Source organism: Pseudomonas moraviensis, assembly GCF_900105805.1.
Classification (GTDB): Bacteria; Pseudomonadota; Gammaproteobacteria; order Pseudomonadales; family Pseudomonadaceae; genus Aquipseudomonas; species Aquipseudomonas moraviensis_A.
Genome location: NZ_LT629788.1, coordinates 111,832 through 168,405, shown reverse-complemented (window position 1 = coordinate 168,405; position 56,574 = coordinate 111,832). Strand labels below are relative to the sequence as shown.

The 56,574-nt window shown below is 59.6% G+C and carries 58 protein-coding genes (2 of these 58 cut by a window edge); 10 read left to right on the top strand and 48 right to left on the bottom strand.

The annotated features are described in order from the left end of the window. The 7 genes from BLU71_RS00875 to BLU71_RS00845 form a co-directional block, all read right to left on the bottom strand. On the bottom strand, positions 1-397 hold the 5' portion of the coding sequence (locus BLU71_RS00875; RefSeq protein WP_083352107.1) for a peptidoglycan DD-metalloendopeptidase family protein. It extends 473 nt beyond the left edge of the window; 397 of the gene's 870 nt are visible here — the first part of the coding sequence; it begins with the start codon at positions 395-397; its stop codon lies beyond the left edge, outside the window. Positions 398-608: 211 nt separating this feature from the next. Next, positions 609-1,244 (bottom strand): protein-L-isoaspartate(D-aspartate) O-methyltransferase, encoded by a 636-nt coding sequence (locus BLU71_RS00870; protein ID WP_160768345.1) that lies wholly within the window; start codon positions 1,242-1,244, stop codon positions 609-611. A gap of 38 nt (positions 1,245-1,282) precedes the next feature. After that, positions 1,283-2,032, bottom strand: a complete 750-nt coding sequence (surE, locus tag BLU71_RS00865; RefSeq protein WP_042606997.1) for a 5'/3'-nucleotidase SurE — start codon at positions 2,030-2,032, stop codon at positions 1,283-1,285. Next, positions 2,020-3,078: a tRNA pseudouridine(13) synthase TruD gene (truD, locus tag BLU71_RS00860; RefSeq protein ID WP_083352106.1), complete on the bottom strand. Its 1,059-nt coding sequence runs from the start codon at positions 3,076-3,078 to the stop codon at positions 2,020-2,022. The genes surE and truD overlap by 13 nt, the downstream gene beginning before the upstream one ends. Further along, positions 3,075-3,548, bottom strand: coding sequence for a 2-C-methyl-D-erythritol 2,4-cyclodiphosphate synthase (ispF, locus tag BLU71_RS00855; RefSeq protein WP_042606995.1), 474 nt, complete (start codon positions 3,546-3,548; stop codon positions 3,075-3,077). The genes truD and ispF overlap by 4 nt, the downstream gene beginning before the upstream one ends. Before the next feature lie 53 nt (positions 3,549-3,601). Then, positions 3,602-4,447, bottom strand: coding sequence for an S-formylglutathione hydrolase (gene fghA, locus BLU71_RS00850; protein WP_064364246.1), 846 nt, complete (start codon positions 4,445-4,447; stop codon positions 3,602-3,604). Between the two features lie 97 nt (positions 4,448-4,544). After that, complete coding sequence (locus BLU71_RS00845; protein WP_083352105.1) at positions 4,545-5,657, bottom strand: S-(hydroxymethyl)glutathione dehydrogenase/class III alcohol dehydrogenase; 1,113 nt, start codon at positions 5,655-5,657, stop codon at positions 4,545-4,547. Positions 5,658-5,773: 116 nt separating this feature from the next. On the opposite strand from BLU71_RS00845, the gene BLU71_RS00840 reads away from it, so the two are divergent. Continuing rightward, positions 5,774-6,670 (top strand): LysR substrate-binding domain-containing protein, encoded by an 897-nt coding sequence (locus BLU71_RS00840; protein ID WP_064364248.1) that lies wholly within the window; start codon positions 5,774-5,776, stop codon positions 6,668-6,670. Between the two features lie 64 nt (positions 6,671-6,734). On the opposite strand, the gene BLU71_RS00835 is transcribed toward BLU71_RS00840, so the two are convergent. The 25 genes from BLU71_RS00835 to rpsB form a co-directional block, all read right to left on the bottom strand. Further along, positions 6,735-7,544, bottom strand: coding sequence for an IS3 family transposase (locus BLU71_RS00835; protein ID WP_231982542.1), 810 nt, complete (start codon positions 7,542-7,544; stop codon positions 6,735-6,737). Between the two features lie 20 nt (positions 7,545-7,564). Then, a complete protein-coding gene (locus BLU71_RS00830) occupies positions 7,565-7,861 on the bottom strand; it encodes an IS3 family transposase (RefSeq protein ID WP_083352103.1) in 297 nt (98 codons plus the stop codon). A 122-nt stretch (positions 7,862-7,983) separates the two neighbouring features. Then, positions 7,984-8,691 carry a 2-C-methyl-D-erythritol 4-phosphate cytidylyltransferase gene (ispD, locus tag BLU71_RS00825; RefSeq protein ID WP_083352102.1) on the bottom strand — a complete coding sequence of 236 codons (708 nt, stop codon included), beginning with the start codon at positions 8,689-8,691 and terminating at the stop codon, positions 7,984-7,986. Then, positions 8,688-8,966 carry a cell division protein FtsB gene (ftsB, locus tag BLU71_RS00820; protein WP_007964293.1) on the bottom strand — a complete coding sequence of 93 codons (279 nt, stop codon included), beginning with the start codon at positions 8,964-8,966 and terminating at the stop codon, positions 8,688-8,690. The genes ispD and ftsB overlap by 4 nt, the downstream gene beginning before the upstream one ends. A 169-nt stretch (positions 8,967-9,135) precedes the next feature. Beyond that, positions 9,136-10,425, bottom strand: a complete 1,290-nt coding sequence (gene eno / locus BLU71_RS00815; protein WP_041478121.1) for a phosphopyruvate hydratase — start codon at positions 10,423-10,425, stop codon at positions 9,136-9,138. A 155-nt stretch (positions 10,426-10,580) separates the two neighbouring features. Beyond that, positions 10,581-11,426: a 3-deoxy-8-phosphooctulonate synthase gene (kdsA, locus tag BLU71_RS00810; protein ID WP_065615281.1), complete on the bottom strand. Its 846-nt coding sequence runs from the start codon at positions 11,424-11,426 to the stop codon at positions 10,581-10,583. Between the two features lie 4 nt (positions 11,427-11,430). Then, positions 11,431-13,062: a CTP synthase gene (locus tag BLU71_RS00805; protein ID WP_016771462.1), complete on the bottom strand. Its 1,632-nt coding sequence runs from the start codon at positions 13,060-13,062 to the stop codon at positions 11,431-11,433. A 274-nt stretch (positions 13,063-13,336) separates the two neighbouring features. Then, positions 13,337-14,665, bottom strand: a complete 1,329-nt coding sequence (gene tilS, locus BLU71_RS00800) for a tRNA lysidine(34) synthetase TilS (RefSeq protein WP_083352101.1) — start codon at positions 14,663-14,665, stop codon at positions 13,337-13,339. A 131-nt stretch (positions 14,666-14,796) separates the two neighbouring features. Next, positions 14,797-15,744, bottom strand: coding sequence for an acetyl-CoA carboxylase carboxyltransferase subunit alpha (locus BLU71_RS00795; protein ID WP_016771465.1), 948 nt, complete (start codon positions 15,742-15,744; stop codon positions 14,797-14,799). A 139-nt stretch (positions 15,745-15,883) separates the two neighbouring features. Next, complete coding sequence (gene dnaE / locus BLU71_RS00790) at positions 15,884-19,405, bottom strand: DNA polymerase III subunit alpha (protein WP_083352100.1); 3,522 nt, start codon at positions 19,403-19,405, stop codon at positions 15,884-15,886. A gap of 76 nt (positions 19,406-19,481) precedes the next feature. Beyond that, a complete protein-coding gene (gene rnhB / locus BLU71_RS00785) occupies positions 19,482-20,108 on the bottom strand; it encodes a ribonuclease HII (RefSeq protein ID WP_042606986.1) in 627 nt (208 codons plus the stop codon). 11 nt (positions 20,109-20,119) lie between these two features. Then, a complete protein-coding gene (lpxB, locus tag BLU71_RS00780; RefSeq protein ID WP_042606985.1) occupies positions 20,120-21,250 on the bottom strand; it encodes a lipid-A-disaccharide synthase in 1,131 nt (376 codons plus the stop codon). Between the two features lie 2 nt (positions 21,251-21,252). Beyond that, the gene (lpxA, locus tag BLU71_RS00775; protein WP_064364255.1) at positions 21,253-22,029 is read right to left on the bottom strand and encodes an acyl-ACP--UDP-N-acetylglucosamine O-acyltransferase; all 777 of its coding nucleotides are present in this window, start codon (positions 22,027-22,029) and stop codon (positions 21,253-21,255) included. Further along, positions 22,026-22,466, bottom strand: a complete 441-nt coding sequence (gene fabZ / locus BLU71_RS00770; RefSeq protein WP_016771469.1) for a 3-hydroxyacyl-ACP dehydratase FabZ — start codon at positions 22,464-22,466, stop codon at positions 22,026-22,028. Before fabZ ends, lpxA begins: the two co-directional genes overlap by 4 nt. Before the next feature lie 106 nt (positions 22,467-22,572). Then, entirely contained in the window at positions 22,573-23,628 is a 1,056-nt protein-coding gene (gene lpxD / locus BLU71_RS00765; protein WP_042606983.1) for a UDP-3-O-(3-hydroxymyristoyl)glucosamine N-acyltransferase, read from the bottom strand. Between the two features lie 3 nt (positions 23,629-23,631). Beyond that, positions 23,632-24,135 carry an OmpH family outer membrane protein gene (locus BLU71_RS00760; protein ID WP_003222140.1) on the bottom strand — a complete coding sequence of 168 codons (504 nt, stop codon included), beginning with the start codon at positions 24,133-24,135 and terminating at the stop codon, positions 23,632-23,634. Between the two features lie 45 nt (positions 24,136-24,180). Further along, positions 24,181-26,571, bottom strand: a complete 2,391-nt coding sequence (bamA, locus tag BLU71_RS00755) for an outer membrane protein assembly factor BamA (protein WP_042606982.1) — start codon at positions 26,569-26,571, stop codon at positions 24,181-24,183. A gap of 74 nt (positions 26,572-26,645) precedes the next feature. Further along, positions 26,646-27,998: a sigma E protease regulator RseP gene (gene rseP / locus BLU71_RS00750; RefSeq protein WP_083352099.1), complete on the bottom strand. Its 1,353-nt coding sequence runs from the start codon at positions 27,996-27,998 to the stop codon at positions 26,646-26,648. Positions 27,999-28,052: 54 nt separating this feature from the next. Beyond that, positions 28,053-29,243, bottom strand: coding sequence for a 1-deoxy-D-xylulose-5-phosphate reductoisomerase (gene ispC / locus BLU71_RS00745; RefSeq protein WP_083352098.1), 1,191 nt, complete (start codon positions 29,241-29,243; stop codon positions 28,053-28,055). Then, positions 29,240-30,046 (bottom strand): phosphatidate cytidylyltransferase, encoded by an 807-nt coding sequence (locus tag BLU71_RS00740; protein WP_065615286.1) that lies wholly within the window; start codon positions 30,044-30,046, stop codon positions 29,240-29,242. The genes ispC and BLU71_RS00740 overlap by 4 nt, the downstream gene beginning before the upstream one ends. Then, positions 30,046-30,801 (bottom strand): polyprenyl diphosphate synthase, encoded by a 756-nt coding sequence (gene uppS / locus BLU71_RS00735; protein WP_039762463.1) that lies wholly within the window; start codon positions 30,799-30,801, stop codon positions 30,046-30,048. Before uppS ends, BLU71_RS00740 begins: the two co-directional genes overlap by 1 nt. 14 nt (positions 30,802-30,815) lie before the next feature. Then, positions 30,816-31,373 (bottom strand): ribosome recycling factor, encoded by a 558-nt coding sequence (gene frr, locus BLU71_RS00730; RefSeq protein ID WP_007954771.1) that lies wholly within the window; start codon positions 31,371-31,373, stop codon positions 30,816-30,818. Continuing rightward, positions 31,370-32,113, bottom strand: coding sequence for a UMP kinase (gene pyrH, locus BLU71_RS00725; protein ID WP_003222124.1), 744 nt, complete (start codon positions 32,111-32,113; stop codon positions 31,370-31,372). Before pyrH ends, frr begins: the two co-directional genes overlap by 4 nt. A gap of 208 nt (positions 32,114-32,321) precedes the next feature. Then, positions 32,322-33,185 carry a translation elongation factor Ts gene (gene tsf / locus BLU71_RS00720; protein ID WP_016771476.1) on the bottom strand — a complete coding sequence of 288 codons (864 nt, stop codon included), beginning with the start codon at positions 33,183-33,185 and terminating at the stop codon, positions 32,322-32,324. A gap of 191 nt (positions 33,186-33,376) precedes the next feature. Next, positions 33,377-34,114 (bottom strand): 30S ribosomal protein S2, encoded by a 738-nt coding sequence (gene rpsB, locus BLU71_RS00715; RefSeq protein ID WP_003222119.1) that lies wholly within the window; start codon positions 34,112-34,114, stop codon positions 33,377-33,379. Between the two features lie 373 nt (positions 34,115-34,487). Between rpsB and map the strand changes: the two genes are divergently transcribed. The 3 genes from map to dapC all read left to right on the top strand — a co-directional run bounded on the left by map (position 34,488) and on the right by dapC (position 39,413). Continuing rightward, positions 34,488-35,270: a type I methionyl aminopeptidase gene (gene map, locus BLU71_RS00710; RefSeq protein WP_042606978.1), complete on the top strand. Its 783-nt coding sequence runs from the start codon at positions 34,488-34,490 to the stop codon at positions 35,268-35,270. A 40-nt stretch (positions 35,271-35,310) separates the two neighbouring features. Continuing rightward, the gene (locus tag BLU71_RS00705) at positions 35,311-38,013 is read left to right on the top strand and encodes a [protein-PII] uridylyltransferase (protein WP_083352097.1); all 2,703 of its coding nucleotides are present in this window, start codon (positions 35,311-35,313) and stop codon (positions 38,011-38,013) included. Between the two features lie 200 nt (positions 38,014-38,213). Beyond that, entirely contained in the window at positions 38,214-39,413 is a 1,200-nt protein-coding gene (gene dapC / locus BLU71_RS00700) for a succinyldiaminopimelate transaminase (RefSeq protein WP_083352096.1), read from the top strand. Between the two features lie 46 nt (positions 39,414-39,459). Here dapC and BLU71_RS00695 read toward each other — a convergent pair whose 3' ends face one another. After that, positions 39,460-41,091 (bottom strand): Na+/H+ antiporter, encoded by a 1,632-nt coding sequence (locus BLU71_RS00695; RefSeq protein WP_083352095.1) that lies wholly within the window; start codon positions 41,089-41,091, stop codon positions 39,460-39,462. A 564-nt stretch (positions 41,092-41,655) separates the two neighbouring features. Here BLU71_RS00695 and BLU71_RS00690 point away from each other — a divergent pair. The 3 genes from BLU71_RS00690 to BLU71_RS27850 all read left to right on the top strand — a co-directional run bounded on the left by BLU71_RS00690 (position 41,656) and on the right by BLU71_RS27850 (position 42,650). Continuing rightward, positions 41,656-41,874: a hypothetical protein gene (locus BLU71_RS00690; RefSeq protein WP_083352094.1), complete on the top strand. Its 219-nt coding sequence runs from the start codon at positions 41,656-41,658 to the stop codon at positions 41,872-41,874. A gap of 309 nt (positions 41,875-42,183) precedes the next feature. Continuing rightward, positions 42,184-42,519, top strand: a complete 336-nt coding sequence (locus tag BLU71_RS00685) for a hypothetical protein (RefSeq protein WP_083352093.1) — start codon at positions 42,184-42,186, stop codon at positions 42,517-42,519. Beyond that, positions 42,516-42,650 (top strand): hypothetical protein, encoded by a 135-nt coding sequence (locus BLU71_RS27850; RefSeq protein WP_268893325.1) that lies wholly within the window; start codon positions 42,516-42,518, stop codon positions 42,648-42,650. The genes BLU71_RS00685 and BLU71_RS27850 overlap by 4 nt, the downstream gene beginning before the upstream one ends. Positions 42,651-42,693: 43 nt before the next feature. Here the strand turns inward: BLU71_RS27850 and BLU71_RS00680 are convergent, their stop codons facing one another. Genes BLU71_RS00680 through BLU71_RS00645 form a run of 7 tightly spaced genes read right to left on the bottom strand, consistent with a single transcriptional unit; the run spans position 42,694 to position 50,306 of the window. Continuing rightward, positions 42,694-43,203, bottom strand: coding sequence for a lysis system i-spanin subunit Rz (locus tag BLU71_RS00680; protein ID WP_083352092.1), 510 nt, complete (start codon positions 43,201-43,203; stop codon positions 42,694-42,696). Then, entirely contained in the window at positions 43,200-43,733 is a 534-nt protein-coding gene (locus tag BLU71_RS00675; protein ID WP_083352091.1) for a glycoside hydrolase family 19 protein, read from the bottom strand. The genes BLU71_RS00680 and BLU71_RS00675 overlap by 4 nt, the downstream gene beginning before the upstream one ends. A gap of 50 nt (positions 43,734-43,783) precedes the next feature. After that, entirely contained in the window at positions 43,784-44,506 is a 723-nt protein-coding gene (locus BLU71_RS28035; protein ID WP_156889206.1) for a hypothetical protein, read from the bottom strand. Further along, a complete protein-coding gene (locus BLU71_RS27605; protein ID WP_231982457.1) occupies positions 44,503-45,708 on the bottom strand; it encodes a hypothetical protein in 1,206 nt (401 codons plus the stop codon). Before BLU71_RS27605 ends, BLU71_RS28035 begins: the two co-directional genes overlap by 4 nt. Positions 45,709-45,733: 25 nt before the next feature. After that, on the bottom strand, positions 45,734-46,396 hold the full coding sequence (locus BLU71_RS00655) for a hypothetical protein (protein ID WP_083352090.1): 663 nt from the start codon (positions 46,394-46,396) through the stop codon (positions 45,734-45,736). Continuing rightward, the gene (locus BLU71_RS00650; RefSeq protein WP_231982455.1) at positions 46,393-46,698 is read right to left on the bottom strand and encodes a hypothetical protein; all 306 of its coding nucleotides are present in this window, start codon (positions 46,696-46,698) and stop codon (positions 46,393-46,395) included. Before BLU71_RS00650 ends, BLU71_RS00655 begins: the two co-directional genes overlap by 4 nt. Before the next feature lie 41 nt (positions 46,699-46,739). Then, positions 46,740-50,306, bottom strand: a complete 3,567-nt coding sequence (locus tag BLU71_RS00645) for a host specificity protein J (protein ID WP_083352088.1) — start codon at positions 50,304-50,306, stop codon at positions 46,740-46,742. Positions 50,307-50,371: 65 nt separating this feature from the next. On the opposite strand from BLU71_RS00645, the gene BLU71_RS27200 reads away from it, so the two are divergent. Beyond that, positions 50,372-50,695, top strand: a complete 324-nt coding sequence (locus BLU71_RS27200; protein WP_156889205.1) for a hypothetical protein — start codon at positions 50,372-50,374, stop codon at positions 50,693-50,695. Positions 50,696-50,802: 107 nt separating this feature from the next. Here BLU71_RS27200 and BLU71_RS00635 read toward each other — a convergent pair whose 3' ends face one another. From BLU71_RS00635 to BLU71_RS27195, 4 genes are all read right to left on the bottom strand, one after another. After that, positions 50,803-51,411, bottom strand: coding sequence for a tail assembly protein (locus tag BLU71_RS00635; RefSeq protein WP_083352086.1), 609 nt, complete (start codon positions 51,409-51,411; stop codon positions 50,803-50,805). Positions 51,412-51,453: 42 nt separating this feature from the next. Next, on the bottom strand, positions 51,454-51,876 hold the full coding sequence (locus tag BLU71_RS00630) for a hypothetical protein (RefSeq protein WP_083352085.1): 423 nt from the start codon (positions 51,874-51,876) through the stop codon (positions 51,454-51,456). A 2-nt stretch (positions 51,877-51,878) separates the two neighbouring features. Next, the gene (locus tag BLU71_RS00625) at positions 51,879-52,205 is read right to left on the bottom strand and encodes a hypothetical protein (RefSeq protein WP_083352084.1); all 327 of its coding nucleotides are present in this window, start codon (positions 52,203-52,205) and stop codon (positions 51,879-51,881) included. Between the two features lie 85 nt (positions 52,206-52,290). Beyond that, a complete protein-coding gene (locus BLU71_RS27195) occupies positions 52,291-52,512 on the bottom strand; it encodes a hypothetical protein (RefSeq protein WP_156889204.1) in 222 nt (73 codons plus the stop codon). A 138-nt stretch (positions 52,513-52,650) separates the two neighbouring features. Here BLU71_RS27195 and BLU71_RS00620 point away from each other — a divergent pair, with 138 nt between their 5' ends. Both BLU71_RS00620 and BLU71_RS00615 read left to right on the top strand, forming a co-directional pair. Further along, positions 52,651-52,908: a protein L gene (locus tag BLU71_RS00620; protein ID WP_083352083.1), complete on the top strand. Its 258-nt coding sequence runs from the start codon at positions 52,651-52,653 to the stop codon at positions 52,906-52,908. A gap of 78 nt (positions 52,909-52,986) precedes the next feature. Continuing rightward, positions 52,987-53,211, top strand: coding sequence for a hypothetical protein (locus BLU71_RS00615; protein ID WP_083352082.1), 225 nt, complete (start codon positions 52,987-52,989; stop codon positions 53,209-53,211). Between the two features lie 134 nt (positions 53,212-53,345). On the opposite strand, the gene BLU71_RS00610 is transcribed toward BLU71_RS00615, so the two are convergent. The 4 genes in view from BLU71_RS00610 to BLU71_RS00595 are tightly spaced (at most 9 nt apart) and all read right to left on the bottom strand, a layout consistent with a single transcriptional unit that may run on beyond the window. Further along, on the bottom strand, positions 53,346-54,110 hold the full coding sequence (locus tag BLU71_RS00610; protein ID WP_083352081.1) for a C40 family peptidase: 765 nt from the start codon (positions 54,108-54,110) through the stop codon (positions 53,346-53,348). A gap of 1 nt (position 54,111) precedes the next feature. Continuing rightward, entirely contained in the window at positions 54,112-54,861 is a 750-nt protein-coding gene (locus BLU71_RS00605; protein WP_083352080.1) for a phage minor tail protein L, read from the bottom strand. Positions 54,862-54,870: 9 nt separating this feature from the next. Next, positions 54,871-55,209 (bottom strand): phage tail protein, encoded by a 339-nt coding sequence (locus BLU71_RS00600; RefSeq protein WP_083352079.1) that lies wholly within the window; start codon positions 55,207-55,209, stop codon positions 54,871-54,873. After that, positions 55,209-56,574, bottom strand: partial view of a phage tail tape measure protein gene (locus tag BLU71_RS00595; RefSeq protein WP_083352078.1) — the 3' portion only. Its footprint extends 1,805 nt past the window's final position; only the last 1,366 of its 3,171 coding nucleotides appear in the window; its start codon lies off the right edge, out of view; it ends in the stop codon at positions 55,209-55,211. Before BLU71_RS00595 ends, BLU71_RS00600 begins: the two co-directional genes overlap by 1 nt.

The following is a 56,574-nucleotide window of genomic DNA, read 5'->3' as shown; positions in this document are numbered from 1 at the left end:
CCTGGCGCCGGATTACCGTGGTTTTACTCGACGAAGAAGGTGAAGAACTGGAGTTGCTCACCACCGCCGTCGGTGTTGAACCGCTACGGCCGTCAAAGCGAATTGTCTGACCTGGATGGATCGTATACGGCGTAGGAATGTTGTTCCGCGCGGCGAGGGTTTTGTAGTCCCAGCCGTAACGAAAGGCGATCGAAAACAAAGTATCGCCGGGACGGACTACATACTGCCCGGTGGTGACGGTAGGACGTTGCGCCACCGCATTGTTGCGATCAACAACGCGCACGTTGCTCGATTTGGTGCTGGAGCAACCGACCAGCAAGGTGCTCAAGACAAGGCCAGTCACCAGGCGCTGAAAGCTCGTGTTACCCATACGCTGCGCAATGACTGTGAGACTCACCCGCCGCTCCCTTTGTGGTGGCTGAAAATTCTGAATGCCGCACCGCGGCATGAGGTGTCGCAAGTATAACGGGCCGAATCGGCTTTACCTTTAATGAAGCGAAATCGCCGGGCGCACACGTTTGCCAGTGGCAAGTACGCTGCGTTTAATCTCTGGCTGCCGCTGTAAGACCGACGCCGTTGAAAGGAATTCAGCGCCTGTCTGCAAATGCTCAGGCCAGTGGCCCGTTGAGCAAAGGCACGAAGCGGACGGCCCCCAGAACGTGTCGGGAAAAACCGTGTTCTTCGCGCACGATCAGCATCAGTTGTTGCACTTCACCGGAGCCGACCGGAATCACCATGCGCCCACCGGGGGCCAGTTGATCAAGCAACGCTTGCGGCACGTCGGTCGCCACAGCGGTAACGATGATGCCGTTATACGGCGCCAGCGCCGGCCAGCCTTCCCAGCCATCACCCCAGCGAAACACCACATTACGCAGGTTCAACTCGACCAGACGCTCCTTGGCGCGATCCTGCAGAACCTTGATGCGCTCCACCGAAAACACTCGCTCAACCAGTTGCGACAATACCGCCGTCTGGTAGCCGGAGCCGGTACCGATCTCCAGTACCTTGTCCAACGGGCCCGCCTCCAACAGCAGCTCGCTCATGCGCGCCACCATATAAGGCTGGGAAATCGTCTGGTTGTTGCCGATCGGCAGCGCGGTGTCTTCGTAAGCCCGGTGCGCCAGCGCCTCGTCGACAAACAGGTGACGCGGCGTGCGGCGGATCACTTCCAGCACTTTGGCGTTCGACACGCCTTCTTCATACAGACGCTGGATCAGCCGCTCGCGGGTGCGCTGGGAAGTCATGCCTATGCCGCTGCGCAGGCGATCATCATGCTCACGCATCAGCTCAATCCTCCCAGCCAGCCATCGAGACTTCTGAACGCATCATTGAAGGTGCGATCGAGCTGCAACGGCGTGATGGACACATAGCCCTGCATGACGGCATGAAAATCAGTGCCCGGGCCACCGTCTTCGGCGTCGCCGGCGGCGGCAATCCAGTAACCGGCCTTGCCACGCGGATCGACCACTTTCATCGGCGCCGCCGCGCGGGCGCGATGGCCGAGGCGGGTCAGCTGGATGCCACGGATGTGATCGATAGGCAAATTGGGAATGTTCACGTTGAGCACCGTGCGCGGTGGCAGATCGAGCCCGGCGTGGGCCTCGACCAGCTTGCGCGCGAAGTACGCCGCCGTCGGCAGGTTATCCACCTGACGCGAGACCAATGAGAATGCAAAGGCTGGACGCTCGAGAAATCGTCCTTCAAGCGCAGCCGCCACGGTTCCGGAATACAGCACGTCGTCACCGAGGTTGGCGCCCAGGTTGATGCCGGAAACCACCATATCGGCCTCGCGTTCCAACAGGCCATTGAGCCCCAGGTGAATGCAATCGGTCGGTGTGCCGTTGAGGCTGATAAAGCCGTTGGCCAGGTATTGCGGGTGCAGCGGACGGTCGAGCGTCAGCGAACTGCTGGCGCCGCTTTTGTCCTGTTCCGGGGCGATAACCACGCATTCGGTGTAATCCGCCAGCGCAGCATAAAGCGCGGCGAGACCGGGTGCGGTTACCCCATCGTCGTTAGAAATCAGAATACGCATGGGCTGTCCGTCTGCCCCACCGGCACCAGATCAACGAGCTCGCGCACCAATACGGTGGCAAAGCATCCGGCCGGGAGGACGAATTCCAGTTGCAGAATGTCAGGTTGGGGATAATGCCACGTCAACCCGCCAATGGGCAGACGCAGGATGCGACGTTCATGGCTCATGCCGGCGTGAATCAACCAGTCGCGCAGATCCGCTTCGCGGGCGGCGATCGCCTGCTCCAGTTCATGGACTGCGCCAGCGGCCGGCGAGTCACCTTCGCCCCACTGCGGACCGGTCGGGTGCAGGTCGAGAATCGCCAGACGCGGGTCGCTGCACTCGGCCTCACCGGCGGGGAAAAAACTGCGGCTGTCGGTGAACGCCAACAGATCGCCGACCAGTGCGGTATTCCAAGTGCCATCGGCGACGCGCGCCGCCAGCACTTGGTTGAAGAGATAACTACGTGCCGTCGACAGCAAGCGCGAACGCACATTGCGCTGTTCCGGCAAGGCCTTGCGTGCGGCCCAGGCACGCGCATCGACAACGTTGCCGCCGTCATGGCCAAAGCGCTGGGCGCCGAAATAATTGGGGATGCCTTGTCTGGCGATCAGTTGCAGCCGCTGCTCAATCGCGTCTTTGTCGCCATTGAATTGAGTCAGGCGCAGGGTGAAGCCATTGGCCGAATGCGCACCGCGTTGCAGTTTGCGTTTATGGCGCGTGGTCTTGAGGATCTTCAGCGTGTCGTTTTCCGCTGCCGACAGATCCGGATCGGCCTTGCCCGGCAGCTGCACGCTGAACCACTGTCGGGTCAGGGCCTGACGATCCTTGAGCCCGGCATAGCTGACGGTGCGCAACGGCACGCCCGCGGCCTTGGCAATACGCCGCGCCGCTTCTTCGGTATTGAGGCCGCGCTTTTCCACCCAGATCCACAGATGTTCGCCGTCACCGCTGAACGGGATATCCAGCACTTCATCGACCTGAAAATCTTCGGCGATGGCCTTCAGTACCGCTGTGCCGAGGGGCTCGCCATAGGCCCGCGGGCCGAGCAATTGCAGTTCATTCATGCGCGCAGCAACAAGGCAACGGAGTGCACGGCGATGCCTTCTTCGCGACCGACAAAGCCAAGCTTTTCGGTGGTGGTAGCTTTGACGTTCACTTGATCCAACTCAACTTGAAGATCCGCCGCGATCAGCGCGCGCATCGATTCGATATGCGGCGCCATTTTCGGCGCCTGGGCAACGATGGTGTTATCGACGTTGCCGATTTTCCAGCCTTTGGCGTGGATCAGGCTGACCACGTGACGCAACAGCACGCGGCTGTCGGCGCCCTTGAATTGCGGGTCGGTGTCCGGGAAGTGTTTGCCGATATCACCCAGCGCCGCGGCGCCGAGCAAGGCATCGCTCAAGGCGTGCAGCAGGACGTCACCGTCGGAATGAGCGAGCAGCCCGAAGCCGTGTGCAATCCGCACGCCGCCCAGAGTAATGAAATCGCCTTCAGCGAAACGGTGCACATCGTAGCCGTGGCCAATACGCATAAAAAAACGCCCCGATTTTTGTCAGGGCGTGATTCTACCTGCTTTGTCAGACATTAGGCGCCTAGAGCGCGCGCGTGATGCTGCAAGTGGTCGTCAATGAAGCTTGAGATGAAGAAATAGCTGTGGTCGTAGCCCGGTTGCAGGCGCAACTCCAGCGGATGCCCCGCTTGTTTTGCTGCGTGTTGCAGGGCTTCGGGCTTGAGCTGGGTGGCGAGGAAGTCGTCGCGATCACCTTGATCGACCAGCAATGGCAACCTCTCGGCAGCATCGGCGATCAGCACGCACGCGTCCCACTCTTTCCACTTCGAGCGGTCTTCGCCCAGATAATGAGAAAAGGCTTTCTGGCCCCATGGGCAATCGATCGGATGGGTGATCGGCGAAAAGGCCGACACCGATTTATAGCGCCCGGGGTTGCGCAAAGCACAAACCAGAGCACCGTGACCGCCCATGGAGTGGCCGCTGATGCTGCGTTTGTCGGAGGCGGGGAAATGCGCTTCAACCAGTGCAGGCAATTCCTTCACGACATAGTCATGCATCCGATAGTGACGCGCCCATGGCGCCTGCGTGGCGTTCAGATAAAACCCCGCGCCGAGGCCAAAGTCCCAGGCCTTCTCTGCATCGTCAGGGACATCCGGGCCACGCGGGCTGGTGTCCGGCGCGACGATGATCAGACCGAGCTGCGCGGCCATGCGCATCGCACCGGCCTTCTGCATGAAGTTCTCATCGGTACAGGTCAGCCCCGACAACCAGTACAACACCGGCAGCTTGCCGCCCTGCTCCGCCTGCGGCGGCAGGTAGACGGCAAAGACCATATCGCAATCAAGCACTTCGGAGCGATGGCGATAGCGCTTATGCCAACCACCGAAACTCTTCTGACAGGAAATATTTTCCAGATTCAAGGGATTCTCCCTAGCTGTAAGCTGCAAGCCGCAAGCTTCAAGAAAAAAGCACGAATGCCTTTACTTGCAGCTTGAAACTTGCAGCTCGGAGCTGCTGTTAGAAATGTATGACGGTGCGGATGCTCTTGCCTTCGTGCATCAGGTCGAACGCCTTGTTGATATCTTCCAGGCCCATGGTGTGGGTGATGAAGGTATCCAGCGGGATTTCGCCGCTCTGGGCCATGTCGACGTAGCTTGGCAATTCGCTGCGGCCACGCACGCCGCCGAACGCCGAACCGCGCCAGACGCGACCGGTGACCAGCTGGAATGGGCGAGTGGCAATTTCCTGGCCGGCACCGGCCACACCGATGATGACCGACTCGCCCCAGCCTTTGTGGCAGCACTCAAGCGCGGCGCGCATCAGTTGCACATTGCCGATGCACTCGAAGGAAAAGTCGACGCCGCCGTCGGTCATGTCGACGATTACTTCCTGAATCGGACGATCGTAGTCTTTCGGGTTCACGCAGTCGGTAGCACCCAGCTGCCTGGCAATTTCGAACTTGGCCGGGTTGATGTCGATGGCGATGATGCGCGCGGCCTTGGCTTTCACCGCGCCAATCACGGCCGACAAGCCAATACCACCGAGACCGAAGATAGCCACGGTGTCACCCAGTTTGACCTTGGCGGTGTTGAGCACGGCGCCGATGCCGGTGGTGACGCCGCAGCCGAGCAGGCAGACCTTTTCCAGCGGCGCATCTTTGGAGATCTTGGCCACGGAAATTTCCGGAAGCACGGTGTATTCAGAGAAGGTCGACGTGCCCATGTAGTGGAAAATCGTTTCGCCCTTGTAGGAAAAACGCGAAGTGCCGTCTGGCATCAGGCCTTTGCCTTGGGTAGCGCGAATGGCCTGACAGAGGTTGGTCTTGCCCGATTTGCAGAATTTGCACTGGCCGCATTCAGGGGTGTAGAGGGGGATGACGTGATCGCCGACGGCGACCGAGGTCACGCCCTCGCCAATCGCTTCAACGATAGCGCCGCCTTCATGACCGAGGATCGACGGGAAGATGCCCTCCGGATCTGCGCCGGACAAGGTGTACGCGTCTGTATGGCATACGCCGGAAGCGACGACGCGCAGCAGTACTTCACCGGCCTTGGGCATGGCGACATCGACTTCTACGATTTCCAGGGGCTTCTTGGCCTCGAAGGCAACGGCGGCGCGTGACTTGATCATGCTGACTCTCCAGTAAATCCAGTGAATAAAAAAGCAGACAGACAGTGTAGTTCAGCGCGCACTGAGGAATAATCCGGACGAAAGCAAAACATTATTGCCATACAGGGATAATCCAAGTGTCGGAAAACCGCTGGGAAGGCATTGACGAGTTTGTCGCCGTCGCCGAGTGCAACCAATTCACCGCCGCTGCCGAACGTCTTGGGGTTTCTTCCTCACACATCAGTCGACAAATCGTACGGCTCGAAGAGCGTTTGCAGACGCGTCTGCTCTACCGCAGTACCCGTCGCGTAACGCTGACCGAAGCCGGGCAGACTTTCCTGCAACATTGCCAGCGCCTGCAGGACGGTCGTGAGGAAGCCTTGCGCGCGGTGGGCGATCTGACCAGCGAACCGAAAGGCATGCTGCGCATGACCTGCGCCGTAGCCTATGGCGAACGGTTCATCGTGCCGCTGGTGACGCGCTTCATGGGGCTGTATCCGCAGTTGCGCATCGACATCGAGTTGAGCAATCGCCAGCTGGACCTAGTGCATGAAGGGCTGGACCTGGCGATTCGCCTCGGTCGGCTACAGGATTCACGCTTGGTCGCGACACGTCTGGCGCCACGAAGAATGTACCTGTGCGCGTCACCTTCCTACCTTGAACGGTACGGGCGCCCACACAGTTTGTCGGAGTTGAGTCGGCACAACTGCCTGATCGGCAGTTCGGATATTTGGCAACTGGAACAGAACGGCCGGGAATTTTCCCAGCGGGTGCAGGGAAACTGGCGCTGCAACAGTGGGCAGGCGGTGCTGGATGCGGCGCTGCAGGGGGTCGGGTTGTGTCAGTTGCCGGACTATTACGTGCTCGAGCATTTGCACAGCGGCGCGCTGATTTCCTTGCTGGAGACGCATCAGCCGCCGAATACGGCGGTGTGGGCGCTGTATCCGCAGCAGCGGCATTTGTCGCCGAAGGTGCGCAAGTTGGTGGATTATTTGAAGGTGGGACTGGCGGAGCGTCCGGAATATCGGGATTGAAAAGCCAAAAGATCGCAGCCTTCGGTGTAGTGGTTCAGTCTTTTTAAACCAATCCGTAGGAGCATTAGGCCGCCTGTCGCTCAAACAGCGCAGGCGGCAAGTGGTTCGAAGCAGAGTGGCAACGGCGATGGTTGTAATGTGAGATGAAGTCCATCACATCCTTCTCCGCTTCGATGTGGGTTTGATAACCGTTTTCCGGCATCCAATCGTGCTTCAGCGTCCTGAAATAGCGCTCAACCACTGCATTATCCCAACAATTACCTCGACGGCTCATGCTTTGAACGATCCGGTTGTCTGCCAAACAGGCGACAAATCGATCAGCTGTGTACTGACAGCCCTGGTCTGAGTGAAATAGCAGTTCAGGCATTGGTCGGCGTAGTGACACTGCCAACTTCAATGCTTTAGCAGCCAGCGCAGCATCGGCAGTTCGGGAGCACGCCCAGCCAACAATCCTGCGTGAAAAAAGATCCATCACCACTGCCAGATAAAGCCAGCTATTCCCAACTCTGATGTAGGTTATATCGCCTGCCCAAAGCGTATCTGGCTGAGTCGGATTGAAGCGACGATCAAGTATGTTCGGAGCAACGACTGCCGGTTTTGTAGTACGACGATAGTGGGCATACCGTGGTCTGCGTCGGTGCAGACCGAAAGTTTTGATCAGCGAGCGCATTCGATAGCGACCGATAAAGATCCCTTTCTTTCTCAACGCTTTGCAGAGCCCTCGAGTACCCAGGGCCTCTCGATGTTCTTTATGCAACGCACGAAGTCTGCGCCTTAGCCACCGCAGGCCCGGCTTAAAACGCTTGGTTTTGCGGTTTATGTAATAGCTACTACGGGCGATGCCAAGCACGGAGCATACGCGCCGAACTGACATAGCACCTCTTACGCCATCAATCATTTGGTTCGACCGAACAGAACCTTTAGATGAGAGGGCAATTGCTTTTTTAGCACTTGGTTCTCGGCCTCAAGCAGCGCCAGTTTCGCCTGCAGCGACTCGATCAGCTCCTGATCCTGTAATCGTGGCAACTGAGTAACTTCGTTCTGCTGCCGACGCCAGCGAGCAACCCAGCGACGCAAAGCTGTGAGGCCCACACCAGTGGCTTCACAGGCCTTAGGGACGGAGTAATGCATCTCCACCACTAACCGAATAGCTTCTGCTTTTTCTTCAGGCGTAACGACCCGATATCCCATGACGCTTCCTTAAATCGAGGCTCCTACATCATGGTCTAAAAAAGTTCGACCACAACACGGCAGCTCCTACAGGAAATCGCATTCCTCTGTAGGAGCTGCCGAAGGCTGCGATCTTTTGGTCTTTAAGGGCGGTTCGCCCAACGCTGGCGCAACCACTCCAGATCTTCCGGCCGGGTCACTTTGAGATTATCCGCCCGCCCTTCGACCAGACGCGGCGCCAGACCGGCCCACTCCATAGCCGAAGCCTCGTCGGTAATCACCGCATCAGCGACCAGACTGTCCGCCAACGCCCGATGCAAAGCCCCGAGGCGAAACATCTGCGGCGTATACGCCTGCCAGATCACGCTGCGATCCACCGTTTCAACCACACGCCCGTTTTTATCAACGCGTTTAAGCGTGTCGCGAGCGGGAACCGCCAGTAGACCGCCCACCGGGTCATCCGCCATTTCAGCGAGCAACTTGTCAAGATCATCACGACTCAGATTGGGCCGGGCCGCATCGTGCACCAGCACCCAATCGTCATCGTCGGCACCCTGCGCATGCAGATGCAGCAAGGCGTTGAGCACCGAACCGGAACGCTCGGCTGCGCCGTCGACCCGCTGAATGCGCGAATCGTTGACGCAGGCCAGGTTCGGCCAATAAGGATCGTCAACCGCAAGACTGACCACCAGCCCCTTGAGGCTCGGGTGATCGAGGAAACAGCCGAGGCTGTGTTCGAGAATTGTGCGCCCGCCCAGTTGCAGATATTGCTTGGGACGGTCCGCGGCCATTCGGGCACCGACACCCGCGGCAGGAATCACGGCCCAGAAGGCCGGCAGGGAATCGATCATTGGGCCAACTGGTAAAGGGTTTCGCCGTCCTTGACCATGCCCAGTTCGTGACGAGCCCGCTCTTCAACGGTCTCCATGCCTTTTTTCAATTCGCTGACTTCAGCGTCCATCACCCGGTTGCGCTCCAGCAAGCCTTCGTTCTCGGCATGTTGATCGGCGATCTGCTGTTTCAGCTCGGCGACCTGCGCCAGACTGCCATTGCCCACCCACAGGCGGTACTGCAGACCGGCCAGCAGCAAGAGCAAAACGAGAAACAACCAGTAAGGACTGCGCATCGAATATCAGGTATCCAGTGAAAAAAGACAGCCACGCATCATGTTGCTGCATCTGATAGCACGAAGCCTGGAAAGATCCAGGCTTGTGCTTAAGGCATCAGATTAGTGGCAAATCCATCGCTGTCACGACTTTTCCGACACAATCCGGTGTCCTTTGATCAGGTTGCGCTTAACCGCGGAACTCGGCGCGGCCGTTGTACTTGGCCTTGCCGTTCAACTGCTCTTCGATACGCAGCAGTTGGTTGTACTTGGAAACGCGGTCGGAGCGGCACAGCGAACCGGTCTTGATCTGGCCAGCCGAGGTGCCCACTGCCAGGTCGGCAATGGTCGAATCTTCGGTTTCGCCGGAACGGTGCGAGATCACTGCGGTGTAACCGGCAGCCTTGGCCATCTGGATGGCTTCCAGGGTTTCGGTCAGGGTGCCGATCTGGTTGAACTTGATCAGGATCGAGTTGGCGATCTTTTTATCGATGCCTTCTTTCAGGATCTTGGTGTTGGTCACGAACAGGTCGTCGCCTACCAACTGGGTCTTCTCGCCGATCTTGTCGGTGAGGATTTTCCAGCCAGCCCAGTCGGACTCGTCCAGACCGTCTTCGATGGAGATGATCGGGTAACGCTCGGTCAGACCCTTGAGGTAGTCGGCGAAACCTTCAGCGGTGAACACCTGACCTTCGCCGGACAGGTTGTACTTGCCGTCTTCGTAGAACTCGCTCGCAGCGCAGTCCAGCGCCAGGGTCACGTCGGTGCCCAGCTTGTAACCGGCATTGGCCACGGCTTCGGAGATCACTTTCAGCGCATCTTCGTTGGACGCCAGGTTCGGTGCGAAACCGCCTTCGTCGCCAACGGCGGTGCTCAGGCCACGGGCCTTCAGCACGGCTTTCAAGTGGTGGAAAATCTCGGTGCCCATGCGCAGACCTTCCGAGAAAGACTTGGCGCCGACTGGCTGCACCATGAATTCCTGGATGTCGACGTTGTTATCGGCGTGCTCGCCACCGTTGATGATGTTCATCATCGGTACCGGCATCGAGTACACACCCGGGGTGCCGTTGAGGTTGGCGATGTGTGCGTACAGCGGCAGGTCCTGATCCTGCGCAGCCGCCTTGGCCGCAGCCAGGGACACGGCGAGGATGGCGTTGGCGCCCAGGGTCGCTTTGTTTTCGGTACCGTCGAGCTTGATCATCGCCTGGTCGAGGGCTTTCTGGTCGCTTGGGTCAGTGCCCAGCAGCAGATCGCGGATCGGACCGTTGATGTTGGCTACCGCCTTGAGCACGCCCTTGCCCAGGTAACGGCTCTTGTCGCCATCACGCAGCTCGAGTGCTTCACGCGAGCCAGTGGATGCACCGGACGGCGCGCAGGCGCTGCCGATGATGCCGTTGTCGAGAAGCACGTCCGCTTCCACGGTGGGATTGCCACGGGAGTCGAGAACTTCACGACCTTTGATGTCGACGATTTTTGCCATTGTTGTAAACACTCCAAAGTTGACGAAAACGACGCAGCTAGAGGAAATCTTTATCGTCGGCAAGCGAGGTACAGCGGGCAGACTTGCAGACGACAGCGCTCAAGCCCGAGGGCCTGAGCGACAAATCGTGCGGTACTTTACCGGAGAATCGAGCGTTACGCGGTTTCTACCGTCGGAAAACTCTTCACCAGTTCGTCCAGAGCTTTGAGCTGGGCCAGGAATGGCTCCAGTTTGTCCAGACGCAAGGCGCAAGGGCCGTCGCATTTGGCGTTGTCCGGATCCGGGTGCGCTTCGAGGAACAGACCCGCCAGCGACTGGCTCATGCCGGCCTTGGCCAGGTCCAGGACCTGGGCACGACGACCGCCGGCGGAGTCGGCACGACCACCAGGCATTTGCAGCGCGTGGGTCACGTCGAAGAAGACCGGGTATTCGAACTGCTTCATGATGCCGAAGCCGAGCATGTCGACCACGAGATTGTTGTAGCCGAAGCTCGAACCGCGCTCGCAGAGGATCAACTGATCGTTACCGGCTTCGACGCACTTGTTCAGGATGTGTTTCATTTCCTGAGGCGCGAGAAACTGGGCTTTCTTGATGTTGATCACGGCGTTGGTCCTGGCCATCGCGACAACCAGATCGGTCTGGCGCGACAGGAAGGCCGGCAACTGAATGATGTCGCAGACTTCAGCGACGACCGCGGCCTGATCCGGCTCGTGGACGTCGGTGATGATCGGCACGCCGAAGGCCTGTTTGATGTCCTGGAAGATGCGCATGCCCTCTTCCAGGCCAGGACCGCGATAGGAGGTCACAGAAGACCGGTTGGCCTTGTCGAAGCTGGCCTTGAACACGTAAGGGATACCCAGTTTTTCGGTGACCTTTACGTACTCTTCGCAAACCTGCATGGCCATGTCACGGCTTTCCAGCACGTTCATGCCGCCGAACAGGACCATCGGCTTGTCGTTGGCAATCTCGATGTCGCCGACGCGGATAATCTTCTGTGCCATCGGGTTACGCCTTCTTCTGGTGTTGAGCCAACGCGGCTTTGACGAAACCGCTGAACAGCGGGTGGCCGTCGCGTGGGGTCGAGGTGAACTCAGGGTGGAACTGGCAGGCGACGAACCATGGATGATCCGGCGCTTCAACCACTTCGACCAGCGCAGCATCGGCGGAGCGACCGGAGATTTTCAGGCCGGCTTCGATGATCTGCGGCAGCAGGTTGTTGTTCACTTCGTAACGGTGACGGTGACGCTCGACGATCACATCCTTGCCGTAGCAATCGTGCACTTTGGAGCCCGGCTCGAGCAGGCAATCCTGCGCGCCGAGGCGCATGGTGCCGCCCAGATCGGACGCTTCGGTACGCACTTCAACAGCGCCGGTGGCGTCTTCCCACTCGGTGATCAGGCCGACAACCGGATGACCGCTGGCACGATCGAACTCGGTGGAGTTGGCGTCTTTCCAGCCCAGCACGTTACGAGCGAATTCGATGACCGCCACTTGCATGCCGAGGCAGATGCCGAGGTACGGAACCTTGTTTTCGCGAGCGTACTGAACGGCAGTGATCTTGCCTTCCACGCCACGCAGACCGAAGCCGCCCGGCACCAGAATCGCGTCGACACCTTCGAGCAGCGCAGTGCCCTGGTTTTCGATGTCTTCGGAATCGATGTAGCGCAAGTTGACCTTGGTGCGGTTGCTGATGCCGGCGTGACTCATCGCTTCGATCAGCGACTTGTAGGCGTCGAGCAATTCCATGTACTTGCCGACCATGGCGATGGTCACTTCGTGTTCCGGGTTCAGCTTGGCATCGACCACTGCGTCCCATTCGGACAGGTCAGCGCTGCCGCATTGCAGACCGAAACGCTCGACGACGAAATCGTCCAGACCCTGCGAGTGCAGGATGCCCGGGATCTTGTAGATGGTATCGGCGTCTTCCAGCGCGATCACCGCACGCTCTTCAACGTTGGTGAACTGCGCGATCTTGCGACGCGAGGACACGTCGATCGGGTGATCGGAACGGCAGACCAGCACGTCTGGCTGCAGACCGATCGAACGCAGTTCCTTGACGGAGTGCTGGGTCGGTTTGGTCTTGGTTTCGCCGGCGGTGGCGATGTACGGCACCAGCGTCAGGTGCATCAGCATCGCGCGCTTGGCGCCGACTTCGAAACGCAGCTGGCGGATGGCTTCGAGGAACGGTTGCGACTCGATGTCACCGACGGTGCCACCGATTTCGACCATCGCCACGTCTGCATCACCGGCACCCTTGATGATGCGGCGCTTGATTTCGTCGGTGATGTGCGGGATCACCTGGATGGTTGCACCCAGGTAGTCGCCACGGCGCTCTTTGCGCAGCACGTGCTCGTAGACGCGGCCGGTGGTGAAGTTGTTGTTCTGGGTCATGGTCGTGCGGATGAACCGCTCGTAGTGACCCAGGTCCAGGTCGGTCTCGGCGCCGTCGTGGGTGACGAACACTTCACCGTGCTGGAACGGGCTCATGGTGCCTGGATCGACGTTGATGTACGGATCCAGCTTCAGCATGGTGACCTTAAGCCCCCGCGCCTCCAGGATAGCCGCCAATGAAGCCGAGGCAATGCCTTTCCCCAATGAAGAAACAACACCGCCCGTGACGAATATGTAGCGCGTCATGAAAAACCCTAGAAGTCTGCGTTAAAGCGGAACGAGCCGCCGGGGAAAGCGAAGGAAGGCCGAAGCCCCCGATCACCTGCATTAATCACAGTGCACCTTTCGAAAAAACCGCCGCGTTGTGACAGACCGGCAGATGAAACACCGGTACGTTGCTCGCTACACATTTTTTGGAATCGCCCAGCAAAGACTGCTTGGTAATCGGCAACTCCTGCAATTCAGGCGAATCCACAGAAGTTGTATCAAGAAGGGAGCGTAGTCTACCGGAATGCTCCTTTCAGCTCAAACCTTGATCTTCGTCTGTTGGCTGCCAGTGCAATGTCCAGCCTTCGTGCATCTGACCGTCGAGACCCGACAGGTTCGCCACCGCGAGCAATTCTTCGCCACGAAACAGCAGCGGCAATCTGCCACGCACGAATGCCGGCACCGCGCGCTCATTGAGCAGACGCTTGAGATCACGACGACCGCGCTCGGCCAGTTGCATGACCTCACCGCCCTGCCGATAGGCAATGCGCAAAGGCCCGAATGGAGCTTGCCCGTGAAACATGACGCGCCCGTTATCGGCCAAGCGTAGCGCTGACCTCGGGGTCTGCCAGTCGGCGCCGATCACTGGTAGGCGCAGCCAATGACCACTCAGCCACCAGATGCGGCCGGCGCTGCGGTGCAATTCGCCGTCGGCCAGCCGCCAGATCGGAGCGGCGTCGGCGCTGGCATCGCGCAGGTCGATCCAGCCCGACCAATGGTCAGCGTCTGGCAGCCGGGTCAACGGTTCGAGCCAGTGGCTGAGGGCATTTCGCTGGCGCGCGTCAGCCAGCGCTGCCAACGGCGCCAGCGCCAGGGATGGCACGCCGAGCCAATCAAACTCATGTGAAGTTTCAGCCTGCGCCAGATCGATCTGCGCCAGCTCATCAAGCAAGCCCTGCGCTTCACGCAGATGCGCCGCCGTACGCGCCATGCTCGCCTGCGCCTGCGGCCAGCGCTCGGTCAGCACCGGCATGATCTGGTGACGCAGATAGTTGCGCGAAAACTGCCGATCCTGATTCGACGGATCTTCGATCCAGCGCAACTGATGTGTCTGTGCATAACTTTCCAGCTCAGCGCGGCTGACATCCAGCAACGGTCGCACCAGCATGCCCTTCCCCACCGGGCGCTGCTGCGGCATCCCGCCAAGCCCACGTACGCCGGCTCCGCGCAACAGGCGAAACAGCAGCGTTTCCGCCTGGTCGTCGCGGTGTTGGCCGGTCAGAAGCACTTCATTGGTCTGCGTCAGCGAATTGAACGCGGCATAACGCGCATCCCGCGCCGCCCGCTCCAGGCTCGCCCCGCCCTTCACGGTTACCCGCTCCACGTGCAAAGGAACATCCAGCGCTTCGCAAATGGCCTGGCAATGTTGCGGCCATGCATCGGCCGCAGCCTGAAGGCCGTGGTGGATATGAATGGCGCTTAGCGCTGGGAGGGATTCGGTTTTCGCCAGAGTGGCGAGCAGATGCAGGAGGACGGTGGAATCGAGGCCGCCCGAGAAGGCGACGCGCCAGTGAGCGGCGTTGCGCCAGGGCTCAAGGTTCAGCAGAAGCTGCGACGGCAAATCACTCATGGACTGACCCATATCTAACTCTTTGCCCCAAAACAAATGTAGGAGTGAGCCTGCTCGCGATAGCGGTGTGACAGCCAACACATGGGTTGAATGTTACACCGCTATCGCGAGCAGGCTCACTCCTACAAGGGGTAGCGCTCGACTTAGAGACCGTAGCTCATCAGGCGATCGTAACGGCGCTTGAGCAGCGCTTCGTTATCGAACTGCTTGAGCATCGCCAGTTGCGAGCTCAGTTCGGCGCGGATCGACGCAGCCGCCGCAGCCGGATCACGGTGGGCGCCGCCCAGTGGCTCGCTGATCACCTTGTCGACGATACCCAGGCCTTTCAGACGCTCGGCGGTGATGCCCATTGCTTCAGCGGCATCCGGCGCTTTCTCGGCAGTTTTCCACAGGATCGAAGCGCAACCTTCCGGCGAGATCACCGCGTAGGTCGAATATTGCAGCATGTTCAGTTGATCGCAGACGCCGATGGCCAGTGCGCCGCCGGAACCACCTTCACCGATCACGGTGGCGATGATCGGGGTTTTCAGACGCGCCATCACGCGCAGGTTCCAGGCGATCGCTTCGCTCTGGTTGCGCTCTTCGGCGTCAATGCCCGGGTAGGCACCCGGGGTGTCGATGAAGGTCAGGATCGGCATCTTGAAGCGCTCGGCCATCTCCATCAGGCGGCAGGCCTTGCGGTAGCCTTCCGGGCGCGGCATGCCGAAGTTGCGGCGGACTTTCTCGCGTACTTCACGGCCCTTCTGGTGGCCGATGATCATCACCGGCTGGTCTTCCAGACGGGCGATACCGCCAACGATGGCAGCGTCGTCGGAGAAGTGACGGTCGCCGTGCAACTCGTCGAACTCGGTGAAGATGTGCTCGATGTAGTCGAGGGTGTAAGGGCGTTTCGGGTGACGCGCCAGGCGTGCGATCTGCCAACTGGTCAGCTTGCCAAAAATGTCTTCGGTCAGCGTCTTGCTCTTGTCCTGCAGGCGGGAGATCTCATCGCCGATATTCAGCGAATTGTCATTACCGACCAAGCGCAACTCTTCGATCTTGGCTTGCAGGTCGGCGATCGGCTGTTCGAAATCTAGAAAATTCGGGTTCATAGGCGTCCGTCTTGGGTCGTGTCCCAAGTGAGCTTGGGCCGGCCGGTTGTCTATTCGCGCCCTACCTTAAGGGAGAGGCGCGCTGAGGTCGAGATTAAAAATTCAGGTTGCGGGCAAGCGCAATGATGGCACTTGCCGGTCAACGGTATTGGAGGAAGACGTTGTCTCGCCCGAACTGGTCACGCAGGGCTTGAATCAAGGCATCCGCCGGGTCGATCCGCCAGGTCTCGCCGAACTGCAGCAAGGTCTTCGCATCCGGGCTGGTGTACTCCATGGTCACCGGGCACGCGCCGCGATGACGCTTGAGCAGTTCGCCCAACCAGCGTAGCTGATCGCCTTTGAGATCCTGGGTGTGCAGCTTCAGGCGCAGGCTTTCGGCCAGGTTGGTCCGCGCATCCTCCATGCTCATCACGCGTTTGACCCGCAGGCGCAGGCCGCCGGAGAAGTCGTCGTTGCTGACTTCGCCCTCGACCACCACCATCGCGTCGGTCTGCAGCAGTGACTGCGCGGAATGGAACGCATCGGCAAACAGCGACGCCTCGATCCGCCCGGAACGGTCGTCGAGGGTGATGAAGCCCATCTTGTCGCCCTTCTTGTTCTTCATCACCCGCAGGGCAATGATCATCCCCGCCACAGTCTGCGTATCGCGCGCCGGTTTCAGGTCGATGATGCGCTGACGGGCGAAGCGGCGAATCTCGCCTTCGTACTCGTCGATCGGGTGACCGGTCAGGTACAGGCCCAAGGTGTCTTTTTCACCCTTGAGACGTTCCTTGAGGGTCAGCTCCTTGGCCTTGCGATGGGATGCATAAACGTCGGCATCTTCTTCGACGAACAAACCGCCAAACAGATCGGCGTGACCACTGTCGTGAGTACGCGCAGTCTGCTCGGCCGCCTTGATAGCTTCTTCCATCGCCGCCAGCAGCACCGCGCGGTTGCGGTCGATGTTGGCTTGATAGGCTTTCTGCTCGTCATGGAAATACGGGCCGAGGCGATCCAGCGCACCGCTGCGAATCAGGCCATCGAGGGTGCGTTTGTTGATGCGCTTGAGGTCGACCCGCGCGCAGAAATCGAACAGATCCTTGAATGGACCGGCCTGACGCGCTTCGGTGATCGCTTCCACCGGGCCTTCACCGACGCCTTTGATCGCGCCGAGGCCATAAACGATACGGCCGTCGTCGTTCACCGTGAACTTGAACTCCGAAGTGTTCACGTCTGGCGCGTCGAGACGCAGCTTCATCGTGCGCACTTCCTCGATCAAGGTCACGACCTTGTCGGTGTTGTGCATGTCCGCCGAGAGTACCGCGGCCATGAACGGCGCCGGGTAGTGGGCTTTCAGCCAGGCGGTCTGGTACGACACCAGGCCGTAGGCAGCGGAGTGGGACTTGTTAAAGCCGTAACCGGCGAATTTTTCCACCAGGTCGAAAATGTTACCGGCAAGGTCGGCGTCGATGCCGTTGGTCGCGCAACCTTCAATGAAACCGCCGCGCTGCTTGGCCATTTCCTCGGGCTTTTTCTTACCCATCGCTCGACGCAGCATGTCCGCACCACCGAGGGTGTAACCGGCCATGACCTGGGCAATCTGCATCACCTGTTCCTGATACAGGATGATGCCGTAAGTCGGCGCCAGTACCGGCTTGAGGCCGTCGTACTGGTAGTCCGAGTGCGGATAGGCCAGCTCGGCGCGCCCGTGCTTACGGTTGATGAAGTCGTCCACCATGCCCGATTGCAGCGGGCCCGGACGGAACAGGGCCACCAGTGCGATCAAGTCTTCCAGGCAGTCGGGCTTGAGCTTTTTGATCAGCTCCTTCATGCCGCGGGATTCAAGCTGGAACACCGCCGTGGTTTCGGCTTTTTGCAGCAACTGGTAGGTCGGCTTGTCGTCCAGCGGGATAAAAGCGATATCCAGCGGCGGCTCGTTGACCTTGGCGCGGTCGCGGTTGATGGTTTTCAGCGCCCAGTCGATGATCGTCAGCGTACGCAGGCCGAGGAAGTCGAACTTCACCAGACCGGCTGCCTCAACGTCGTCCTTGTCGAACTGGGTCACCAGACCGTCGCCGGCCTCGTCGCAATAGATTGGCGAGAAGTCGGTCAGCTTGGTCGGTGCGATCACCACACCACCGGCGTGTTTGCCGACGTTACGCACCACGCCCTCGAGCTTGCGCGCCATCTCCCAGATTTCCGCCGCTTCTTCATCGACCTTGATGAAGTCACGCAGGATCTCTTCCTGCTCGTAGGCTTTTTCCAGGGTCATGCCGACTTCGAACGGAATCATCTTCGACAGACGATCCGCCAGGCCGTAGGACTTGCCCTGCACCCGCGCCACATCGCGCACCACAGCCTTGGCGGCCATGGAACCGAAGGTGATGATCTGGCTCACCGCGTTGCGACCGTATTTCTCGGCCACGTAATCGATCACGCGGTCGCGACCGTCCATGCAGAAGTCGACGTCGAAGTCGGGCATGGAAACCCGTTCCGGGTTGAGGAAACGTTCGAACAGCAGGTCATATTCCAGCGGGTCGAGGTCGGTGATCTTCTGTACGTAAGCCACCAGCGACCCGGCACCCGACCCACGGCCCGGACCTACCGGTACGCCGTTGTTCTTGGCCCACTGGATAAAGTCCATCACGATCAGGAAGTAACCGGGAAAGCCCATCTGGATGATGATATCCAGCTCGAAATTCAAGCGATCGACGTACACCTGACGCTTGGCTTCGTAGTCTTCGGTGGTGTCCTTGGGCAGCAGCACCGCCAGGCGTTCTTCGAGACCTTCGAAGGAAACCTTGCGGAAATATTCGTCGATGGTCATGCCATCGGGGATCGGGAAGTTGGGCAGGAAGTGCGTGCCCAGCTTAACGTCGATGTTGCAGCGCTTGGCGATCTCGACGGTGTTTTCGATGGCGTCGGGAATATCGCTGAACAGCTCGAGCATTTCCTCGGCGCTTTTCAGGTATTGCTGATCGCTGTAATTCTTTGAGCGGCGCGGATCGTCGAGTGCGCGGCCTTCACCGATACACACGCGGGTTTCGTGGGCGGCGAAGTCTTCCTGCTTGATGAAGCGCACATCGTTGGTCGCCACCAGCGGCGCGCCGAGTTTGTCGGCCAGGGCCACGGCGCCGTGCAGTTGCTCTTCATCGTTGGGACGGTTGGTGCGCTGGATTTCCAGATAGAAGCGATCCGGGAACACCGCCATCCACTCGCGCGTCAGCACTTCGGCTTCCGCCGGATTGCCGCCGATCATCGCCATGCCGATCTCGCCTTCTTTGGCGGCGGACAGCATGATCAGGCCTTCGTTGGCCTCGGCCACCCACTCGCGCTCGACGATGACCATGCCGTTGCGCTGGCCTTCGATGAAGCCGCGGGAGATCAGTTCGGTGAGATTGCGATAACCCTGAGCGTTCATCACCAGCAGGCTGATGCGGCTCAGCGGCGCATCCGGGTCCTTGTTCGCCAGCCACAGGTCGGCACCGCAGATCGGCTTGATGCCGGCGCCCATGGCGTTTTTATAGAACTTGACCAGAGAACACATGTTGTTCTGATCGGTGACCGCGACCGCCGGCATGTTCATGGCGGTCAGCGCCTTGACCAGGGGCTTGATCCGCACCAGCCCGTCGACCAGGGAGTACTCAGTGTGCAGGCGTAGATGAACGAATGAAGCCGGCATAGTGATCCTGTCCAGTTACATAGAGACAACGAGGCCCGGATTGTACCGGGCCTCGAATAAAACATCAGCCTTGTGCCTAAACCTGCGTGAGGCTTTCCCGCGCCTCATAAGCCAGGCGGACCGGGGCGAACGAGCGGCGGTGAATCGGCGTCGGGCCGAGCCGCGCCAGCGCTTCCAGATGAACGGGCGTCGGGTAGCCTTTATGGCCGCCGATGCCGTAGCCCGGGTAGATCAATTCGAATGCCGCCATCTCGCGATCGCGACTGACCTTGGCCAGAATCGACGCCGCTGCGATGGCCGGAACCTTGCCATCACCCTGAATCACCGCTTCGGCGCGCATCGGCAGATGCGGGCAGCGGTTGCCATCGATCATCGCCAGTTTCGGCTGAACGTGCAGGCCAGCGACCGCACGCTGCATCGCCAACATGGTGGCGTGGAGAATGTTCAGATCATCGATTTCTTCGACCTCGGCGCGGGCAATGCACCAGCTCAGGGCCTTTTCGCAGATCTCGTCGTAAAGCTTTTCACGCTTGGCTTCGGTGAGCTTCTTCGAATCGTCGAGGCCGAGGATTGGCCGGTTCGGATCGAGGATCACCGCCGCCGTCACCACCGCGCCACACAAGGGGCCACGACCCACTTCATCGACACCGGCGACCAGTTCTTCGACTTCGGCGACCAGGGTGAAATCGAGGCCCATCTGCATGCTTGTCTTGCTCATTGTGGTTTGCCGATCAGGTTAAGGACGGCGTCCGCCGCCTGATTGGAAGCATCGCGCCGCAGCGTGCGGTGGATCTCGTCGAAACCGCGGGTCTGTTCCTCTCCGCCTTCGATCAATGGCGACAGCGTCTGCGCCAACGCCTCGACAGTCGCATCATCCTGCAACAACTCCGGCACCAGCAAGCGCTGGGCGAGCAAGTTGGGCAGCGACACGTAGGGGCTCTTGACCATGCGTTTGAGAATCCAGAATGTCAGCGGCGCCAATCGATACGCCACCACCATCGGCCGCTTGTACAGCAGCGCTTCAAGGGTAGCAGTGCCCGATGCGATCAACACGGCGTTGCACGCGGCGAGGGCCAGATGCGATTTACCATCGAGCAATGTCACCGGCAAATCGCGGCCGACCAGCAGCGCTTCCAATTGCACGCGGCGTTCCGGATTGGCACAGGGAATGACAAAGCGTACGCCCGGACGCATGCCTCGCAGGCGCTCGGCAGTATCCAGAAACAGTGCGCCGAGGCGACTGACTTCACCGCCACGGCTGCCCGGCATCAGTGCCACCAGCGGGCCGTCGGGCAAACCCAACTCGGCACGTGCAGCGGCGCGGTCAGCCTCGAGCGGAATCGTATCGGCGAGGGTGTGACCGACGAAACGTACCGGCACGCCCTTCTCTTCGTAGAATTTCGCTTCGAACGGCAACAGCGTGAGCATCAGATCGCAACCTTCGCGGATCTTCAGCACCCGCTTCTGCCGCCACGCCCACACCGACGGGCTGACGTAATGCACGGTCTTGATCCCGGCCTGACGCAGCTTGAGTTCGATATTGAGGTTGAAATCCGGCGCGTCGATGCCGATGAACACGTCCGGCCTGGCGGCGATCAGCGTGGCAATCAAGTCCTTGCGGCGCTTGAGCAATTCACGCAGCCGACCGAGCACTTCCACCAGGCCCATGACCGACAGGCGCTCCATGGGGAAGTACGAGGTCAGGCCTTCGGCCTGCATCAGCGGCCCGCCGACACCGATGAACTCGATCGCCGGATGTTGTGCCTTGAGCGCGCGCATAAGGCCGGCGCCGAGAATGTCACCGGAAGCCTCACCCGCCACCAGCGCAATACGCAGACTGGCCATGATCAGCGGGTGATGCCGCGGGTCGATGCCTGGATCGAATCGCGGAACACGGCGACTTCAGGGAACTGCGCAGACGGCTCGACCAGCTCGGCCAGCGCCTGCTCGACCGTCAGGCCCTGGCGGTAGACGGTCTTGTAGGCACGGCGCAAGGCGTGGATCGCATCTTCGCTGAAACCCCGACGGCGCATGCCTTCGAAGTTCATGCTGCGCGCCTCGGCCGGGTTGCCGAACACGGTGACGAACGCCGGAACGTCCTTGCCGATCGCCGTGCCCATGCCGGAAAAGCTGTGCGCGCCGATGTGGCAGTACTGATGCACCAGGGTGAAACCGGAGAGGATCGCCCAGTCGTCAACGTGCACATGGCCAGCCAGCGCAGTGTTGTTGACCAGAATGCAGTGATTGCCGATGACGCTGTCGTGACCGATGTGGGCATAGGCCATGATCAGGTTGTGATCACCCAGGGTGGTTTCCGAACGATCCTGAACGGTGCCACGGTGAATGGTCACGCCTTCGCGGATGACGTTGTGGTCACCGATCACCAGGCGGGTTTCCTCGCCTTTGTATTTCAGATCCGGGGTGTCTTCGCCTACCGAAGAAAACTGGTAGATGCGATTGTGCTTACCAATGCGGGTCGGCCCCTTGAGGATCACATGCGGCCCGATCACGGTACCCTCGCCGATTTCCACACCTGCGCCGATGATCGACCACGGGCCGACCTCGACGCCGTCAGCCAGAACGGCGGACGGATCGATGATTGCGCGAGGGTCAATCAAACTCATACTTTTTGTTCCGCGCAGATGATTTCCGCCGAGCAGACCGGCTTGCCATCGACCGAAGCCTGGCACTCGAATTTCCAGATCTTGCGCTTGCAGCTGATGAAGGTCGCTTCAAGAATCAACTGGTCGCCCGGCTTGACTGGCTGACGGAAGCGCAGCTTGTCGGAACCGACGAAGTAATACAGGGTGCCGTCGGCCGGTTTGACGTCGAGCATCTTGAAACCGAGGATCCCGGCAGCCTGAGCCATCGCTTCGATGATCAGCACGCCCGGCATGATCGGATGCGCAGGGAAGTGACCATTGAAGAACGGTTCATTGATGCTGACATTCTTGTAGGCGCGAATTCGCTTGCCTTCAGTGTCCAGTTCCACCACCCGGTCCACCAGCAGGAACGGGTAACGGTGAGGCAGGTATTCGCGAATCTCGTTGATGTCCATCATTTCAGGGGAAAGCCTATGTAAAGATTGGGAGCGCGACTGACGCGCACTCCTCTAGCAAATCAAGGAGGCAGTCTAGAGGCTGTGCACACTTGATATGGAAATGGTATCAGCCATCAGATGAAGCATTGCCGTCAGGGGTCACTTCCCCTACGCGCTTTTCCAGCTGTTTCAACCGTCGCGCGATGTCATCAAGCTGACGGATGCGGGCCGCGCTTTTGCGCCATTCGGCCGCCGGTTGCATGGCTGTGCCGGAAGAATAGGCGCCCGGCTCGGTAATCGAGTGGGTCACCATGGTCATCCCGGTCAGGAAAACGTTGTCGCAGATATCAATGTGGCCGACCAGACCGACACCACCGGCGAGCATGCAGTGCTTGCCGATTTTGGTGCTGCCGGAGATGCCGACACAGGCGGCCATGGCGGTGTGATCACCGACCTGGACGTTGTGCGCAATCTGGATCTGGTTGTCGAGCTTGACGCCGTTGCCGATCACGGTATCGGCCAGGGCGCCGCGGTCGATGGCGGTGTTCACGCCAATCTCGACATCGTCGCCGATGGTCACGCCACCGATCTGGGCGATTTTCTGCCAGACGCCTTTTTCGTTGGCGAAGCCGAAGCCCTCGCCACCGATCACGGCGCCGGACTGAATCACCACACGTTTGCCGATGCGTACGTCGTGATACAGCGTGACGCGAGGAGCCAGCCAGCCGCCCTCACCGATCTCGCTGCGAGCGCCGACCACGCAATGCGCGCCCAGCGTCACCTGTGCCGCAACGCGAGCACCGGCTTCGATGACCACGAACGGGCCAATGCTGGCACTCGGATCAACTACCGCGTCCGGCGCAATGACCGCCGTCGGGTGAATACCCGCAGCAGCTTTTGGCTTTGGATCGAACAAATGCGAGATACGCGCGTAGGCCAGATAAGGATCCGGCACCACCAGGGCATTACCGGCGAAACCTTCAGCGTCCGCTTGCTTGAGCAGCAGCGCAGCGGCCTGTGAACCGGCCAGGTATTTACGGTATTGGGGATTTGCCAGAAAGCTCAACTGAGCTGGGCCAGCCTCTTGCAAAGTGGCTAGCCCAGTAATTTGCGTCTCGGGGTCGCCACGCAGGGTGGCGCCGAGGTGCTCGGCCAACTGGCCGAGCCTGATAGTTACGGTCATGGGTTACTTCAGCTGATTCATGCGCTCGATAACCTGGCGCGTGATGTCGTACTGAGGTTTGACATCGATGACTGCGCCACGCTCGAACACCAGGTCAAAACCACCTTTCTTGATGACTTCTTCCACAGCGCTGTCCAGTTTCGGCTTCAGCTGCTTGAGCATTTCGCGGTCGGCAACGGCCTTGGCTTCGTTCAGTTCCTTGGACTGGAACTGGAAGTCGCGGGCCTTTTGCTTGAATTCCAGCTCCAGACGCTCACGCTCGCCCTGCTGCATCTTGTCGCCCCCGGCCATCAGACGGTCCTGAATGCCTTTGGCGCTGCTTTCCAGGGTTTTCAGCTTGGTCAGTTGCGGACCGAACTTCTTCTCGGCATCCACGGCGTATTTCTTCGCCGCGTCGGATTCCAGCAGTGCCATCTGATAGTTCAGCACGGCAATTTTCATGTCGGCGAACGCCGGGCCTGCCACCAGTACGGAGGCCAGGAGAACCAATTGAGTCAACTTACGCACGATGCACTCCTACAAAATCCATTGTCGTTGTCTTGGGTCAGACGCTTAGAACGTCTGGCCGAGGGAGAATTGGAACACTTGAGTTTCAGCGTCATCCGGTTTCTTGATCGGCATCGCCAGGGCGAAGCTCAAAGGCCCCAGTGCGGTGACCCAGGTCACGCCGACACCGACGGAACTGGCCATGTTGCTCAGACTGATGTCGTTGCACTGAGTGCTGGAAGTCGAACCGGCGCTCGCGTTGGTCGTCTTGTCGCACTTGGAATCGAATACGTTACCCACGTCCCAGAATACCGAGGTCCGCAGAGAACGCTGATCTTTCACGAACGGCAGCGGGAACAAAACCTCGACACCACCCTGAATCAATACGTTACCGCCGAATGGCAGCGGATCCTGATCCGGGTCACGAAGTGTCCCCGTATTACCCGTTTCAGCTGCACCGCGGCTCGGCGTACTGCGTGGGCCCAGAGTGCTGTCCTTGAAGCCACGTACCGAGTTGAAGCCACCGGCATAGTAGTTTTCATAGAACGGCAAGCCGTCAGTCGAGCCGTAACCGTCGCCGTAACCGAGTTCGGTGTGCAGCCGCATTGTGTAGTTTTCGGTGATCGGCTGGAACAGCTGACCACGGTAGTCAAGTTTGAAGAACGACAGGTCGCTGCCCGGGATGGTGGTTTCCAGAGTCAGGCTCTGGGAACGGCCACGGGTCGGCAGAACACCCTTGTTCAACGTCGACTCGGACCAACCGGCCGACGCCTTGAAGTTCAGGTACTGATCGCCTTCCTTTTTAACGAAGTCGAAAATCTCGTCAACGGTATAGCGACCGGTGTTGATCTTGTCCTGCTGGGCAGACAGACCGAACGTCAGACGCGAAGTCTCGCTGATCGGGTAACCGACGTTGACGCCGGCACCGAGGCTGTCTACCGCATAGCTGGAAATATCGGCATCGAGTTCATCGTAGTCGGTGGTGCGGTAGAACGCGTTGTAACCCAGGCTCACGCCATCGGCGGTCCAGTAGGGGTCAACGTAGCCGAAGTTGTAGCGGCTCTGGTATTCGCTGCGGGTCAGGCCGATGCTGACGCGGTTACCGGTACCGAGGAAGTTGTTCTGGGTGATCGAGCCACCGAGGATCAGACCGGCACTCTGGGCGAAACCGACGCTGGCAGTGATCGAACCGGAAGCCTGTTCTTCAACCGCGTAGTTCACGTCAACCTGGTCGTCGACACCTGGCACGGCCGGGGTTTCAACGTTGACTTCCTTGAAGAAGCCCAGACGTTCCAGACGGGTCTTGGACTGGTCGATCAGGTAGGTCGAAGCCCAGCCGCCTTCCATCTGGCGCATCTCACGACGCAGCACTTCGTCCTCGGACTTGGTGTTGCCACGGAAGTTGATGCGGTTGACGTAGGCGCGCTTGCCCGGATCGACAGCGAAGAGGATGTCCACAGTGTGGTCGTCATCGTGCGGCTGAGGCACGCCGTTGACGTTGGCGAAGGTGTAACCCTCGTTACCCAGACGACGGGTGATCAGCTCGGAAGTGGTGGTCATCAGCTTGCGCGAGAACACCTGGCCTTTCTGCACCAGCAACAGCGACTTGACCTGGTCTTCAGGAACTTTCAGGTCACCGCTGAGCTTGACGTCACGAACGGTGTACTTCTCACCCTCGGTCACGTTGACGGTAATGTAGACGTGCTTCTTGTCCGGGGTAATCGACACCTGGGTCGAAGCGATGTCCATGTTGATGTAGCCGCGGTCCAGATAGTAGGAACGCAGACGCTCCAGGTCACCGGAGAGTTTTTCACGGGCATATTTGTCATCGTTCTTGAAGAACGACAGCCAGTTGGTGGTTTTCAGTTCGAACAGGTCGGTCAGGTCTTCCTCAGGGAATACCGTATTGCCTACCACGTTGATGTGCTGGATGGCGGCAACCGTACCTTCGTTGATCTTCACTTTCAGACCCACGCGGTTACGCGGCTGCGAGACCACTTCGGTATCGACGGTGGCCGAGTAGCGACCCTGGGCGACGTACTGACGTTGCAGTTCGTTACGGACACCCTCGAGGGTGGCGCGCTGGAAGATTTCGCCTTCGGCCAGACCGGATTGCTTGAGGCCTTTCATCAGGTCTTCAGTGGAAATCGCTTTGTTGCCCTCGATTTCAATACTGGCGACCGATGGACGCTCGACCACGGTGATGACCAGAACGTTGCCTTCGCGGCCCAGCTGGATATCTTGAAAGAAACCGGTTTTGAACAACGCACGAGTGGATTCCACCAGGCGACGATCATCCGCCTGCTCGCCGACGTTCAACGGCAAGGCACCAAAAACGCTACCCGCGGAGACCCGCTGGAGGCCATTGACGCGAATATCAGAGATAGTGAAGGACTCGGCGTGAACTTCGGCGATCATCAATACGGTGAGAACCGCAGTTAGCAGCAGACGTTTCATGAAGTCCTTTCTTATTCCAACTGGCAATAAACAAACTGCCGCAAAATGCGGCAGATTCGCAATTCAGCGAAGCGTTACAGTCGACCCAGATCGTTGACCAGAGCAAGCAACATCACCCCGACCACCAAACTGATACCGATCTGTATCCCCCAACCTTGCACCCGATCCGACAAGGGGCGACCACGCACCCACTCGATCAGATAAAACAACAAATGCCCCCCATCCAGTACAGGAATGGGCAGCAAATTCAGAACGCCCAGGCTAATACTCAGATAAGCAAGGAAATTCAGGAAATCAGCGACGCCCGACTGGGCAGAAGCGCCCGCCACTTTAGCAATGGTTATCGGTCCACTCAAGTTTTTTACCGAGAGCTCGCCGAACAGCATTTTCTTCAGTGAATCCAGCGTCAGAATGCTCATGGTCCAAGTGCGACGGGCACCCTCACCGATCGCGGCCAGCGGGCCGTAGCTGACCTCGCGGATCATTTCCGGCGGCCAGTCGATGGCTTTGACGCCAGCGCCGAGATAACCGCTCGGCGCTTTGCTTTCACCGCGCGCCGCCAGCGTCACCGGGACGTCGATTTGAGCATTGTCGCGCTCGACGCGCAGCATGATTTTGGTATCAGGACGCGTACGAACGGTATCGACCACTTGCTGCCAGTCATCGAGCGGCTGGCCATCAAGCGCCAGCAGCCGATCACCGGTTTTCAGCCCGGCTGCCTGGGCCGGGCCTTTCGGGTCAAGCTCGGCAAGCACCGGCGGCAATGCCGGACGCCACGGGCGAATGCCCAGCGAGCGGATCGGATCCGGCTCGTCGGCACCTTTGAGCCAGTTATCCAGTGCCAGCGTGCGCGGCAACTCAGCGCTCGAACCCTGCTCGCGCACCAGCAGTTGAATGGCGCCGCTCTCACCCAGACGACGAACCAGCTGCAAATTGACCGCAGCCCAGCCCGACGTGGGTTCACCATCGATCGAAACAATCTCCTGACCGGCATTCAGACCGGCCTTGGCGGCAATGCTGCCGGACTCGACCGCACCGATGACCGGGCGCACCTGCTCGCTGCCGAGCATGGCCAGCACCCAAAAGAACACCAGGGCCAAAAGAAAGTTGGCAATCGGTCCGGCGGCGACAATCGCGATACGCTGCCGCACCGACTTGCGGTTGAAGGACTGATCCAACTGATCGACCGGCACTTCGCCTTCGCGCTCATCAAGCATCTTGACGTAGCCGCCCAGCGGGATCGCGGCAACCACGAACTCGGTGCCTTGCTTGTCATGCCAGCGCAGCAGCGGCATGCCGAAGCCCACGGAAAAACGCAGAACCTTGACGCCACAGCGACGCGCGACCCAGAAGTGGCCGAATTCGTGGAAGGTGACCAGCACACCCAGGGCGATCAGGGTGCCGGCAATCATATAGAGCGCGCTCATCTACTTTCTCCGCAATCCTGTTCAGTGTCGCGTGTCGCCATTGTGTTGCAAAAACTATCGGCCGTGCCGACTCAACCATTGCTCGGCCAGCATTCGCGCTTTCGCGTCCGCCGTAAATACCGCGTCGAGGTCGTTCAGCGCCACCACTGGCTCCAGATTCAAGACTTCCTCGATCATACTCGCGATTTCCAGGTAGCGAACCCGTCCATCGAGAAACGCTGCCACTGCCACTTCATTGGCCGCGTTGAGCATCGCCGGCGCGCTGTCACCGGCTTCGGCGGCCTGCCGGGCCAAACGCAGGCACGGGAAACGGCTTTCATCGGGCGCTTCGAAATCCAGTCGCGCAATGGCAAACAGATCCAGTGGAGGTACGCCGGAATCGATGCGCTCCGGCCAGGCCAGGGCGTTGGCGATCGGTGTGCGCATGTCCGGGTTACCCAACTGCGCCAGCACCGATCCATCGACGTAATCCACCAGAGAGTGGATCACGCTCTGCGGATGAATCACCACTTCGACCTGGTCCGGCTTGGCATCGAACAGCCAGCAGGCTTCGATCAGCTCCAGCCCCTTGTTCATCATGCTCGCCGAATCCACGGAGATCTTGCGCCCCATGGACCAGTTCGGGTGCGCGCACGCCTGTTCAGGCGACACATGCGCCAGCTCGGCCAGCGGCGTCTGCCGGAACGGGCCGCCAGAGGCTGTCAGCAAAATCCGACGTACCCCTACCGAACTCAAGCCGCGCGCGAAATCCGCGGGCATGCACTGGAAAATCGCATTGTGTTCGCTGTCGATCGGCAGCAGCACCGAGCCGCTCTTGCGCACGGCCTGCATGAACAGAGCGCCGGACATCACCAGCGCTTCCTTGTTCGCCAGCAGAATCTTCTTGCCCGCCTCGACTGCCGCCAGGGTCGGACGCAGCCCGGCCGCACCGACAATGGCCGCCATTACCGCGTCGACTTCAGGCGCGGAGGCGACCTGACACAGGCCCTCCTCGCCGACCAGTACGCGAGTCGGCAAGCCGGCTGCACGCAGGTCATCCTGCAACCCGCGCGCTGCGGCGCCTTCGGGCACCACCGCAAATTGCGGCACATGCCGCACGCACAACGCGAGCAATTCGCTGAGCCGAGAGAAGCCACTCAAGGCGAAAACCTGATAACGCTCAGGGTGGCGGGCAATCACATCCAGGGTGCTCAGACCGATCGAACCGGTCGCACCCAATACCGTAATCTGCTGGGGACGACTCACGGTGCGGCCATCCAGAGCAATACGGCGAACACCGGAATGGCCGCGGTCAGGCTGTCGATGCGATCCAGCACGCCGCCATGCCCGGGTAGCAGATTACTGCTGTCCTTGATGCCGGACTGACGCTTGAACATGCTTTCGGTGAGATCACCGACCACAGAAATGAAGACGATCACCGCAGCGCCGATCAAGCCTTTGAGCAGCTCGGCCACAGTCCAGTCGCGCACCAGCCCGACAATCGCGGTAATCACCAGGCTCAGAGCCAGACCACCGTAAACCCCTTCCCAGCTTTTGCCGGGGCTGACTTGCGGCGCGAGCTTGCGCTTGCCGAATTTGCGCCCGGAGAAATAAGCGCCGATGTCTGCGCCCCAGACCAGCACCATCACCGCCATGATCAACCAGTTACCCAGCGGATACTGCTTGATCTGCACCAGGCCCTGCCACGCAGGCAGCAGGATCAGCAGACCAATGAGCAGCTTGGTCGCCGCCGTGGACCAATGCGCGCTGGAGCGTGGATACGTCAGCACGAGATACGTGGCAACCGCCCACCAGATCACCGATGCACCGAGCACCCAGGGAGCAAGCCCCGGCAGCACATACATGACGAACAGCATCAGAGCGACCACGGCAGCAAAACCGACGCGGAACGACTGCGCGGTAAAGCCCGCCAGACGCGCCCACTCCCAGGCACCGAGACTGACTACCAGACCGATGAATAGCGCGAAACCGGCACCTTTGAGCAGGAAAAACCCGCACAAGGCAATCGGCAGCAGGATCAGTGCAGTGATGATTCGTTGTTTAAGCATTAAACCCGGGCTCCAGCTTCGACCTGTTCGCTCGTTTTACCGAAACGACGCTGGCGTGAAGCGAAATCGGCCAGCGCGGTGCGCATGGCTTCGTGTTTGAAGTCCGGCCAGAACAGGTCGGAGAAGTACAGCTCGGCGTAGGCCAGCTGCCACAGCAGGAAGTTGCTGATGCGATGCTCGCCACCGGTGCGGATGCACAGGTCTGGCAACGGCAGATCGCCGGTGGCCAGACACGTCTGCAGCAGATCCGGGGTGATGTCCTCCGGGCGCAGGTGCCCGGCCTGGACTTCCCGTGCGAGACGTTGCGCGGCCTGCGCGATATCCCACTGGCCGCCATAGTTGGCGGCGATCTGCAGGACAAAGCGGTTGGCACCGACGGTCATGGCCTCGGCCTCGCGCATCGCTGCCTGAAGCTCAGGGTGGAAGCGCGACCGATCGCCAATGATGCGCAGGCTGATGTTGTTGTCGTTGAGGCGCTTGGCCTCACGACGCAACGCCTTGAAGAACAGATCCATCAAGGCGCTGACCTCATCGGCCGGGCGCTGCCAGTTTTCACTGGAAAAGGCGAACAGGGTCAGGACTTCGACCTTGGCCTCAGCGCACACCTCGATCACCGCCCGCACAGCATCCACGCCCGCTTTATGCCCGGCGACACCCGGCATAAAGCGTTTTTTCGCCCAGCGATTATTGCCATCCATGATGATCGCGACATGGCGCGGCACCGCGGACGGCGCAGTCTGCTTGGTCTTGTCCATTTAAAGCTCGACCCTTATACGGCCATCAGGTCTTTTTCTTTCTCGTCCGTGGCCTTGGTGATCTGGGCCTCGGATTCTTTGGTCAGCTTATCGATATCAGCGATGGCACGACGTTCTTCGTCTTCGCTGATTTCCTTGTCCTTGACCAGTTTTTTCAGCTCGCCCAATGCGTCACGACGAATGTTGCGCACGGCAACGCGTGCGTCTTCGGCGGCACTACGGGCCTGCTTGGTGAAGCCTTTACGCGTTTCCTCGGTCAGGGCCGGCATCGGGATCAACAGCAACTCGCCCAGGTTGGTCGGGTTGAGGTTCAGACCGGCGCTCTGGATCGCCTTGTCGACGGCAGCGAGCATGTTGCGCTCGAACGCCACGACCTGCAGGGTACGCGAGTCCTTCACGGTGACGTTGGCAACGCCGCTCAGCGGGGTGTCAGTGCCGTAGTAAGGCACCATGACGCTGCCGAGGATGCTCGGGTGAGCCTTGCCGGTACGAATCTGGCCGAACGCGTGGTTCAGAGATTCCAGGGATTTCTGCATACGCGCTTGGGCGTCTTTCTTGATTTCGTTGATCATTGTTGGCCTTCCTCGATCAAAGTCCCTTCAGCGCCGCCGTGCACAATGTTCAGCAGGGCGCCGGGCTTGTTCATGTTGAATACGCGCAGCGGCATCTTGTGATCGCGGCACAGGCAGATAGCAGTCAGATCCATTACACCCAGCTTGCGATCCAGTACTTCATCATAAGTCAGATGATCGAACTTCTCGGCATGCGGGTCTTTGAACGGATCTGCAGTGTAGACGCCATCAACCTTGGTGGCCTTGAGCACAACGTCGGCGTCGATTTCGATCGCACGCAGGCAGGCTGCCGAATCCGTGGTGAAGAACGGATTGCCGGTACCGGCCGCGAAGATCACGACGTCCTTGGAGTTCAGGTGGCGCATGGCTTTGCGGCGATCGTAGTGATCGGTTACGCCGACCATGGAAATGGCCGACATGACGATGGCCGAGATATTGGCACGTTCCAGCGCATCGCGCATGGCCAGAGCGTTCATCACAGTGGCCAGCATGCCCATGTGGTCGCCCGTGACCCGATCCATACCGGCTTTGCTCAGGGCCTCGCCACGGAACAGGTTGCCACCGCCGATCACCAGACCGACCTGGACACCGATACCGACCAGTTGGCCGACTTCCAGCGCCATGCGGTCCAGCACTTTAGGATCGATCCCGAACTCTTCCGAGCCCATCAGGGCCTCGCCGCTAAGCTTGAGTAGAATGCGTTTATAGCGAGCCTGATAACCACTGCCCTGCTGAGCCATTGCGAATCTCTCCTGCGGCGTATTTAAAATTCTTTGCGAGCTGTTTACAGCTGGCGTTCACTCTAGCTTGGCGCTGCTGCAGCGCCATCGGAACATGGCTTTGTAAGTCAGTTCCGGGTGGAAACCAAATAAAAATTGGTAACCCATCTGAAAAGAGGCTGCGCGCGTAAGCGGGCAGCCTCTTTCGGGCGACAGTTGAAAAACCGTCTTATTGCTTGGCGGCAGCCAGCTGGGCAGCAACTTCTTCAGCGAAGTTGTCGACCGGCTTCTCGATGCCTTCGCCTACTTTGAAGTAAGTGAAGGAAACGATTTCAGCACCGGCTTTCTTGGCCAGTTCGCCAACCTTGACTTCAGGGTTCTTGACGAACGCCTGCTCGACCAGGCTTGCTTCTGCCAGGAACTTGCTGATACGGCCCTTGACCATGTTCTCAACAATGTTTTCCGGCTTGCCTTTGATCTTCTCTTCGTTCAGCTGCAGGAACACGGCTTTCTCACGCTCGATCGCTTCGTCGGAGACTTGCGAAGGCAGCAGGAACTCAGGGTTGCTTGCAGCAACGTGCATCGCGATGTCTTTGGCCAGCTCGACGTCACCGCCTTTCAGGACAACAGCAACACCGATCTTGTTACCGTGCAGGTAAGTGCCGACAACGTCACCCTCTACGCGTACCAGACGACGGATGTTGACGTTCTCACCGACTTTGGCAACCAGAGCTTCACGAGCCGATTCCTGAGCGGCGATCAGCGGAGCTGCGTCGGTCAGTTTTTCGTCAAAAGCTTTTTCTACGCTGGCAGCAACGAAGTTCTTGAAATCGTCTTGCAGGGCCAGGAAGTCGGTCTGCGAGTTGACTTCCAGCAGCACGGCTGCCTTGTCATTCGATTTGATGGCGATTGCGCCTTCAGCGGCAACGTTGCCGGCTTTTTTCGCAGCCTTGATGGCGCCCGAAGCACGCATGTCATCAATGGCTTTTTCGATGTCGCCGTCAGCCTTTTCCAGGGCTTTCTTGCAATCCATCATGCCTTCGCCGGTACGCTCGCGCAGTTCTTTGACCAACGCTGCAGTAATTGCTGCCATTTTCAAATTCCTCTTGGATAGGTTTTCAACCATTCCACCCGATCGAACGGGCGTTCAATTCTTCCCGAACCACCCATGTTGGCTGCCGCACATGACAAATACAGACGTGGGCGCCGACAAATGGTTTTCGAGGTGGCAAAAAGGGGGCCAAGCCCCCTTTTTGCTTACTGAGTCAACGCCAGGGGCGTCGATTACTCAGCTGCAGCCTGAGTTTCTTCAGCTGCGAATTCAACAGTACCGCCAGCAACATTGTTGCGACCACGGATCACTGCGTCAGCCATCGAACCCATGTACAGCTGGATAGCGCGGATTGCGTCATCGTTGCCTGGGATGATGTAGTCAACGCCTTCCGGGCTGCTGTTGGTATCGACAACGCCGATGACCGGGATGCCCAGCTTGTTGGCTTCGGTGATCGCGATGCGCTCGTGGTCAACGTCGATCACGAACAGTGCGTCTGGCAGACCGCCCATGTCCTTGATGCCGCCCAGCGAACGATCCAGCTTCTCAAGATCACGGGAGCGCATCAGCGCTTCTTTCTTGGTCAGCTTGGCGAAAGTACCGTCTTCGGCTTGAACTTCAAGGTCACGCAGACGCTTGATGGAAGCACGAATGGTCTTGAAGTTGGTCAGCATGCCGCCCAACCAGCGGTGATCGACGTACGGCGAACCGCAACGTGCTGCTTCTTCAGCAACGATCTTGCCAGCGGAACGCTTGGTGCCGACGAACAGAATCTTGTTTTTGCCCTGGGCCAGACGCTCTACGAAAGTCAGAGCTTCGTTGAACATTGGCAGGGTTTTTTCAAGGTTGATGATGTGAATCTTGTTACGCGCGCCGAAAATGTACTTGCCCATTTTCGGATTCCAGTAACGGGTTTGGTGACCGAAGTGCACACCGGCCTTCAGCATATCGCGCATGTTGACTTGGGACATGATAGTTCCTTGATAAGTCGGGTTTGGCCTCCACGTATCCCAATGACCAACCAGAGGCATAAAGCCCAAGGCACCCAGGTCATCGTGTCGACACGTGTGTGGATTTAAGCTTTTCGGGGCATCCCCGGAAAGCGGCGCATTTTATACCACAGGGTGCGCAGAAACGGAACCCGGAATCTGTATTCGCACCCGCGACCGGGGCGCGGCCCCCTTGGAATCGGCCTGACGGACTCCATTGTATAGAGAGAAGCCAGACATGCAGGCGCGGATTTGCGCCTCCCGTCTGGTAGAATCGCGTTTTTCAGGGTCGCACAATCCACACCTGCCACCCTATTCGTATCCGTAAGCGCCGCCGAGCGCAGAGAGAGCCTGTATGACCGTCAACCTCAAAACCCCCGAGGACATCGCTGGCATGCGTGTCGCCGGCAAACTGGCCGCCGATGTGCTGGAAATGATTGCCGAACACGTCAAACCGGGCGTGACCACTGATCAGCTCAACCAGATCTGCCACGATTACATCGTCAATGTGCAGGAAGCCATCCCTGCCCCGCTCAACTACAAGGGTTACCCGAAGTCGATCTGCACTTCGATCAACCATGTGGTCTGCCACGGCATCCCGAATGACAAGCCGCTGAAAAACGGTGACACCCTGAACATCGACGTCACAGTGATCAAGGACGGCTACCACGGCGACACCAGCCGCATGTTCCACGTCGGCGAAGTACCGGTCTGGGCCGAGCGCCTGTCGCAAGTCACTCAGGAATGCATGTACAAGGCCATCGAGATCGTCAAACCCGGCTGCCGCCTCGGTGACATTGGCGAAGTGATCCAGAAGCACGCGGAGAAAAATGGTTTCTCGGTGGTGCGCGAGTTCTGCGGCCACGGTATCGGCAAGGTCTTCCACGAAGAACCGCAGATCCTGCACTACGGTCGCGCCGGCACCGGCATGGAACTGAAGGCCGGCATGACCTTCACCATCGAGCCGATGATCAACCAGGGCAAGGCCGACACCAAGGTACTGGGCGACGGCTGGACGGCGATCACCAAGGACCGCAAGCTCTCGGCCCAGTGGGAACACACCCTGCTGGTCACCGACACCGGCTACGAGATCTTCACTTTGCGCAGCGATGACACCATCCCGCGCGTCTCGGCCTGATTCACAAAACGCTCCCAGCCTATAGAAGGAAAGCCAATCGATGCCGCAGGTGGATCCCGAACTCTTCGACCGCGGCCAGTTCCAGGCTGAACTGGCCCTCAAAGCGAGTCCTATCGCGGCGTTCAAGAAGGCGATCCGCCAGGCCCGCGAGGTCCTCGATACGCGTTTTCGCAATGGCCGCGACATCCGCCGCCTGATCGAAGACCGCGCCTGGTTTGTCGACAACATCCTGCAAAAGGCCTGGGAGCAGTTCAACTGGAGTGAAGACGCCGATATCGCTCTGGTGGCAGTGGGCGGCTACGGTCGCGGCGAACTGCACCCCTACTCCGACATTGATCTGCTGATCCTGCTCGACAGCGCTGACCACGAAGTTTTCCGCGATTCCATCGAGCGTTTTCTTACGCTGCTGTGGGACATCGGCCTGGAAGTCGGCCAGAGCGTACGCTCGGTCGACGAGTGCGCCGAAGAGGCCCGCGCCGACCTGACCGTGGTCACCAACCTGATGGAAAGTCGCACCATCTGCGGCCCCGAGCGTCTGCGCCAGCGCATGATCGAGGTGACGAGTACCGCGCACATGTGGCCGGCCAAGGAGTTCTTCCTCGCCAAGCGCGCCGAGCAAAAGGCCCGTCACCACAAATACAACGACACCGAGTACAACCTCGAACCCAACGTCAAAGGTTCGCCCGGCGGCCTGCGCGATATTCAGACGATTCTCTGGGTCGCCCGCCGTCAGTACGGCACCCTCAACCTGCGCGCGCTCGCTGGCGAAGGCTTTCTGGTCGAGAGCGAAAACGCCCTGCTCGCCTCCTCCCAGGAATTCCTCTGGAAGGTGCGTTATGCCTTGCACATGCTCGCCGGGCGCTCGGAAGACCGGCTGCTGTTCGATCACCAGCGCACCATTGCCGGCCTGCTCGGTTTTGAAGGTGACGACGCCAAACAGGCAGTCGAAAACTTCATGCAGCAGTATTTCCGCACGGTGATGAGCATCGCCCAACTCAGCGACCTGATCATTCAGCATTTCGAGGAGGTCATCCTCGCTCCGGAAGATGAAGCGCCGCCGCAACCGATCAACTCACGCTTCCAGTTGCACGACGGTTACATCGAAGCGCGCAATGACAATGTGTTCCGCCGCACGCCGTTCGCCATGCTGGAGATTTTCGTGCTGATGGCCCAGCAGCCGGAAATCAAAGGCGTGCGCGCCGACACGATTCGTCTGCTGCGCGAACATCGTCATCTCATCGATGACAACTTCCGCAACGATATCCGCAACACCAGCCTGTTCATCGAGCTGTTCAAGTGCAAGATCGGCATCCACCGAAATCTGCGGCGGATGAACCGTTACGGCATTCTCGGGCGTTATCTGCCGGAGTTCGGCTTTATCGTCGGGCAGATGCAACATGACCTGTTCCACATCTATACGGTCGATGCGCATACGCTGAATCTGATCAAGCACCTGCGCAAACTTCAGTACACCCAGGTCTCGGAGAAATTTCCGCTGGCCGCCAAACTCATGGCCAAGTTGCCCAAGCCCGAACTGATCTACATGGCCGGCCTGTACCACGACATCGGCAAGGGCCGGCATGGCGATCACTCGGAGATCGGCGCGGTCGATGCCGAAGCGTTCTGCCAGCGCCACCAGTTGCCGGTGTGGGACAGCCGCCTGATCGTCTGGCTGGTGCAGAACCACCTGGTGATGTCGACCACCGCGCAGCGCAAGGATCTGTCCGACCCGCAGGTGATCCACGATTTTGCCCAGGCGGTCGGCGACGAAACCCGCCTCGACTACCTCTATGTGCTGACCGTGGCCGACATCAACGCGACCAACCCGACACTGTGGAATTCATGGCGCGCCAGCCTGTTGCGCCAGCTCTACACCGAGACCAAACGAGCCCTGCGCCGGGGTCTGGAAAATCCGGTGGACCGCGAAGAGCAGATCCGCCAGACGCAGAGCGCCGCGCTGGACATTCTGGTGCGCGGTGGCACCGACCCGGACGACGTCGAGCAACTCTGGGCGCAACTGGGCGACGACTATTTCCTGCGTCATACCGCCGGCGACGTCGCCTGGCACAGCGACGCGATCCTGCAGCAACCGATCGATGGCGGGCCTCTGGTGCTGATCAAGGAAACCACCCAGCGCGAGTTCGAGGGCGGCACGCAGATCTTCATCTATGCCCCGGACCAGCATGACTTCTTCGCCGTGACCGTGGCGGCGATGGACCAGCTCAACCTGAACATTCACGACGCCCGGGTCATCACTTCGAGCAGCCAGTTCACCCTCGACACCTATATCGTGCTCGACAACGAAGGCGAATCGATCGGCGACAACCCGGCGCGGATCAAGCAGATCCGCGAAGGCCTCACCGAAGCCCTGCGCAACCCGGACGACTACCCGACGATCATCCAGCGCCGCGTACCGCGCCAGCTCAAGCACTTCGCCTTTGCGCCGCAAGTGACGATCCACAACGACGCCCAGCGTCCGGTGACCGTGCTGGAACTGACGGCGCCCGACCGGCCGGGCCTGCTGGCGCGGGTCGGGGGAATTTTCCTCGAGTTCGACCTGTCGCTGCAGAACGCCAAGATTGCGACCCTGGGCGAGCGCGTGGAAGACGTGTTCTTCATCACCGATGCGCACAACCAGCAGCTGTCCGATCCGCTGCTGTGCAGCCGTTTGCAGGATGCGATCGTCGAACAGCTGAGCGTCAACCAGGAACCAGATATCAAACTTTCGCGGATCAGTATCTGAATCAATGAATTTTCCTGTCGGACCGACCAGCGCCAATGACAGCCTGACAATGAAACCCTGTGGGAGCGAGCCTGCTCGCGAAGCGGTCATTCAGCACACCAATGTTGGATGGACCACCCTCTTCGCGAGCAGGCTCGCTCCCACAGGGCGCGTTCCAGCCTGATATTGTGCCTGTCCCTCCGACATCGACCGAGGCCCCGATGAACAACGCTCTTAACCAGCTCCAGCCGTACCCGTTCGAAAAGCTCCGTGCCCTGCTCGCCACCGTCACGCCGAACCCGGACAAGCGTCCGATTGCCCTGTCGATCGGCGAGCCGAAACACCGTTCACCGAGTTTTGTCGCCGAAGCCCTGGCGAACAATCTGGATCAGATGGCGGTGTACCCGACCACCTTGGGCATTCCGGCCCTGCGCGAAGCCATCGCCGGCTGGTGCGAGCGTCGCTTTGGCGTGCCGAGCGGCTGGATCGATCCAGCGCGCAATGTGCTGCCGGTCAACGGCACCCGCGAAGCGCTGTTCGCCTTCACCCAGACCGTGGTCAACCGTGGCGACGATGCGCTGGTGGTCAGCCCCAACCCGTTTTATCAGATCTACGAAGGCGCGGCGTTTCTCGCCGGGGCCAAACCGCACTATCTGCCGTGCCTTGATGAAAACGGCTTCAACCCGGATTTCGATGCCGTTTCGCCAGACATCTGGAAGCGCTGCCAGATCCTGTTCCTGTGCTCGCCGGGCAATCCGACCGGCGCGCTGATTCCGGTTGAAACCCTGAAGAAGCTGATCGCCCTGGCTGATCAGTACGACTTCGTCATCGCCGCGGACGAGTGCTATAGCGAACTGTACTTCGACGAGCAAACCCCGCCGCCGGGCCTGCTCAGCGCCTGCGTTGAACTGGGCCGCAATGACTTCAAGCGCTGCGTGGTCTTTCACAGCCTGTCCAAGCGCTCCAACCTGCCGGGCCTGCGTTCAGGCTTCGTTGCCGGCGATGCCGACATCCTCAAGGGTTTCCTGCTCTATCGCACTTACCACGGTTGTGCGATGCCAGTGCAAACCCAACTGGCCAGCGTTGCCGCATGGAATGACGAAGTGCATGTGCGCGCCAACCGTGCGCTGTACCGCGAGAAATTCGATGCGGTGCTGGAGATCCTCGGCCCGGTGATGGACGTGCAGCGCCCGGATGGCAGCTTCTATCTGTGGCCGAATGTGCAGGGCGATGATGCGGCGTTCTGCCGCGATCTGTTCGAGCAGGAGCACGTGACCGTGGTGCCGGGCTCGTATCTGTCTCGCGATGTCGATGGCGTCAATCCTGGCGCCGGCCGTGTGCGCATGGCATTGGTTGCGCCGCTGGCTGAATGCGTTGAAGCCGCCGAACGAATTCGCGACTTCATCACCCGACAGCAGTGATCAGCGAACGCTTGCAGCAGCGGCCCTGCTGCAAGCGTTCAAACGGCTATTTGACCTGCCCCAGATTCGCCTCGCTCAAATCCAGTTCCCCCAGCACTTCTCGCAACACGTCATCACCGATCTGGTGCTGACGGCTCAGGCTGTAGAGCTCAAGCCGCTGCGCCCTTAGCGCTTTCAACCGCAAGCGCCGCTCCAGCAGATCCATCTGGAACGCCAGCGCCTGGGCTTCGGCGGAATCGTTGAACACATCGAGTTGATGACGATATTCGGACATGATCCGCGCCTTGAGCTCCGCTGCCAACGCCGCTTGCGCAGCATCCTGCGGCACCACCTCTTCGGTTTCCAAGGAATGAATCGCGGCTTCAGCGGTCTTGCGCCAGGCATCACGCACTTCCTGGCGACGCTTGTCGTCCGGACTTTTATCGATACCGCGCAGCAGCAAGGGCAGCGCAATACAGGCCGAGACCAGCGACAGCAGGATCACCCCGGCAGCGATGAAGATCAGCAAGTCGCGTTCAGGAAAAGCCTCGGTGCCGATCAGCATCGGCACCGACATCACGCCCGCCAGCGTCACCGCCCCGCGCACACCGCCTACGGTCAGCAACCAGCAGGAGCGCGCCGTCGGCACTTGCGTCAGCTCGCCCTTGCCGCGCAATCGGCGCAATAACACCGACAAACGCCAGATGCTTTGCACCCAGATGAACCGCAGCAGCACCAGCGCCACGAAAATCGCCAGTACATCGAGGCAGCGATAGAACAGCGTCGGCCACAGCGTCGGTTCGTGGCTGACCACGGCTTTGATGATGTCCGGCAATTGCAGGCCGAGCAGCAAGAAGATCAAGCCGTTAAAAGCAAATTCGAGCAATGACCAGACGCTGCGGTTGAGCAATCGCGTACTGGTTTGGCGTGGCAACAGATCAAGCCAGCTCTGCATCATCCCCGCCGCCACCGCCGAAAGAATGCCCGAGGCGCCCAGACGTTCCGCCAACACGTAAGCGGCGAACGGCAGCAGCAACATGAACACCACGTGGGTCGCCGGGTCGTCCCAGCCACGCGCGATCATCCACGCCCGCAGGCGCCCGACCAGCCAGCTCAGCGCCACGCCGACCGCCAGGCCACCCAGCGCCACCGCGACGAACGTCAGGCTGGCATTGGTCAACGAGAACACCCCCGTGACCGCTGCAGCGAGGGCGAACTTGAACGTCACCAGACCCGAAGCGTCGTTCATCAGCGCCTCGCCTTGCAGCATGTGCATCAGCGGCGTCGGCAAACGGTTCTGCGAAATCGCTGAAACGGCTACAGCGTCCGTCGGCGACAACACCGCCGCCAGAGCAAAGGCCACCGGCAACGGAATCGTCGGCAACAGCCAATGGATGAAATAGCCGGCGCCGACCACGGTGAACAGAACAAGGCCGACCGCCAGAGTCAAAATCGGTCCGCGCAATTGCCAGAGCGCGCGTTTGGGCATGCGCCAGCCATCGGAAAACAGCAATGGCGGCAGGAACAGAAACAGGAACAGCTCGGGATCGAGGGCGACGTGCAGGCCCAGGTTCGGCCAGGCGAGCAAGGCACCGGCGGCGATTTGCACCAGCGGCAACGGCAGCGGGATGACCCGCCCGACCAGGCGCGAGACGCTGACCAGCATCAGCAGGATGAGGACGGTGTAAGCAGTTTGCATAAAGCGAAAATCTCAGGCGATCGACAGCGTTGAACTGCCATATTAGCCCCTTAGGCTGTGGCTGACCGTTGCACCTATGTCGCACGGCCGGAACGCGCCCCCATTGTGGGAGCGAGCCTGCTCGCGAAAGCGGTCGTTCAGCGCACTGAGATAATGACTGACATGGCGTCTTCGCGAGCAGGCTCGCTCCCACAGGGTTTTGCATGGCCAAATCGACCTGAGGCGCCGCGAAACCGTCCGGTCATGGCATAATCCGTCACCATTTTTTTCCAGCACCTGTAAAGGGGGCGATTCCTTGGCCGTTTCAAGTAAAACGTTGCACCTTTTCGGCATCAAAGCCTGGGATGCCGCATAGGAATCAATCAAGACCTTTGAAATCAAGGCCTTGAGCCGAAAAATAGCACTAAATAGCACCCCATTTTGCGACTGTTCAGAACCCAATAAACATTGGCCCGAACGGTTGCGTTTTGGGGAAGAAATCCAAGAAGACAATCTCGCCCCCGGCGTCCTGCCGAACGCAATCAAACCTACACTCCAGTAACACAGATGTATGGATGACGCTCCGTGAAGAAACTTGAAGACCTGACGCTTCCACCCTCATTCCACAGCAAACTCACCGCTCACGTTCAAAGGGTTTCGGCTGCTCGAAGCGAGGTCGATATCCGCTTGGCAGTCGAACGCGCAGAGGGTTTTGTCGAGGGACTGGAAGCGGCGCGCTGCCTAACGCCCGCCACAATTGAAGCAATCTTCATCATCATCGAAAACGCGGCCGCTCGCCGCTGAGCCGTTGAACGAAGGCTTTCATACGCTTCGTCCAATTGAGTTTTGCAATAAACCGACGAACGGTATGTACAGTAAATTGAGCATTCGCCGATTCATAATGGTCGATAGCAGTAAGAAATATTTCAAAGCATTCAACGAATTGCCACGTGCTAGACGCATAGATGTAATGAATCAAATAGATAAATAAGGCTTATTGACGTAACCCGAAGCCTAGCCCATATTGAATTTGTGACTGAAGAGCCCAATTGACAGTCTCATCAATAGCTATAGAATCCCGCGACATTTTTCTAAAAGTCAGGGTCGTCGGGGATGGTTCAGGAAGAGCTAAGCAAAAAGCAGAAAACGGTTGCAATTCTCTATGACGCCGTGCTACACGCTGCCAACCGAGTTTTGCACCAAGCAAAAAACTATTCGATCAGCGTTCTAAAGCTTGAAAACCCGACGTACGCTGAGATAGCAGCACAGTTCAGGGAGGTGTGCTCGATCATTGATTTGCTAGCCGCCCAAATTGATGATGCTCACACGGCTCAGAAAGCAACTGAGTATGTGAGCTGCATGGAAGGGATTGCGAAAGCCATCGACGATGATGACTCCGACGCACTCGACAGCTTTGTTAAACAACTTGATATGAGGTCATTCCTGTGAAAAAGCTAAGCGATTTCGAATTCGCCACATTGGCTAAACGCGCAGCAGCTATTCTTGAATCCATCGAGAAGAAGCTTGACGCCACCGAAAAAGCATTGGCATCCCACGTAGGCGCCAAGCAAGCAGCGTAACCGCCGCTACCTAATTCGAGGCCTCGCAATTTGCGAGGCCTTTTCATTTCTGCGCATTGATGGCTTGCACATACGCTTGGCACGCCTGCAACGCGATCAGTCCACGGTCGCCGGTGTCGGTGATGGCGATAATTCTTTGAGCATGCGCTGGGTCAAGTCGGGCGCGTACGGCTGCATGATCCACGCCGCCGGCGCCGGTGGCTTTTGACACGTCACAGCCACCGGCTGAATCCGCATCGATGAGGACTGACAACCGCAGATCAGCAGTGGCAAGGCGATCGCGCAAGCGATCTTGGTCACGTTGGGCATCGGTCATTTTCCTGTAATGGGTTTGCTCACTGGCTGCCAGTTTCTGCTCGAGCGCCAGACGCTTGTCTTGTTCCACCTTCTGCGCCTCGGCGCCGGCGGTTGCGAGCTGGTTCAGCGTCTCGCCGTACAACCTGGCTTGCTCCGCGAGCTGCCGACCGTAGCGCCAGTCCTGGAACTGCCAGGCGCTGCCGAAGCCGGCAAGCACCAGTAGCACCACGCCGATCAACCGCCACGGCACGGTCACGCCAGCACCGCCCGCGCCTTCTCCCACAGCGCCAGCCGATCTGCCAAGCCGTTCAGGCCGCCATTGATGCGACGGGTGATGGTGTTGAACTCGTCCCGGTCGGCCAAATCGTTCAGGCCCTTCTGTTTCCAGAACCACGCCGCCGACATCGCAGCATGCTGCGGTAGCTCGAGCAGCTCAGGGTGATTGATCAGGTCAAGGCCCAGCGCCTCACCGCACTTGGCGTAGTTCGCCCGCCCGGTGATCTGGATCAGGCCGCGCCCGCAATACTTCCGGCCGTCACCCGGCACGGTGTTGCCCAGGTCTGCCCGGCCCTCGTACCTACGCTGAGCGGCGGTCGGCCCCCAGATCTCACGGACGTAGCGCAACTGGCCGGACTCATGCCCGATTTGTGCGAGGAACGCGGCGGCGCGCTGCGGGCCAACGATCTGGTAATGCTGCATGGCGGTGTTGAGGGCGGAAACAAAAACGCCCGCTTGGGTGCGGGCGTTCGGGAGGATTTGCAGCAATTGCTGCTGAGTGATTGGCATGGGTCGCTCCGGGGAATTTCTTGGGAGATGTGTGGACAGGTTCGACGCGGTCAAATCGAACCGGATGAGATCAGCATGGGCGCAGCGACGATCTCGGGGATTGGCGGCTCGACCGGCCAGACCGGCGCCTGATACCAGGTCGGCTGCGTCGTCACCTTGCCCAGGTCGAATTTGTATTTTTTCCAAGCCTTGAGCGTTACGAGCAGCGCAGCCTGTTCGGCTTCGTCCTCCGCAGTGGCTTCGCCGATATCAATGCCGAAACCGATCGTATCGACCCGGTCTTGGATACGCGCGATCTGGGTGACCGCTCTCGCATTTCGCGCAGTAAGATCAGCCTTGGCCTGTGCCAGATGCTCTGCCGCTGCCGCCGTCGCTTTCATCGCAGCGGTGATCAGCTTCGACCAGTCAATAACTCCGGCCGAGGCCATCGCGGGTATTGCCAGACTTGGCGCCTGCTGCTCTGCGTTTTCCTCTACAGGATTGGGTTCGGGGAAGACGACGGGGCCGTCCGGGACGTTGAGAAGAGGCACGGGAAACGCTTGTGCCTGGCTGTAGTTCCATGGGTTGGGCAGCAACAGGGTCAGCACCAGCTCCCCATCGACCTTGTCGACGTCCCCGGCGAACCACTCGCTGTCCAATGCATCACGCGGCAGAGTGTCGCCATTGCCCATCGGCGAGAAGTCGTAAACCAAACCGTTGACGGTCAGGACTTCGCCGCTTTTGGTTACTACCAATTGATCATCACGCCGCTGGGGGCTCAAGATAATTTTCATTCGTACCACCGCCCGATTGCGAAACAGTCGAAAGTGAAGGAGGTAGCATCAGATCCGGCGAAGCCGCCCAAGCTGAATGCCGAAATGTTTGCGGTTGTCGCGTTGCGCGAGTAGGCGCCGACGGACGTCACCCCGCGGGCAATGCCCAGCGTCCCCACGATGTTCGCCGTAGCAAAGTTGTATGAGCTGAAAGGATGGGGGTAGGTCCAGATAAAGCCGATGTTCGAAGCGTTGTAGAAACCGAGCGAGCCCTGGTTCGTCTGCGTGCAGATCAGCGTCCCGTCGGCAAACTTCACGTACGACCCGTTCGAGTTCGAGCTGCGCTCGATAATGCCGCCCGTTGGTACACCGCCAGCCTGTGCGAGTGCGCCTAGGATATTGGATCGATCGTAGGCGAAAGCGATCGGCTTTCCGTTTGCACGGGAGTAATCAAGGCACGCCCACGACCCTAAGCCAAAGCTCAGGAACTCAGCCGAATCGCCGGGCAGAGTCGTGATATTTGCGCCACCTGGCAGAATCAGATTCGAGCTGTTGTGCGTCAGGACGAGGCTGCCGGTGAAGCGCAGCGTGCGCCGCGCGCCCGAGGCGATTACACCCAAGCTGGTGATTGTCGTGTTCCCGCTGATGCTGACGATGTTCGAGGCGGCGGCGCCGACGTTTACCGTGGCCGCACTGGCAAGGGTGACAACGGTCGCCTCATTCAGGGCGCCGGTCATTTTCCCGCCGGCCACCGGCAGCGCGCCCAGATTGGTGAGCGCTTCTGGCGCATTATTGGCACCTGTCCCGCCGCGCACCACAGTCTGGATATCGAGAATGCCGAGACTGCTTTTCGCCCCCGCCAAAGTATCAGAGCCGGTCCCGCCCTTTTCCAGCGGCAGAATGTTGTAGTTACCAGTGGTGCCAAGGGCGGCCAACTGCGCGCCGAACTGATTGACGAGGGCCCGCAGCGCGTCCGCCGATTCCTTCACATAGCCCTGCATCGGAGCGATCGCGTAGACACCGGCCGCGTTGGTGGCTCCTTGGTAGTTCGGCGAGATCGACATGGCGGTATCGCTGGCGATGTTGGTGATCTCGTACCACCCACCATCTGGCCCGCGGAAGGCATCACCTACGCGCCCGTTGGACAGGAACGAAGTCCCGGTGCCGGCCACTGCGTTGGAATTTGGGACGACAGAAACCGTCCCGGTTTTGTACCAGGTCATTGACTAACTCCAGAAATAGAAGAGCTCAGGCGAGCAATTTGGCGCAGAGGAAGGGCCGATGCCCCTGATCTGTCCAGGCGTTCGAGGCAAGGCTGTACATCAGGATTCGGCCGTTGGCGTAATCAACGCCCAGCGCGCAACTTCCGCCTGATGAGTTGTTGTGACAGGTCATCGTGAAAGGATTGATGGAAACGTATTCGCCTACACCCAGCGCCTTGTTGATCCCCCATATATAGCGCTGCCCGACGCTAAGCTGCTCTGTGCCGATGTACGTCCAGTTTCCCGCCGCGAATGTCACGATCACTGCGGGCGCGCCGCTGTCGTAGCACAGCACTCCATTTGGATCCCACAGGCGCAGACCGTAAGTGGCTGTCCCCATAGAAGCCCAGGCCGCCACGAAATACTGACCGCTCAACGACTCGTTGACCTTCGACGCATTCATCGAAAAGCCAGTCCAGTTGCCTGGACCACCGGTGAACCAAACCGAATAGGGGACTTGAATCACGCCCGTCTGATTCGGTCGAATAAAAACCAGCGGCGGATCTTGGCTTTGCACTGCCCGGGAAAATGTCGCTGTCGCGTTCGCCACTCCCGAATAAGTGCCTTTGGTGAGCATGCAGAGCCGTGGCGCTTCGGAGTCGATCTGGACAAAAGAGTTATCGTTGACGCTCTGGAATCCGTAGCTCATGTGGCAAACCTTATCGCGTAAGCCTTCGAAACAACTTTCGATTGCAGGCCGGTTGTAGACGAGGGGTTTTTCGGCTGCACCACAACCTGACCGACCGCCGTCGTGACGTATGGATAGGATCGAAGGTTTCCCGACGAGTCATTCTCCGAAGGCTGCACATCCTGTGCTCTCGTCGGGATGATCATGAACACGCAATTGGCCGGGTTGAAGCCGGGAATGTTCAGGGTGTAGCTGGGCGTATTACCGCTGAAATCGATCACGCCCTGCCAGATCACCTGATAGGTGGAGCTGTTGGTATCCATGGCAAGATTGCCGTTCTCGTCCCAGACCCTCGCTCCATAAGTCATGCGTCGAGATCTCCAAGCTGCACCCGCTTCACGCCGTTCTGATCAAAAACCTTGATAGCCCTATTGGTCATTGTCAGGCGACCACCGCCAGGCGCTGGGCCGTTGAATTCGAGGTTGCCCGCTTTATCCAAGCGCCATCCGAGCGTCCCGGCAACGTAGTTATCGGATTGCAGGTACTGGCCGATCTTGAGCATTGTGATGCTGCCGTCTTGGATAAACGCCGAGTTCATGAACACCTGGCCGCCCTGCACCGCAAACGGAACCGATATGGCTCCGCCGGCAATAGTGTTGACGATGGCGAACCGATCAGCGCTGACAAGGAACTGGCTCTGCAACCCCGCTCCGGTGTTCTCGATGCCCAGGCCAATACCGGCCGCGACGTACTGACCATTCGCCGTGACCTGCATCTTCACCGACCACATCGTCGACAACTTACCGTCGGTGTTCGCAAAGGCGGTCGATGTCTCCTGAATGGCCGCCGTGTTCTCTCCGACTTTCACGCTGACCTGAGTCAGGGCCTGAGCCGTGGCTTCCCGGTCAGTGACAACGACCTGGCGCAGATCCGTCACGTTGGCCTCGTTCGTCGCCACCTTGGCATCGAGCGTTGTGATCTTCTGCGCGCTGGCGAGATTCTCGGAGGCCCTGACCTTGCTTTCAGATGCGACCGCTGCGGTGGTGGTCCACCCTTTGAGCGCGTCAGCAAGCTCACCCTCTCCGTTGTCATCGCGAAACGATGCGCGCAGAGCCTCGAACGCTGTCGCCTGCGCCGTGACAACTCCGTCTATCTCGGTGATCTCGGCGGTGTTGGTAGCGACCTGCTGGGCGAGGCCATTGGCAGTTTCCACCGTCTGCCCAACGTCGAGCCAGTAGAGCGGATTTGGCGGAGGCGTTTCGGTGGGCACGGGGCCGGTGGCCTGATAGATCCGTTTGCCCACCACGACTAGGTCATACTCCTCGTAGGTGTCGTCCGGGTTGTAAGTCTTCAGCCCATCCAGCGCATCGATCTGTGCCTGCAACCCCGGGATCTTGTCGATTTCGTCGAGGATGTCCTGCCCCAGCTCCGTGCGGCCGATCTCACCGGCGATCATTTCCAGAATTGCCGCGGCGTCAGCGCTCGATTGCCCCTGCACGCCGGTGGCGATCGGAAACCACGGACCGATGTTCCCGATCTTGTCGACGATCCGGCCCCAGAAGTAGAAAGTGACGCCGGCGCGCAGACCAAGCATCGAGAAGTCGCTTTGCGGGTACGCCAGATCGGTCAGCTTCGTGGCGGCCTCCAGACTGGTCGTCGGCCCGTACCAGATCTCCGTTCGCTGGCTGTCCTCGGCTCCAGCCGGGAAACCCCACTTGAGGTAAATCCCGAACAGCAGCGGAGTCGCGGTAAGGAACGCCAGTGCCGGCGGTAGCCCCTGCTTCCCACTGAGGTTGGTCAGGATCGAGTTGCGCCACGGCGACGTGATGTCGAAGGCGCTCACTGCGCGGACGCGAGCCACGTATGCGCCAGCGTAGATGCCGACCACGTCCACGTTGGTCATGCCAGTGCGTTGCAGCTTGATCCAGTTGCCGCTGTCCTTGCGCCATTCCACGTCATAGCCAACCGCTCCATCCACGGCAGGCCAGGTGATGGTCATGGTGGCCACGGCCATCCCCTGCACAACCGATGAAGTCGACGACAGCGATACGCTCGCCGGCGCCGGTACGACGGTGATCGGGATCACGCTGATCGGGCGTTCTTCCAGGCGTGCGCCGGTGTCGATGAAAGCGAACTTACTCGGCTCGAACTGGAGCGCGCTGATTTCGTAGTCACCCTCGGTGGTGCGCTTGGTGCGCAGCACGCGATAGAGGGGGATCGCCAAGTCATCGGCGTCCAGCGCCCATTGCAACTGCGCAACCGGCGGCTCGCTGTAGGCGACCGTGACGGTCACGCCGCGGCCGTTGACGCTTTGCACTGTGCGGCCTTCGGCGCGGCCGCCCGGCAGGTTGATGATCAGCCTGTCGCCGGCCTTGGCCTGGGTGTCGCGATCGAGCGTGATCACCCGCCCCGCCACCGCCGAGATCCGGCCGCCCACTTCGCGACCAGCCAGCAGCGAATCCGCCACTGGGATGATGTGCCCGGGCAGCGGGATAACGCCTTCCATACCGGTCTTGAACGAGACGGTGCGGTCTTGGTTGTTGCTGAGGATCGCCCACTTGCCACGGCGCTGGGCCTCGGAGGCGCGCGTGCAGCCAATGGCGCTCAGCTCGGTCGGCCGGTCGCCGTAACGGCGTTGCAGATCCAGGTCAGCGAACGGAATGACGTCGGTGTCGTAGTTGTTCGCCGGGTTGTCGTAGCTGACCAGCGCCCGGGTGTAACGGGTCTTCGCCGAGGCGCTGCCGTAGGAGAACTTGCCGTCGATCACGTTCGACCGAGTGAACACATAGTCGAAGTCCTGCGCGCGCGGCATGTCCGCCTGCATCACCAGCTGCCCCTGCGCCCAGTACGTCATGCCCCGGTAGATCGCCGAGATATCGCGCAGCAGCGACCAGGCGTCAGCCTTGCCTTGCAGGTTCATGTCGCAGAGGAAGCGCGGTTCCTGACCGCCCAGGCCGTTCGGCACCATCTGGTCGCAATACTGGGCGATGCGGTACAGCTCCCACTTGTCGACCATGAACGGCTTGATGCGCTTGCCCAGGCCGAAGCGGTCTTCGGTGCAGATGCCGTAGGTGATCCACGCCGGGTTGTTGGTCCAGGCAGATTTCATCGAGCCATCCCACGTCCCGGTATAGGTGCGCGCGATCGGGTCGTAATTGCTCGGAACCATCCAGCGGCGCGCCTTGCACTTCACGGTGACGGCGGGGATGTTGGTGAACTGCTCGGCGTCGAATTCGATATAGAGCAGCGCAGTGTTCGGGTAGCGCAGCTTGGCGTCGATCACCTCGGTGTAACCGGCCACCAGCATGGTGTCGGCGATCTTGTTGGTGTTCTGGTTCGGCGTCAGGCGGCGCACGCGGATCTGCCACCCGGTGGTGGCGTCCGGCAGATCGATCCGGCGCGAGCGCTCGTAGCGCGTGGTGGTCTTGCCATCGACGGCGTCCACCAGCACCTGCTGATAGGCGCCGCCATCGGTGGCCACGTCAATTGCGTACTCAATTCGGTACCCGCCGACGTTGCCCTGGTCATCGGAGCGTTGCAGCGCCGGCCAGGCCAACCGCATGCGCACTGCGGAAAGCTGGGTGTTGGTGATCGAGCGCACCCACGGCGAATCGCTGCGCAGCTCAATGTTCAGCGACGTCTCGTTTTCCACCGACGGAATGCCGGGGATGTACGTCTGATCCACTGAGCCCGGGCGCCAATCCCACTTCACGTTCGGGAAGTTGTAGTTGCCGCTGGCATCGCGGATCGGCGTGTTGTCCAGGTAGATGTCGTAATCGGTCGGGACGCTGTCGAATTCACCCTCGCCCACGGCGATCAGCAGCTTGGCCAGGTTGGTCGAGCGCAGGCTGTCGCTGGCTTCGGTCGGCGATTTCGGCTTGCTGCTGCCGCCCTTCTCACCGTGGATATCGATCTGTGCTGCTGCGCCCATGCTTTCCTCCAGGCGTAAAAAAACCCGCCGAAGCGGGTTAGGTGGTGATCTGTGCGGTGGAGCTTATGAAACTGCTGGCAGATGGAGAAAATCTAAAGACAGGTCTTGGCGCTCGCGACGCGGCGATCGATTATCCATCCCATGCTGCCGCTAGTGTAGAACCGAACTACGGTTTGCCCTTTTTCGCCGATAACGTCCGCCATCTCTCTGTTTCCGGCGTTAACCACAGACTTCCCACCGCCTGGGCGAGGCTGAAGGCTCACCGCGTAGTGGACCCCCGCCAGCGACTGGTTTTGCCAGGCATAAAGGATGCATTCTGCGACCTGCTGCTCCGGCTTCTGGGTTGTGAAGGTCTTCTCAGGCCCCTCTGCCCGCATATCCTGGAGTGATGTGGTACAGCCGCCCAGAGCAACAGCACAACAAACTGCCGCGATTATCCTTTGCATCGTCTTCCCTCCAAAAAATGGCGACTGTATCACCGGCCGGTCCCAGGCCGTTAAGCTTTGTCTTCAGCCAGGATTGAGGCCGAGATGATCATCCCGCCCCACCGGCGTTCGCCGATGCAGATCGGAACCGGGTTGCCGCTGGCCGTGGTGTTCTTGGCGCTGCCGAAGGCGTAGGACGGGGAGTTTTCGGGAGATGCGCTTTGCTTCAGGCCAGAGGCCTGCGGGCTGAGCATTTGAATGACGCCGCCGATCGCCATCGACGCGCCGGCCGCATACAAAAACGGCGATGCAGCTGCAAACGGAGTGAATGACAGTACATAGGCTGCGGCGATCATCACTGTTCCGATAATGGTCTGCAGCCCGCCGGCACGCTTGCTGCCACCAATCACTGGAACAATGCGGATTTCCCGTGTACCTCCGAGATCGAATCCGTCCATTCCGATGTTCTCGCGATTCCGGAAGATCGCAAACTTCAGTCCAAGGCGCTCCAGTCGTTTAATCTCCTCGGCGAAACCATCAATGGTCGCATTGAGCGCGCGGAACACCTCCACGGCCGATCCGCAGTCTAGAAGGAACGGCTTGCTTCGAAAAAACTTCTTCGCAAGCGACCCGGACAGCATGACTTTCGTCATCGGCGTGTAGGTAATTGCTGAGCACATGCCATTCTCCAGACAATAAAAAACCGCCCGGAGGCGGTCTGTTCAGAGAGTCGTGGGCAGTATGTCGATCTGCCCATCGCCCCCGGTGAAAACTCGGTATTTCTTGACCGCGCCGTCTTTCACGATCGCTTCCCGCTCCACTCGGGCTGCTCCCATGGAGCAGATGCCAGAGCCGGTATAAGCGGCGCCAACTGAAACCGAATCAGGCGGTAAATAGAAAGATGCCTTCTGACCCGGGTCGAGCTTGGCGGCTTGTTTGCCATCGATAAAAACAGCCATTGAACAAAGGCTTCCGGTCTGCCCAGAGTCGCGGATCACTTGCAGCGTCCCATATGCCCCTGATGGCTTGACCTGGTAGGCCGAAAGCTGACTGGCTGGTGCCTGCTTGGCTTCATTGGAAGGCGTCGGCGAAGTCGCACACCCCGCCAACAGCGCTACCGCCAACGCTCCTATCAATGTCCGCATATTTACTCCTTATGGTCTCGCACGCTGAAGGTGAAGAAATAGAACGAAATTTTTTCGTCCTCAATATCTCTCAGCTCATACCTGATTCTATCGAGACCGTCGTCGATACGAGTCACCACGAGGTCCATGAATTGGGTCAGCCCGCCACCGAAACCGCTTAGGTTCAGTGAGCTGACGTCACGAAAAACGGCCGTCACGCCCTCGGTTTCAGGATCATCGGCAGAAGACATGGTCAGCGTGAGGTTGTATTTGAAATCCACCATTTCGAGCCGCATCGAAGCTACGCAGTTGTTCTCGAAAAAGAGCTCGTTGAGGCGCGACAGCTCCATTTAAAACCTCGAGGACAAGGCAGGTGCTGCACTGCCCCAGGTAAACGCTCCGATATTTAATTTCACGTGGTCGATTCCATTGTATTCAGTTGTCGATTTTTTCATCGGAAATTATTCGACGCTGGTTTTCACCGCCGTCTTCAAGTAGGGCCTTTAAAGCCTTGGCGCGGCGGTCAAGGCAAGCATTAAATCCTGGGCTTCCAGGATCACCGAAATCTAAGCACGGATCACGATTATCGAGTGGCTGCCTTTTGTGTGAACACCCAAAAAGGAGCACTACCGCCAGCGCTCCTACGATCAATTTCATGTAGGTCACTCCTGTGGGACAGGAAGCACGATATCACCCTGAGAGCTGTGTGGGCATCCAGCGTGGACGAAAGCCCAGTAACTGGGTTGGATCCCATCGTAGTAGCGTTGTGCCTCCCTTCAAAGCGGTGAACTGATCATGCCGTATTTCACGAAAGAGACATCGCAGTATTTTCTGGAAGAGACGCCGACCGCCAGCTTGCTAGGCGGTGATCTATGGGGCACGACACACGCCATTGGAGATGAGGTACCCGTATCAGGTATCTATCGCTGCACTGGCTGTGGCGATGAAATCACCTCGAATCAGGGCAATCCATTCCCGCCACAAAACACCCATCAGCACAACTCCACTACTGGTATTGGATGGAAGCTTGTTGCCCGCACGAAAACGAAGTAATCGACCCCAGTCCTTTGCCTGCAAGCCCAAGGACTGGGATTGCGCCAATTCCGGCGCGGATAGGACCTAGGAGGTCAAATGAGCGAAAACAAATTTGCGGCAGCAGCCGGGCACCTTGCGAACACGTCAGCATTACTCGCCCTAATTCTGAGCCTAAAGAAATCTGGCAATATTGACTCTGATGCGTTTAAGGAAGCTCTGAAAATATTCACCGATGCCGACAGGGAAAATGGCACGCTCAATCAGGAGCATTACGACAAGATGATTGGCAATTTTCTCGCCGCTGCTGAAGGACGGTTTTAATTGATCGCGCCTGTCTGGCGGCGGCCTCAGCAGCCGCTTCTTGATAGGCGTCTATTCCGACTCGTCCACGTTGTTTTTCGCACAAACCTGTATTGGTTAGCGATTTCATAAATCCCTTCCTCGGCTCAGCCGCATCATGTGGTTGGTTGTGCATATTTGTGCCTAAGGATCAGACGCGTGCGGTCGAGCCAAGGCCCGCCGAATACAATGACCTCAGATGGCCTGCCATACAGGTGGTGCAGCAGGAACGGACCCGGCCCGAACGTCGCCGCATCCTCACTGGGCAGCGCAGGATCAGTGCCGAGGAATATCCCGGCGTGATTTGGGTAAACGGTGCGCCCCACTTCCATCACGATCATGTCGCCGCGCTGCGGCTGGTCGACTCGGTAGAAGCCGGCGGCCTCGTAGTTTGCTTCGTACAGGCTGGTGTTGTCCTTGCTTTCCCACCAGCCCTCGGCACGCTTGAAGGCTTCGAACTCCAGCCCCCACTCGCGCTTGTACCAATCGGCGCACACCTGCCAGCAGTCCCACGCCCCGTGCACAAATGGCCGTTTCAGCAGCGACACCTCGCCGGTCGGCACGATGGTGCGCAGGTCACCTTCCGGCCAGCTCAGGATATGCCAAGGCATCGCGGTCGCTTCGCACATGGCGAGGTCACGCGGTGACGGCCTGCTGGTAGCGTCCGGATGCGAATGCACCACGCCGATCACCTCACCGATGTCCTCGGCTGCGGCGTACTGCTCGGGGTCGATTCGGAACTCTTCGTTCGGCTCGGTGGAGACGTTGATGCAGGGAAAGTATTGTTGCTTGCGCCCGATCGCCAGCAGCAGACCGCAGCACTCTTTCGGGTACTCGGCCGCCGCGTGCGCCTGGATCGCATTCAAGATGTGCTTTCGCATGTCAGCTCCTTGCGATCAGGGATACAGCGGGGAAGCCACCGTGCGGGAGTGGATTGTTCTCGCCGAATCGCGGCATGCAGCCCTTGCCCAGCGTGGCGTCGCATTCGTCCAGCTCAGGATTGTCGGTGATGACGCCGTCCTTCGTGACGTAAGGGCCGGTATAGCCGCAGTTCGGGCCTCGGTAGCCGCCGGTGAGGCACCAATGGCAAAGGGTTGTGGCTTGTCGGCCGATGGATTCATTGCCGACGTCGCCCGGGCTGGCAAGCTCCCAGCTCACCGTCTCCCCGTCCTCGTTAGTCTTCTGATCGATGTACCAGACCTCAATCGTCTCTTGGGTTGGGTCGGCCGTAGGATTGCCGGCCGGGAAGTTCGCCGCGTCGAGGTAGCTGCCAAGCGTGTGCCGCATAGTCAGCTTGAACTCGAGCAAGTCCTCGAACGCAAGACAGAGCGCAGTGATGCGCCCGTTTACGTTGCCCACGGACAGAGTTGGACGGACCGCTGTGCCGTCGCCGTTCGCCTCAATGCCGTCGATCTGCATGGGCCAGGCGCTGTACTCGTTGCCCTGCCAGTAGATCGCCTTCGCCGGCAGCTGGTCTGCATCGTCGCCGGCGGCAATCAACTCGGCCGGCGTGTGCGGTATCGAGTGCCCGTGGAAACGCAGCACGTCCGCACCATACTCCGTGCCGTCCAATTCAAAGAGCAGCACTTCGCTGCCAGGTTCAAGCACCTGGATGTCACTGATCAGCGGCATGGTTGCCCCTTATGGATGGAATGCACGCTCGAACGTGGCAGTGAGTTTGAAAACGCCGCCACCCACCGGAGTGGGCACGGGGTTCTTGCAGGTGAACAGGCCAAGCTGGCCCAAGGGAGTCGTCCACAGGAAGGCTTTCGCGCCGGCGTGCCGATCAAGGAACGCCATGATCTCCAGCACCTTGGCTTGAGGGCCGCTGTAGGTGATCGGATACGCGTCTTTCTTGTTGTTCGGCCCGTCGCCGACTTCCTGTTTGTAGCCGTCGCCGAACTGCGCGGTGCGCACCCGATAGGAGATCTCGGGCGAGTCACCGTGCTGGGTCGGCCAGTTGAATGTCTCGATGGCCATCAGCCCCTCCCGTTCGTGAGTTTCCAGATTGAGCCGCCGGGTTGCAGCGCTCGGGCGATCGCGGTTTCAGCTTCGGCTTTCGCAGCCTGCTGAATGCCTTTGCCAAGCTGCGTGGTGTCTTCCGTACTGGCGGTTCCGCCAGTGCCTTGGGTTTGCACCGACACCGCGACGGGGAAGTTGTAGACGTTGCCGCCATCACTTCCACCGCCACTGATTGCGCGCACACCCAACTGCCCGCCGGCCGTGCGGGTCAGCGGCATGATCGCCTCTGGCCCCGCCTCGCCCATGACGCCAGTCTGCCCGCCTGCCATCCCGAACGCTGTCGGCTTGCTCACCACGGAGTTGGTGAACGCAGCGCCATTGGCGAACATCTGTACACCCGACGACCAGGCACCGCCGAGCGCCTGAGGAAAGTAGCTGCTGGAGTACCCTGCCGAAGAGGCGCCGAGATTCGAAGATGTCGCACCGGCAGATCCAGCCGCCAGCCCGTTACCACCGCCTCCGCCAGTGAAGTAGCTGGTGGCCGCACCAACCAGACTGCTCAGCAACGCCGAACTGGCCTGACGGGTCGCGATCCGCGCCATGTCCGCCAGAATCGACTTGGTGAAGTCAGCAAACGACAGCTTCCCGGTCATGGCGAAGTTGACGACTGCGTCTTCCATCGAGCTGAAGGCGTTGCTGAACAGGTCGCGAGTCTGGCCGGCGATGTTGCGCGCGCTCTCCAGATAGTTGCTGAACGCCGAGGTTGCCCCGTTGCGCCAGTCGCTCTGCGCGGCCGACATCTGCTCGTAGTTGCTGAGCACTGTTTCGCTCAGTTCCGTTTCGCTTCTGTTGATCGCGTCGAGCTTGGCCTGGTGCTCCTCGGCGCTCATGTTGCGCGCCTTGTCGGCCCGGTCACGCGCCAGATCCAGACGCTGCTGGTTGGCTCGATCGGCAATGCCGTTCAGTTCGCCATTGATGGCGTTCTCGCGGTCGCCCCGGCCGACGCCATCCGCTGCACGACCGCCAGCGCGCCGCAGGGCGACGTTCTGCTGGTCGAGGGCATCGGTGTAGACCTTGATCGCCTGCGCCTGCTTGGCGAGCCGGCCCTGCTCGTTCGTCGCGATGACTTCGAGCTCACTGTCGGCTTCCTTCTGAGCCTTGACCATGTTGGCCCTGGCATCAGCGATCTTTTGGTCGAGCTGAATGCGTTGCGCTGCCGAGGTGCTGGCCTTGCCTTTCGCCGCCTCCAGCGAACTGATTTCAGCCTGATACGCTGCGGTTACCTCGTCGCGTTCGTTGCCGATCAGTGCCTGGCGCTTGAGCAGGTAATCTTCCTGCGTGACCAGTCCGGCCTTCTGCGCGGCTTCCAGTTCCTTCTGGGCG

Bases quoted from the DNA above. Each gene is read 5' to 3' on its own strand.
- BLU71_RS00870 (WP_160768345.1), bottom strand. From the start codon at position 1,244: ATGACTTCCCAGCGCACCCGCGAGCGGCTGATCCAGCGTCTGTATGAA.
- tsf (WP_016771476.1), bottom strand. From the start codon at position 33,185: ATGGCAGCAATTACTGCAGCGTTGGTCAAAGAACTGCGCGAGCGTACC.
- BLU71_RS00835 (WP_231982542.1), bottom strand. From the start codon at position 7,544: ATGTCAGTTCGGCGCGTATGCTCCGTGCTTGGCATCGCCCGTAGTAGC.
- kdsA (WP_065615281.1), bottom strand. From the start codon at position 11,426: ATGGCACAGAAGATTATCCGCGTCGGCGACATCGAGATTGCCAACGAC.
- BLU71_RS00615 (WP_083352082.1), top strand. From the start codon at position 52,987: ATGAGCGAAAACAAATTTGCGGCAGCAGCCGGGCACCTTGCGAACACG.
- BLU71_RS00695 (WP_083352095.1), bottom strand. From the start codon at position 41,091: ATGCAAACTGCTTACACCGTCCTCATCCTGCTGATGCTGGTCAGCGTC.
- ispD (WP_083352102.1), bottom strand. From the start codon at position 8,691: ATGATCGATTCCCTGCCGGCCTTCTGGGCCGTGATTCCTGCCGCGGGT.
- fabZ (WP_016771469.1), bottom strand. From the start codon at position 22,466: ATGATGGACATCAACGAGATTCGCGAATACCTGCCTCACCGTTACCCG.
- BLU71_RS28035 (WP_156889206.1), bottom strand. From the start codon at position 44,506: ATGAAAATTATCTTGAGCCCCCAGCGGCGTGATGATCAATTGGTAGTA.
- BLU71_RS00645 (WP_083352088.1), bottom strand. From the start codon at position 50,306: ATGGGCGCAGCAGCACAGATCGATATCCACGGTGAGAAGGGCGGCAGC.
- dnaE (WP_083352100.1), bottom strand. From the start codon at position 19,405: ATGCCGGCTTCATTCGTTCATCTACGCCTGCACACTGAGTACTCCCTG.
- BLU71_RS00795 (WP_016771465.1), bottom strand. From the start codon at position 15,744: ATGAACCCGAATTTTCTAGATTTCGAACAGCCGATCGCCGACCTGCAA.
- dapC (WP_083352096.1), top strand. From the start codon at position 38,214: ATGAACAACGCTCTTAACCAGCTCCAGCCGTACCCGTTCGAAAAGCTC.
- BLU71_RS00620 (WP_083352083.1), top strand. From the start codon at position 52,651: ATGCCGTATTTCACGAAAGAGACATCGCAGTATTTTCTGGAAGAGACG.
- pyrH (WP_003222124.1), bottom strand. From the start codon at position 32,113: ATGGCTCAGCAGGGCAGTGGTTATCAGGCTCGCTATAAACGCATTCTA.
- BLU71_RS00805 (WP_016771462.1), bottom strand. From the start codon at position 13,062: ATGACGCGCTACATATTCGTCACGGGCGGTGTTGTTTCTTCATTGGGG.
- BLU71_RS00605 (WP_083352080.1), bottom strand. From the start codon at position 54,861: ATGCCGCTGATCAGTGACATCCAGGTGCTTGAACCTGGCAGCGAAGTG.
- tilS (WP_083352101.1), bottom strand. From the start codon at position 14,665: ATGGGTCAGTCCATGAGTGATTTGCCGTCGCAGCTTCTGCTGAACCTT.
- BLU71_RS00630 (WP_083352085.1), bottom strand. From the start codon at position 51,876: ATGCGGACATTGATAGGAGCGTTGGCGGTAGCGCTGTTGGCGGGGTGT.
- BLU71_RS00740 (WP_065615286.1), bottom strand. From the start codon at position 30,046: ATGCTTAAACAACGAATCATCACTGCACTGATCCTGCTGCCGATTGCC.
- lpxD (WP_042606983.1), bottom strand. From the start codon at position 23,628: ATGACCGTAACTATCAGGCTCGGCCAGTTGGCCGAGCACCTCGGCGCC.
- BLU71_RS00635 (WP_083352086.1), bottom strand. From the start codon at position 51,411: ATGTGCTCAGCAATTACCTACACGCCGATGACGAAAGTCATGCTGTCC.
- BLU71_RS00625 (WP_083352084.1), bottom strand. From the start codon at position 52,205: ATGGAGCTGTCGCGCCTCAACGAGCTCTTTTTCGAGAACAACTGCGTA.
- BLU71_RS00830 (WP_083352103.1), bottom strand. From the start codon at position 7,861: ATGGGATATCGGGTCGTTACGCCTGAAGAAAAAGCAGAAGCTATTCGG.
- rnhB (WP_042606986.1), bottom strand. From the start codon at position 20,108: ATGCAGATGGGCCTCGATTTCACCCTGGTCGCCGAAGTCGAAGAACTG.
- surE (WP_042606997.1), bottom strand. From the start codon at position 2,032: ATGCGTATTCTGATTTCTAACGACGATGGGGTAACCGCACCCGGTCTC.
- ispF (WP_042606995.1), bottom strand. From the start codon at position 3,548: ATGCGTATTGGCCACGGCTACGATGTGCACCGTTTCGCTGAAGGCGAT.
- eno (WP_041478121.1), bottom strand. From the start codon at position 10,425: ATGGCAAAAATCGTCGACATCAAAGGTCGTGAAGTTCTCGACTCCCGT.
- BLU71_RS27200 (WP_156889205.1), top strand. From the start codon at position 50,372: ATGAAACTGCTGGCAGATGGAGAAAATCTAAAGACAGGTCTTGGCGCT.
- frr (WP_007954771.1), bottom strand. From the start codon at position 31,373: ATGATCAACGAAATCAAGAAAGACGCCCAAGCGCGTATGCAGAAATCC.
- map (WP_042606978.1), top strand. From the start codon at position 34,488: ATGACCGTCAACCTCAAAACCCCCGAGGACATCGCTGGCATGCGTGTC.
- truD (WP_083352106.1), bottom strand. From the start codon at position 3,078: ATGAATGAACTGCAATTGCTCGGCCCGCGGGCCTATGGCGAGCCCCTC.
- rseP (WP_083352099.1), bottom strand. From the start codon at position 27,998: ATGAGCGCGCTCTATATGATTGCCGGCACCCTGATCGCCCTGGGTGTG.
- BLU71_RS00845 (WP_083352105.1), bottom strand. From the start codon at position 5,657: ATGATCAAGTCACGCGCCGCCGTTGCCTTCGAGGCCAAGAAGCCCCTG.
- lpxB (WP_042606985.1), bottom strand. From the start codon at position 21,250: ATGGCCAGTCTGCGTATTGCGCTGGTGGCGGGTGAGGCTTCCGGTGAC.
- BLU71_RS27195 (WP_156889204.1), bottom strand. From the start codon at position 52,512: ATGAAATTGATCGTAGGAGCGCTGGCGGTAGTGCTCCTTTTTGGGTGT.
- BLU71_RS00600 (WP_083352079.1), bottom strand. From the start codon at position 55,209: ATGGCCATCGAGACATTCAACTGGCCGACCCAGCACGGTGACTCGCCC.
- BLU71_RS00705 (WP_083352097.1), top strand. From the start codon at position 35,311: ATGCCGCAGGTGGATCCCGAACTCTTCGACCGCGGCCAGTTCCAGGCT.
- lpxA (WP_064364255.1), bottom strand. From the start codon at position 22,029: ATGAGTTTGATTGACCCTCGCGCAATCATCGATCCGTCCGCCGTTCTG.
- BLU71_RS27605 (WP_231982457.1), bottom strand. From the start codon at position 45,708: ATGACCTGGTACAAAACCGGGACGGTTTCTGTCGTCCCAAATTCCAAC.
- bamA (WP_042606982.1), bottom strand. From the start codon at position 26,571: ATGAAACGTCTGCTGCTAACTGCGGTTCTCACCGTATTGATGATCGCC.
- BLU71_RS00650 (WP_231982455.1), bottom strand. From the start codon at position 46,698: ATGGATACCAACAGCTCCACCTATCAGGTGATCTGGCAGGGCGTGATC.
- uppS (WP_039762463.1), bottom strand. From the start codon at position 30,801: ATGGACAAGACCAAGCAGACTGCGCCGTCCGCGGTGCCGCGCCATGTC.
- BLU71_RS00675 (WP_083352091.1), bottom strand. From the start codon at position 43,733: ATGCCAATCACTCAGCAGCAATTGCTGCAAATCCTCCCGAACGCCCGC.
- ftsB (WP_007964293.1), bottom strand. From the start codon at position 8,966: ATGCGCAGTCCTTACTGGTTGTTTCTCGTTTTGCTCTTGCTGCTGGCC.
- BLU71_RS00610 (WP_083352081.1), bottom strand. From the start codon at position 54,110: ATGCGAAAGCACATCTTGAATGCGATCCAGGCGCACGCGGCGGCCGAG.
- BLU71_RS00655 (WP_083352090.1), bottom strand. From the start codon at position 46,396: ATGAGCTACGGATTCCAGAGCGTCAACGATAACTCTTTTGTCCAGATC.
- rpsB (WP_003222119.1), bottom strand. From the start codon at position 34,114: ATGTCCCAAGTCAACATGCGCGATATGCTGAAGGCCGGTGTGCACTTC.
- BLU71_RS00685 (WP_083352093.1), top strand. From the start codon at position 42,184: ATGGTTCAGGAAGAGCTAAGCAAAAAGCAGAAAACGGTTGCAATTCTC.